Raw genomic sequence first — 44,498 nt, forward strand, 5'->3', positions numbered from 1 at the left:
GGTGGTGACGCCGCCGGGGCCGGTGGGTCCGGTTGATGTGGTGGTGGTGTTGCCGGGTGACGACGCGGTCGCTCCGGACGGCTTCACCTACTCGGGTGGCCCGGCACCGGTGATCGACTCGGTCGACCCTGGACAGGGACCGGCCAACGGCGGGACCACAGTGGTGGTCGGAGGCAGCGGCTTCATCCCAGGCCAGACGACCGTGACGATCTGCGGCAAGACGATTCCAGCGAACAAGGTCACGGTCAACAGTTCCGGGACCTCGCTGAGCTTCGTCACTCCGCCGTGCGACGTCAAGCACACAACCATCACGGTGACGACACCGAACGGCACCTCGAACGAGATCGCCTTCCGGTACGTGGGGCTGCCGGTCACCGGCAGCGCGACCACGAACCTGATCACCAGCGGCGGTGCGCTCGTGGTGCTGGGCATCTCGTTGCTCCTGCTCACCCGCCGTCGGGCGAACAGGGCGTGACACGTAACAACTGAGAAAGCGGGTGGCCCCGGGAGCGCATGAGCGACCGGGGCCACCCGCCGTTACCAGGCTCACCGGGCCGGACCCGACCGGACGATAACGGGGTGCCAGCGGCGTCGGATCATGCGATGGTCGGCGGCATGACCGACTATCTGGCGCTCAACCGGGCCAGCTGGGACGAGCGCGCGCCGGCACACGCCGCATCGCCGGACTACCGGGTGGCGCAGCTGATCGCCGACCCGGCGCTGCTCAGTGAGGTGGTGCGCTTCGACCTGCCGAGGCTCGGCGACCTGACCGGCGTACGCGGAGTGCATCTGCAGTGCCACATCGGCACCGACACGCTGTCGCTGGCCCGGCTGGGCGCGACCATGACCGGCCTGGACCTTTCCGGCGCGTCCCTGGCCGAGGCCCGGCGGATCGCCGCAGCCGCACAGACCCCGGTCGAGTACGTCGAAGCCGATGTCTACCGCGCCGTGGAGGTGCTCGGTGCGGGAGGGTTCGACCTCGTCTTCACCGGGATCGGCGCGCTCTGCTGGCTGCCGAGCGTGACCCGATGGGCGGAGACGGTGGCCGCACTGCTGCGGCCGGGCGGCCGGCTGTTCCTGCGGGAAGGGCACCCGGCGCTGTGGGCGGTCGACGAGACCCGCCCGGACGGCCTGCTCGTGCTCGACCTGCCGTACTTCGAGACGGACCGGCCGCTGGTATGGAACGAGGACGGCACCTACGTCGATACGGCCGTCAGCTTCACCCATAACCTGACCCACTCCTGGAACCACGGCATCGGGGAGATCTTCACCGCGCTCACCGACGCCGGGCTCCAGGTGACGATGCTGGTCGAGCACGACAGCGTGCCGTGGAACGCGTTGCCCGGCCGGATGATAAAGGGCGACGACGGCGAGTGGCGGTTGACTGAACGACCGGAGCGGTTCCCACTCAGCTACACCCTGCAGGCGGTCCGGGTCAGCTAAGGCTGTCGCGCCACTGGTGGTGCAGCACGGCGTACCGACCGCCGTCGGCGATCAGGTCGGCGGGCCGGCCGTCCTCGACGATCCGGCCGTCGTCGAGGACCAGCACCCGGTCGGCGATCTGCACCGTCGACAGCCGATGCGCGATGACCAGCGCAGTGCGCCCGTGGCCGGTCGGCGAGCTGTTGGCCCCCGGTCCGTCGCCGTTGCGGCCACCGTCGTTGCCGCCACCGCAGTTCTGGCTACTGCAGTTCTGGCCACCGTCGAGCATGGTCTGCAACGCCCGCTGCACCAGGCGCTCGGTCGGCACGTCCAGCGACGAGGTCGCCTCGTCGAGGATCAAAACTGCCGGGTCGGCCAGCACCGCCCGGGCGAAGGCGACCAACTGCCGTTGCCCGGCGGACAGCCGCCCGCCGCGCCGGTGCACGTCGGTGGCGTACCCGTCGGGAAGTCCGGCGATGAACTCGTGTGCGCCGATCGCCCGCGCCGCAGCCTCGACCTCGGTGTCGGTGGCGTCCGGCCGGCCGAACCGGATGTTGTCCGCGACGCTGCCGGCGAAGAGGTGATTCTCCTGCGTCACCATGATCACGTCCCGCCGTAGGTCGCGGCCGGCGATGTCGCGCAGGTCGATCCCGTCCAGGGTGACCGACCCGCTGACCGGATCGTAGAGCCGGGCCACCAGCTTGGCGATCGTTGACTTGCCGGCCCCGGTGGCCCCGACCAGCGCGACCGTCTGCCCGGCCGGAATGCGCAGGGTCAGCTCGGGCAGCACCAGACGGTCCGGCCGGTAGCCGAAGGAAACGGCATGCAGCCGCACCGCGCCGCGTACCGGCTGCGGCAGCGGCCGCGGCCGCACCGGTTCGGGGACGTCCGGCCGCTCGTCGAGTACGCCGGAGAGCTTCTCCAGCGCCGCGGTCGCCGACTGCAGCGAGTTGTAGAACTGGCTCAGCTCCTGCATCGGCTCGAAGAACCGGCGCAGGTACAGCAGGAACGCGGCGAGCACGCCGATCTCAGTGCGGCCCTGCAGCACCTGCCAACCGCCGAAGGTGAGCACCATCGCGATGGCCACGTTGCCGATGCCCTTGAGGCTCGGTGAGTAGATCGCGATCAGCCGGAACGCGTGCAGGCTGGCCCGCTGGAAGCCGGTGTTGACCTCTGCGAAGATCTCCTGGTTGCGGGGCTCGCGCCGGAACGCGTGCACGGCCCGGACACCACCGAGCGACTCCACGAAGTGGACGATCAGCAGCGCCACAGTCTCCCGGGTACGCCGGTAGGCGACGGTGGAGGCGCGGGCGAACCAGATCGACATCCACAGCAGGAACGGGAATGCCAGCAGGGTCACCAGGGCCAGCGGCAGGTCCAGCCAGAGCAGGATCGCCGCCACCGAGACCACCGACAGCCCGGCGAGCACCAGATCGTCGATGCCGCCGTTGACCAGCTCGGAGATCGAGTCCATGTCACTGGTCAACCGGGCCACCACCCGGCCGGAGGTGTAGCGCTCGTGAAAGCTGACCGACAGGCCGAGGAAATGCCGGTACACCCGCTGACGCAGGTCGAGCAGGATCGCCTGACCGATCCGGGCAGACAGGATCAGGAAGCTGCGCTTGCCGACGTACTCGGCGACGGTGGCGACCGCGAAGGCGACGGCGATCGCGATCAGCGGCCCCGCGTCGCCGTCGTCGGTCAGCGGCGGAATGGCCCGGTCGATACCCAGCATCACCAGGTACGGACCGGCCATCGCGGCGGCGTTCTGCAGCAGCAGCAGGGCGACCGCCACCGCGATCATGCGCCGGTGCGGCCGGGTCAGCGAGCCGAGCAGCGCCCGGCTGCGGGCCCGGACCCGGGCGTTGTCGACCGGGTCGCCGTCGCCTGCGCCGCCGACCCCGTCCGCCGCCCGGTCGGAGATCCCACGCCAGTCCAGCTGCCCGTCGTCGTACCTGCTCGCGTCGCGATCTGCGGTACCGCCGGCACCGTCGGTCCGGTTCACCGCGACCTGACCAGGCCGGGTCCGTCGGCGGAGAGTACGGCCCGGTAGGCGGGCACGGTGGCGAGCAGTTCGGTGTGGGTGCCGACAGCCGCGATCCGGCCCGCGTCCAGCAGTGCCACCCGGTCGGCCAACGCGACCGTGGACGGCCGGTGCACCACCAGCAGCGCGGTGGTGCCGACCAGCACTCGGCGCAGCGCCTGCTCCACCAACGCCTCGGTGTGCACGTCCAGGGCGGACAGCGGGTCGTCGAGCACCAGCACCCGGGGCCGGCCCAGCACCGCCCGGGCCAGCGCCAGCCGCTGCCGCTGTCCGCCGGACAGTGACAGCCCCTGCTCGCCGATTCGGGTCCGCAACCCCCAGGGCAGGTCGTGGACGAAGTCGGCCTGCGCCAACCGGACCGCGGCGTGCACCTCGGCGTCGGTGGCGTCCGGGCGGCCGAGGGTCAAATTCTCCCGGACCGACATCGAGAACAGGGTGGGGTCCTCGAACGCCACGCCGACGCACCGGCGCAGCTCGTCGAGGCGCAGGTCGCGCAGGTCATGACCGTCCAGGGTGATCCGCCCGCCGGTGACGTCGTACAGCCGCGGCACCAGCGACACCAGGCTGGTCTTGCCGCTGCCGGTCAGGCCGGCGATGGCCAACGTCTCACCCGGCCGTACGGTGAGGTCGACGCCGCGCAGCACCGGCTCCGGCGTCCCCGGGTAGCCGAAGGTGACGTTGTCGAAACGCAACTCGCCGCGGACCTCACCGACCCGGATCCTGATGGCATCCGGTCGGTCGACGATCGACGGCGAGGTGTCCAGCACCTCCTGAATCCGGTCGGCGGCGGTCATCGCCTCCTGGGCGTGCGAGATGATCCAGCCCAGCGACTTGATCGGCCAGATCAGCATCAGTTGCAGGGTGACGAAGGCGACCAGTTGACCGATGGTGAGCTGCTGGTCGGCGACGGCGACAGCCCCGACAACCAGCACGACCGCGAGGCTCGCGTTCGGCACCAGGTCGTAGCGGGCCGAGGCATGGGCGAGCAGCCGGCCCTTGCCGACCGCGGTGTCGTGCAGCTCGCGGGCCAGGTCGGTGAAGCGCGCGGTGAGGTACGGCCCGCGCCCGAACGAAATGATGGTCCGCAGCCCTTGCGCGGACTCCTCGACCAGGGTGGCCAGGTCACCCTGCTGGTCCTGCATTCGTCGGGACACCCGCAGGTAGGCGCGGGTGAACTGGTGGCTGAACAGGTATAGCGGTAGGGCGCTGGCCGCCACCACCAGTCCCAACGGCCAGTACAGGTGCAGCAGCAGCGCCACCACGGTCAGGTAGGTCGCCGAGTTGAGGATCAGGAACAGCAGGCCGAAGGAGAGGAAGCGTCGGATAACCGACAGATCGCTGATCGCCCGGGACAGCAGCTGCCCGGACTGCCACTGGTCGTGGAAGGTGACCGGGAGTCGCTGCAGGTGGGCGTAGATGTCGTCGCGGATGGTGCTCTCCATCCCGATCGACGAGGCACTCTGTGTCCACCGCCGGATGAAGATGAGCACCGCCTCGACGACGCCGAGCAGCAGGGCGAGTCCACCGAGGAACAGCAGACCAGCGGGATCACCAGCGGCCACCGGGCCGTCCACCACCTCGGCGATGACCAGCGGGATGGCGATGCCGGCCCCGGTCGCTGCTGCGGCGGCCGCCAGCAGCCAACCAAGTTGACCGAGGTACGGGCGCAGGTAACAGCGCAGTCGCCAGAGATTGTGGACGGCGCGCCGCCGGGGCGGAGATCGGTCGGGTACGGCGTCCACACCACGACGGTAGCCGGTGCCGGCACCGGTTCACTGCCCTGCGAAGGTCACCTGCGATTCATGGTCGAGCAGCCACTTCTTGATCGGCAGACCCCATCGGTAGCCGCCCAGCGTGCCGTCGCCGCGCAGCACCCGGTGGCAGGGGACCACCAGCGCGACCGCGTTGCGGGCGCAGGCGCCGGCTGCCGCCCGGACCGCTGCCGGGCGGCCGGAGCGCAGGGCGAACGCCGTATAGCTGACCGGCCCGCCGGGCTTCACCTCACGCAGCGCCGACCAGGCGGTGCGCTGGAACGGACCGCCGCGCTGACTGACCGGGAGCTGGTCGATCGCAGTGAGCTCACCGGCCAGGTAGGACCGTACGGCGCGGGTGACGTCGCCGAGGTCGGCCCGGTGGCGGACCGGTCCGCGCAGGTCGGGGTGGACCACGGCGAGCAGGTCGTCCGGGTCGGCGGTGAAGCCGGCGGCCCGCAGTGCCCCGTCCGGGTCGGCGATCAGTGTCAGCGGCCCGACCGCCGTGGCGATCGTACTCGCGTCCAATGTCGAAGACGTTGTCATCATTCACTCCGATGTAGATTTCGTTGGCGTGGCGGACCGCCACAGCCGCAGGTTGGCGTAGGACCGCCAGGGCCGCCAGCGCTCAGCGTGGGTGGTCAGGTCTGCGGGGGAGGCGGGCAGGCCGAGCGCCGCCGCGCCGCGCCGTACCCCCAGGTCGGTGCCGAGCAGCACATCCGGGTCGCCGAGCGCCCGCATCGCCACATAACCGGCGGTCCACGGGCCGATGCCGGGCAGTGCGGTGAGCCGGTGCGACAGCTCGGCCCGGTCGCTGCCCAGGTCGAGCCCGATGTCGCCGTCGGCGACCCCGGCGGCCAACGCGCGCAGCGTGCCGCGCCGGGTGGCTGGCATCGCGAAGGCGTCGTCGGGTAGGGCGAGCAGTTCGGCCGGGCCCGGGAACGGCGCCAGGCCGTCCGCAGGCAGGGCTGTTCGCGACCCGTCCGCAGGCGGGGCTGTTCGCGACCCGTCCGCAGGCGGGGCTGTTCGCGACGCGGTCGCCGCGCAGAGGCGGGCCAGCACCCGGCGGGCGGCGGACACCGAGATCTGCTGCCCGACCACGGCCCGTACCGCCAGTTCGAAGCCGTCCACCGCGCCCGGCACCCGGACCCCGGGCTCGGCGGCGACAGCAGCGGCGAACGCCGGATCGGCACCCAGCACGGCGTCCACCGCCGCCGGGTCGGCGTCCAGGTCGAACAGCCGGCGGCAGCGGGACACCGCCGGTGCCAGATCACGCAGGTCGGCGAGGCGCAACGCGGCGGCGAGGAAACCGTCGTGCGGGGTGAGCGCCACCGTGCCGGTGCCGTACGGCAACCGCAGCGCACGCCGGTATCTGCCGCCGTCGGCGGACTCCACGCCGGGCACCGCCCGGTCGGCCAGGAATCCGAGTACGGCGTCGACCGCCATCGGCCGACGGAACGCCAGCCGTACGGTGATCACCCCGGCCCGGTCGGGCGCACCGGGCCGTACGCGGCCGCGCAGCGTCGACGGCGGGCCGCCGTACACCGTCCGGAACGTGTCGTTGAACTGCCGGACGCTGCCGAACCCGGCCGCGAACGCGATCTCGGCGACGGTCAGAGCGGTCCGCTCCACCAGGATCCGGGCCGTCTGCGCACGCTGCGCCCTGGCCAACGCCAGCGGGCCGGCCCCCACCTGCTCGGTCAGCACCCGGGTGAGATGCCGTTCGGTGTAGCCGAGCCGGCGGGCCAGCCCCGGTACGCCGCCGCGGTCCACCACCCCGTCGCCGATCAACCGCATCGCCCGCCCGACCAGGTCGGCGCGGCGGTCCCAGTCGGGCGAACCCGGGGTGGCGTCGGGGTGGCAGCGCCGGCAGGCGCGCAGCCCGGCCTGTTGCGCGGCGGCCGCCGAGGCAAAGAACCGAACGTTGTCCCGCTTCGGGGTGACCGCCGGGCAGGACGGCCGGCAGTAGATGCCGGTCGACGTCACGCCGGTGTAGAACCAGCCATCGAAGCGCTGGTCGCGGCTGTCCACCACTCGGTAGCACCGCTCGAAGTCGAGCTCCATGGGTCGATCCTGCCCGCTTGCCGGCCCGGTCGGCTGGCGGGAATCGGACCTGCAGTCACGAGCCCTGGCCCGTGCCGGCCGGCTGGGTAGCGCTGGCCGTGCCGCCCGTGCCGGCCGGCCGGGTAGCGCCGGCGGCCAGCAGGCCGATCGCCAACGCCCCGAGCACCACCAGCAGCGATCGTAGGATGCCGACCTGCTCGGCCAGGAAACCGATCAGTGGCGGACCGGCCAGGAACGAGGTGTAGCCGATCGAACTGACCACCGACACCCGTACCGCCGCCCGGTCGGCCTCGTCGGCGGCCGCGCTCATCCCGACCGGGAAGCCGAGCGACGCCCCGGCGCCCCACAGCAGTGCCCCGAGCAGCGCCAGCGGCAGCGTCGGCCCGAACACCACCAGGGCCAGGCCGATCAGGGCGAGCACCGCCGTCGCCCGCAGCACCGTCACCCGTCCCCAGCGTTGCAACGCCGTACCGCCGACCATCCGGGCGGCGGTCATCGCCGCGACAAACACCCCGAATGCGACCGCGCCGACCGCGTCACCGACTTGGTAGCCGTCGACCACGGCCAGGGTGAGCCAGTCGTTCGCCACCCCTTCGACGAACGCGAAGGCCAGCACCAGCAGACCGATCAGCAGGGTGCGCGGCTCCCGCCAGGCACGCAGCACCCCGGACCGGGGTGCTGCCGCGCCGGGCACCCGCACCGGGACCGGCAGGAACATCCGTACGGCCGCGGCGATCGAGGCGATCACCAGCAGTGCGGTGACGGCGAGTTGCCAGTCGACCGGCACCGCCAGCCAGGCACACCCGGCCCCGAGGAGCGCGCCGGTCACCGTACCCAGGCTGAAGCCGGCGTGGAAACGGGGCATCAGCGGGCGGTCGAGCCGGCGCTCGACGTCGGCACCCTCAACGTTCATCGCCACGTCCCAGCTGCTCAACCCGGTGCCGGTCAGCAGCAGCCCGGCGCCGGCCAGTGGCGGTGAGACGACCGCCACACCGACTGCGACGGCGAGCATCCCGACGGTCACGGCCGCGGCGCCCAGCAGCACCGTCCGGTGGGGCCCGATCGCGTGTACCAGCGGACCGGACAGCGGCAGCGCGCTGACCGCGCCCACCGACGTGCACAACAGCAGCAGCCCGAACTGGGCGTTGGTCAGATCGAGGGCGTCGCGGATCGCCGGGGTACGGGAGATCCACGAGGCGAACGCCAGACCACTGACCCCGAACGCGATCGCGACCGCGATGCGTGCCCGTTCCACCACCGGCCGCGCCAGCGCCGCCGCCCCGTTCGCCACCACGCCACCCGCTCCCCGCTCGCCCGGACCTTGTCGTCCACCCGAACGTCCGTCCGGGCGGCAACGGTACGCCGCTCGCAGCGGGTACCGCCCGGTGCTGCCGGGTCTGGCCGCGCTGGGCACACGGCGCCGTTGCCCTGCGCAGACGGTAGAGCACGCGTCACTGGTAAGTAACATGACGATGCTCACCATCAACTGCTGGCAGCGGCGCTCTCGCCATCTGTGTCGGTCGATGGGCTCCGTTCGGCGACCTGGCTCCTGGATCGATAGAGTGGCACAGTTTGGTGCACCTCGATAAAGGAGTCGGTAGATATCATGCGTCGCCTACTGGCCAGCGCCGTCCTCGGCTCGGCCCTGATCCTCGGATTCACCGGCTGCGGCACCGAGCCGCCGCCGACGGGCGCGCCGTCGCCGACCGTCGGCAGCAGCACCGCCAGTGAGGCCGACATCCTCGCCGCCACCAACGCCGCCTGCAATCAGGCGGTATCGATGAGCAGCGACTTCGCCGCCGGTTTCCAGCGTGACGTCAACCAGTTCGCCGACCCGACGGCCAGCGCGGGGGCGCCGGCGGACGCGAAGGACAACTTCGAGGCGCAGATGCGCGGCTGGTCGGCGACGCTCACCTCACTGGCCACCGGCCCGGTGTCGGACGAACTGCGGACGGTGCTGACCGAGAGTACGGCCGCGATCGAGGCCGCCACCGAGATCGGTGAGACTCCGCTCAGCGACGAGCAGGTCGCCGCCGTGGTGGCGATCCCAGAAGATTTCCGCGCCGTCTGCGAGTGACGTCCACGAGGGGCCGGGCGGGCCGGGAGCAGACGTCCGTTAGCCTGGTCCAGTTTGCTCGCCTCTCAATGGACGGATCTTCGATGCGACGTACCCTGATCACCGCCGCCGCTGCGACGGCGCTCGCGTTGACCCTGGCCGGCTGCGGCGGTGGCGACAGCGAAACCGACACCGCCGCCGGTCAGACGTCATCGCCGACGGCGACCGCGTCGGCCGACGCGGAGTCGGCCGGCTCCGCCGAGGGCGGGGCCGCCGCGGCCACCAAGACGGCATGCGACACGGCGGTACCGGTCGCCGAGGAGACTGCATCGACCATCGAGGCGTACTTCGCCGACCTCATCGCCGCAGTGGCTGAGGGCGGGACGGCTGCGGAGACCGCCGACGCCGAGTTCCGGGCCAAGTTCACCGACCTCTCGGCAATGCTGGAGTCGCTCGCCGCCGACCCGGTCGACGCCGACGTGCAGCAGGCGTTGACCGAGGCGTCCGAGTTCGCCGCCCAGATCGTCGACCCGGACGACAACACCCCGATGGGACAGGTGGAGGGTCGCCTGGCCGAGCTGGCGGAGAAGCTGAAGACCGCCTGCGCCTGACCCGCCACCGGACGCTGCGTAGACTCGACCGACGTGAGTCTCACCATCGGCATCGTCGGCCTGCCCAACGTCGGCAAGAGCACCCTGTTCAACGCGCTCACCAAGAACGACGTCCTCGCGGCGAACTACCCCTTCGCCACGATCGAGCCGAACGTCGGGGTGGTGGGGCTGCCGGACGGGCGGCTGGGCAGGCTGGCGGAGATCTTCGGCTCGGAGAAGACCATCCCGGCGCCGGTGTCGTTCGTCGACATCGCCGGTCTGGTGCGGGGCGCGTCCAAGGGGCAGGGCCGAGGCAACGCCTTCCTGGCCAACATCCGCGACGCCGCCGCGATCTGCCAGGTCGTGCGGGTCTTCTCCGACCCGAACGTGGTGCACGTCGACGGCAAGGTCTCCCCGGGTGATGACATCGCCACGATCAACACCGAGCTGATCCTGGCCGACCTGCAGACCTTGGAGAAGGCGCTGCCCCGGCTGGAGAAGGAAGCCCGGCTGCGCAAGGACCGGGCGGCGATCCACGCCGCCGCGAAGGCCGCCGCCGCGCTGCTCGACGGCGGGACCACGCTGTACGCGGGTGCGGCCGCCGCCGGCATCGACGTCGCCGAGCTGCGTGAGCTGCACCTGCTCACCACCAAGCCGTTCCTGTACGTCTTCAACGTCGACGAGGACGAGCTGGGCAATGCCGAGCTGCTCGCCGAGCTGCGGGCGCTGGTCGCCCCGGCCGAGGCGGTCTTCATGGACGCCAAGATCGAGTCCGAGTTGATCGATCTGCCGGACGACGAGGCGATGGAGCTGCTGGAGTCGACCGGGCAGAGCGAGCCGGGGCTCAACCAGCTGATCCGGGTCGGATTCCGTACGCTTGGGCTGCAGACGTACCTCACCGCCGGGCCGAAGGAGGCGCGGGCCTGGACCATCCCGGTTGGGGCGACCGCGCCGGAGGCCGCCGGGGTGATCCACTCCGACTTCCAGCGCGGCTTCATCAAGGCCGAGATCGTCTCCTACGACGACCTGGTCGCGGCCGGCACGATGGCGGCGGCCAAGGCGGCCGGCAAGGTCCGGATGGAGGGCAAGGAGTACGTCATGCAGGATGGCGACGTCGTCGAGTTCCGCTTCAACGTCTGATTCCGGCATGCCGGGCACGAGCCGGCGTGTGCCTCGTCCCAGAATTAGCGGTGTCTGCGAGGTGGTAGCAGCTGTGCCCAGCTCGCGGTAATACCGTGGTATGGTTGCTGGATGGCGAGGACGAGGAAGGTCACGATCACGCTGCCGGTGGAGCTGCTGGAGAGCATGAAGTCGCACACCGACAACGTCTCCGGCTACCTCACCGAGCTGGCCGAGCGGGCTGAACGGCGGAGGCTTCTCCGGGAGGAGTTGGACCGCTATCAAGCTGAGTCCGGGGCGTTCACCGATCAGGAGATGGCCGAGGCCCAGGCGCTTCTGTACGGGACCAGGGAGACGGACCGGGCGGCGTGAGCCTCGAATCGCTTGTGCTCGACTCGCAAGGCTTCTCGGGATGGATCGGCCGGGATCGCATGGTGATGCGACTGCTGGAGCAGGCGGAGCGTGACGGGGCTGATCTGGCCATGTCGGCTGCCACGATCATCGAGGTTTCCCACACCGGCGTGGACACCGCTCGGCTGACCTGGCTGTTGTCCCGCATTCGTGTGGAGGCGGTGACGGAAGAGAACGCCCGTCGCAGTGCGGGGCTGTTGAAGGCGGCGGGGCTGCACGGGCACAAGTACGCCATCGATGCCATGGTCGCCGAGATGGCGCTACGACTACCCGCGCCGGTCGCGGTCTTGACGTCGGATGTCGACGACATGACCAGGTTGTGCGGGCATCGGGTTCGGGTCATCAGGCTGTAGGCCGGCCCTGCGGCCGTGGCAGAGATGCGTCAGGCAGTTGAGCGGCTGCCCGGCTCAGCTCTTGCGACCGGGCACAAGCCCGTCCAGATTCAGCTTGAGCTCGAACGGCGTCGTGGTGTGCAGCTCGTGGCGGTGGATCCCGGTCGCGACGTACGACCGGGTGGGCTCGTCGAGCTCGTATGCGTGGACCACCGGTGATCCACCCTCGTCCTCGACGCGCCAGTAGTGCGGAATGCCGGCTTCCGCGTACTTGCGCAGCTTGACTGTCCGGTCGCGGTGGGCCGACTCCGGCGACACCACCTCGACGACCAACAGCACCTGGTCGGGTGTGTAGAAGGTGCAGTCCGGGTCGTAGTAGGGAGCCCGCGTGGCGAGGAGATCGGGCTCGGGGCGGTTCCGTTCGTCGAGCCGAATCGTCATCTCCCGCTCAATCTCGACGCCTGCTGGCGCCTGCTCCATGAGAGCGAAGAGCAAAGCGGAGACAGCTCGGCCGTGCCAAGCCCGCTGGGGGGACATCATGAAGACGAGTGCTCCGTCGATCAGCTCGGTGTGACGGGGCGCCTGCGGGAGCTGGTCGAGGTCGTCGGCGTACCACCCTTCAGGGCGGGGCGGCCGCATCCACTCGGGCACTGCGGTCATGTTCCTCACCGTAACAGCCGGCTTCTGTTGACTTACCGTCGTTCAGTCTCGATGTCTGCGCCGCATCGAGGTGAGGCTCAGACACCTTACGAGGCGGTTTTGAGGTGCGTGAGACTCACCTCGACGCTGAACGGAGGGGTCAGCCTTGGTGGTGGAACGGTCCCAGTCGGTATAGGGCCTTGACGCCTTCGCCGGAGTCGATATTGGCCAACCGAAGGCGGTCGACGGCAACATCCACCCGCTGACCGGTTCCGCCTGAGCCGGCGTCGGCCCAGATCTGCACCGTCCCGTGCCCCGGCAGCACTCTCGGACCGACCACGGCTCCTGAGGAGGCGTCGTATCGCCGCGCGCTTCGTCTGGGAATCCGCGGTGCGGGTGGGTTTTGGGCTGGTGAACTGAATGGATAGCATCGGTCGGCTGGACAGGTGGCAGCCTGTGAGCATGGTCGACCCGTGGTCGCCGCGTTCGTTTGCCGAGCAGGTGGCCGATGCGCTCAACGCGCAGATCGATAGCGGCGATTGGCTGCCGGGGCGCAAGCTGCCTGGTGAGGTGACGTTGGCGCAGACGTACCTCGTGGCGCGTGGCACCGTGCGGGCCGCGCTTGACGTGCTACGCGAGGAAGGCCGTGTGGTCACCTTCGCCGGTCGCGGCACGTTCGTTACGCCAGACCCGAAGCCCTGAGGCACCTTCCGCCGTGGCAGGTGACCTTGAGGCGGCAGCGGAGGCGTACCGGGCTGCGCTCCGACGCGTGCAGGATGGGCTCGCGGAAGTCGCTTCAGCGCGTGCCGAGGTGCCACAGGTACGGAAGCGGCTTGCGGCCGCAATCGTGACTGCATACCGAGGCGGTGCCCGCGTGGGCGAGATCGCTCGGGTGACTGGCTACGGCCGGGAACAGGTCCGGCGGATCCTGCGAGCCGGCGGTGTCGAGCCGGAGAAGCCGGAAGCCGCTTAGGTTGAGCGCGGGATGGACATAATCGAGCGGTCAGCCCTGCTGTCTGTCGGTCCCGCGGTCGGTCACGAGATGTAGTGCAGGATCACGTTGTGTACGTGGTGGGACTTCTGGTCGCCACGGAACTCGACCTCGTAGGTGTGGGTGCCGACGTTGATCGCGATGGCGCCGGACGAGAAGTACGAGCCGCCCCAGGACTTGTTGCTCACTACGCTCACGCTGGTGATCTTCGAGTACGGGATGCTGGTGATGGCGACCTTTTTGCCGACGAACGACTTGTCCTGGATGATCACCCGGCGGTTGGTCAGCCCGATGAAGCCGGTGCCGGTGCCGATCGCGTCGTAGACCGCGATCACCTGCTCCCCGTCGAGCAGCCCGCTCTCGATCTGCCGAAGTTGCTCCCGCCGGTCGTACGCCACGTTCGCCATGTGCCCGAGGGTAGGCGGCGGGCACAACCACGCCAGCGATGAGCGAGGTCGCTGCGGTCAGCGGTGATCCGTGCGGGGGACGCGGGATCAGCGCAGGTCGACGACCGTACGGTAGGCGTCCTCGATGCGGGCCGCGAGTGCGACGTCGCCGTCGGTGATCTTGTCGCCGTCGGGGGAGCCGAGCCGGATCTGGGTCTGTCCGTCGGCTCGGCGTACGTCGGGCCGCAGGTGCAGGGCGTCGGCTGCTACCTTGATCCGCTCGGTGAGCTCGGCGTGCTGGCTGTCGTCGAGCAGCAGGGTTCGCCGGAGTTGCTGGCCGTCCTGCGTCCACCCGTCCAGTTGCGTGAGCGCATCGCTAAGGTAGTCGCGGCCGGTCCGGCTGGACCAGAGTGCTCGCAAAGCCACACCTCCCAGGCGTCGTTGCCGGCTTGTGGCCAAATCGTCGCCATCCTGTGTCTTGGTCGGTGGTCCCCAGTCTGGCCGCTAACTGGTTGGTGTGTCCACGTCCACCCTTCCGTCATCTGCTGTCCTAGCAGTCAGCAGGGTTACCCGAAATGCTGATTGATCTGGCAGGCTCATCTGCTGTGCGGAGCGGGCGGGCGAGGCGTCAGGTGGTGGTCGGGGCGGCGATCGTCGTTGACGGTCGGGTGCTGGCGTGTGCCCGGACCCATCCACCGGGCGCGGCCGGCAAGTGGGAGTTTCCCGGCGGCAAGGTGGAGAGCGGCGAGACCGAGACCGATGCCCTGATCCGTGAGTGCCGCGAGGAACTCGGGGTTGCGATCACGGTGGGTGACCGGGTCGGCCCCGACCAGCCGCTCGGCCACGGCCGGTCGGTGCTGCGGGTCTACCTCGCCGGACTGCTCGGACCGGCGCAGCCGACCGCGCTCGAGCACTCAGCTCTGCGCTGGCTGGCGGCCGACGAACTCGATCAGGTCACCTGGCTGCCCGCAGATCAGCCGATCGTCGCCGAGCTCCGTCCGTTGCTGCACGCCGGCAGCAGGCCGCACGACGGCTGATGCCGGGTGCTGTGATTTCAGTGCGGGCCGGCACTCGGGTCGCGACTACCGCGGACCGAGCCGGGAGCGACTCCGATCATGCGTTTGAACGCCCGGCTGAACGCGGCTTCCGATCCGTAGCCGGACTGGCCGGCCAGTTCGCGAACCGTCGTCTGGCCCTGTTCGAGCCTCGCGAGCGCGACGTGCATCCGCCACCGGGTGACGTACTGGAGTGCCGGTTCACCGACGAGTCGGGTGAACCGGGCTGCGAACGACGACCGCGACATCGCGGCTACGCGCGCCAGCGAGGCGACGGTCCAGGTACGGCTGGGTTCGCGGTGGATCGCCGCGATGGCCCGCCCGATCAGTGGGTCTGACAGCGCGCCGAGCCATCCGGCTCGCGCTTGCGGGTCGTCGCTGTCGATCCATGACCTGATTGCCTGGATCACCAGGATGTCAGCGAGTCTGGTGGTGACGGCTTCCCCGCCCGGGCGAAGGTCCGACACCTCGCTGGTCAGCAACGCGAGGGTGGCACCGATCCAGCCACTGGTCCGCGGGTCCGACCCGGTCGCATGGATGACCGGTGGCAGCAGCCGTACGAGTTGGTGAGCGGCCGGCCCCTCGAACGACACCACTGCGCAGACCAGCGTGGACGTCTCGCCGCCGCCACCGTGACGGAGTATCGAGTAGTGCGCGTTGAGATGTTCCTGCGGTAGCAGGTCGACCCGTCCGGCCTTTCCGGCCTGTCCGGTCTGTGGGCTGCTCATCAGCAGATGCCCACGGCCATGCGGCACGAGCGCGAGGTCGCCGGCGCTCAACTGCAGTGGTGGCGCGTCCCCGACACGTAGCCAGCAGCCACCGGACGTCACGACATGGACACTCAGACAATCGCCGAACGGCGGCATCTCCAGCGCCCATGGGGCGCTGACCTCGGTGCGGCAGTAGAAGATCCCGGTCATCCGCAGCAGGTGCAGTGCTTCCCCGACCGGGTCCACCGACACCCACGGCGCATCGACCTCGAGTTTCACCATCGCGATTCCTGGACGATCGAGCATACTTTCGCGTTTCCCGATCATATCCTCGCCGACCCGGAACTGATTTTGTCGATGGGGAGCCGCGCACTGGCGGCAACGACGACAGGGGGAGCAGCGATGAAGGTACTGGTGGTCGGTGCATCCGGTGGGTCCGGCCGTGCCACGGTGCGGGAACTCGGCCACCGGGGCCATGAGGTCACCGCGTTCTCGCGGAACGCGACGACGGTGGCCGGGCAGGTCGATGGCGGCTTGCTGCGCGGGGTGAATGGCGACGCCACCGACCCTGGTGACGTCGACAAGGCAGTGCGTGGTCAGGATGCGGTGATCGTCACGCTGGGCATCAGCGAGAACCCGGTGGGGGTCAGGCTGCGTGGTCCGGCGCACACGCCGCTGGATGTCCGTTCCCGGGGGACCGGTGTCGTTGTCGAGGCGATGCGTCGTCACGGCGTACGCCGGTTGGTGGTGCAGACGTCGTACGGCGTCGGACCCACCCGGACGCACCTGCCCATGCTCCAGCGTCTGGTCTTCTGGGTCCTCCTACGACCGCAGATCGTCGACACCGAGAGGCAGGAGCGGATCGTGCGGTCCAGTGGCCTGGACTGGACCGCAGTTCAACCGGTGAACCTCACCGACGACGACCCGGCCGAGCCGCCGTTCGTCTCGACCACCGGTGCGACCCGCAGCATGAAAGTGGCTCGTACGCAGGTCGCCTGGCTCCTGGCGGAGTCGGTCGAGAACGACGGCCACATCGGCGCGACACTCTCCCTCTCGGCTCGATGACCGACGGCGCGACCGACGATCAGAGGTTGATCGCGACCTGGAACGCCCGGGAGGTGAGCCCGGCACCGCCGTGCCAGATCTCGAAACCCGCCTCGACCCCGCTGAGGTACCAGTCCCGGTCGAGGTAGCCGCGGCCCACCGCGTCCCGGGTGAACGCCGCCAACTCCAGGTCCCGTACCTCGTCGACCGGCGTGGTACGCACGTACGCCACGTAGTTCCAGTGCCAGTCGGCGTAGTAGACGTCCCAGGTCGCCCCGGCCAGGGTCACTCCCCGCGCCACCAGCGTCCCGGCCGGCTCGGCCCCGCCGGCCCGATCCAGCCAGACCATCAGTTCGGCGCCGTCGGGGGAGCGGTGGGCGTTGGCGTCGGTGTGGAACCACAGGTCGTACGCGGCGTTCCAGCGGCCGGTGGCGTCCTGGGTGTCGATCGTCCAGTCGGACCGGGCGGAGCGCAACTGCCGTACCTTGATCGGCAGGCCGCTGCCGACGGTGCAGTTGCCCCAGTGGCAGCCCTGGTAGATGGTCGGGTAGGCGACGGCGGAGCCGTCCCGCTTGTCGTGCTCGGTGTGGGTCACCTCGAACTGGCCGGCCGCGTCGACGGTCAGGCACTGCGGGGTGTCCGCACCCCAGATGTTGTTCATCACCACGTACCGCTTGTCGGTGATGTCGATCGTGTCGGCCCGCCCGCAGAGTTCGCTGGCGTCGGCGTCCGGTGCCAGCCAGACGACGGTCACGCCGGCGACGACGAGGGCGGCGACGACGAGTGCGGGCAGGCGGTGGCGCCGGAGGCGGAGCGGGATCATGGTGGGGGAGTCCTTCGGCGAGCAGCCCGCAGTACAGGCTGGTGCCGTGGGTCCGGCGGCCCGACGCCGCCCCACGACGGAAACGGTGGACAAGGTCCGTTCCCGGCTCCGCCGAGGATGTTACGACCGTCAATGGCTGGCGGGCAACCCCGGCGACCACGGAAAGAAACCGCCCCTCCCGGCGCACGAAGCACCGGGAGGGGCGGTCAGCGGTCCTGGTCCGGGTGAGACCGGCTCAGCGGTCCTGGTCCGGGTGGTGGTAGTTGAGCGACTTGTCCGGCAGTGGGAAAGTGACGTCCTCGCCGAACGGCGACGGCGCGGCCGGCTTGTCGAACGCCAGCTCGCTGATCGGCAGGTGGCCCTTCTCGTCCACCGCCGCCGCCTGCGGGCGGGGCACCTGGCGGTGCCAGTTGACCCCGCGCTCGGCGTCGGCCGCCGCGCTGTGGTCGCCGTCCGCCGGCAGCCCGGCGGTCGTGGCGGCCGGCTGGTCCAGGCCGGACTCGCCGAGCGCCGGTCCACTCGCCGCCGTGCCGTTCTGTCCCCGCCGGAAGATCTTGCTGCCGAGCCACACGAGGGGATCGTACCGCCGGTCGACGACGCGTTCCTTCATCGGGATGATCGCGTTGTCGGTGATCTTGATGTGCTCGGGGCAGACCTCGGTACAGCACTTGGTGATGTTGCAGTAGCCCAGCCCCTGCTGCGCCTGCGCGTACTGCTTGCGGTCGGTCCTGGTGTCCAGCGGATGCATGTCCAGCTCGGCGGCGCGGATGAACACCCGGGGACCGGAGAACGCGGTCTTGTTGTCCTCGTGGTCACGTACCACGTGGCAGGTGTTCTGGCAGAGGAAGCATTCGATGCACTTGCGGAACTCCTGCGAACGTTCCACGTCGACCTGCTGCATCCGGTACTCGCCGGGGGCAAGGTCCTCCGGCGGGCTGAACGCCGGCGTCTCCAACGACTTCTGGTAGTTGAACGAGACGTCGGTGACCAGGTCGCGGATCACCGGGAAGGTCCGCAGCGGGCTGACGCTGATCGTCTCGTTCTCCTCGAACGTCGACATCCGCGTCATGCAGCCCAGCTTCGGCATGCCGTTGATCTCCATGGAGCAGGAGCCGCACTTGCCGGCCTTGCAGTTCCACCGGCAGGCCAGATCCGGAGCCTCGGTGGCCTGCAGCCGGTGGATGACGTCGAGGACAACCTCGCCCTCGTTCACCTCCACCTGGTAGTCCTGCAGGTCGCCGCCGGTCTCGTCGCCCCGCCACACCCTGAAGTGGCGCTTGGTGCCCATCAGTTGTCCGCCTCCTCAGCGAGCGCGTCCTGCGCCAGCGCGTCGAACTCCGCCAACTCCTCGTCGGTCAGATACTTGGCCAGCTCCGCCCGGTCGAAGAGCTTGATCAGCTCCGGGCGCATCTTCGGCAGCGGCTTGGGCTCCAGCTTGACCGTGTCACCGTCCAGCGAGCAGACCAGGTTGACCGTGCGCCACGTCGGGGCCATGGTCGGGTGGTCCTCGCGGGTGTGCCCGCCGCGGGACTCGGTGCGCTCCAGCGCGGCCTTGGCGGTGCACTCCGACACCACCAGCATGTTGCGCAGGTCCAGCGCCAGGTGCCAACCCGGGTTGTAACGCCGGCCGCCGGCGGCGCTGACCTTGACCACGCGCTCGCGCAGCTCGGCCAGCCTGACCAGCGAATCCGCCAGTTCACCTTCGCGCCGGATGATGCCGACCAGGTCGCCCATCACCGCCTGCAGGTCCTGCTGCAGGGTGTACGGGTTCTCCCCGGTGTCGCGCGACAGCGGCGCCAGCGCCTGGTCCACCGCCTGCTCCACCTCGTCGGCCGAGACCTTCGGCCGCCGGTCCAGCCCGCCGACGTACGCGGCCGCGTGTTCACCGGCCCGCTTGCCGAAGACCAGCAGGTCGGACAGGGAGTTGCCGCCGAGGCGGTTGGAGCCGTGCATGCCGCCGGAGACCTCACCGGCGGCGAACAGGCCGCTGATCCGGCCGGCCGCTGCGGCGGTGTCCGGGTCGACCTCGACACCACCCATCACGTAGTGGCAGGTCGGCCCGACCTCCATCGGCTGCCTGGTGATGTCGACGTCGGCCAGCTCCTTGAACTGGTGGTACATCGACGGCAGCCGGCGACGGATCTCCTCGGCCGGGAGCCGGCTGGCGATGTCCAGCAGTACGCCGCCGGACTCCGTACCACGACCGGCCTTGACCTCGCTGTTGATCGCGCGGGCGACCTCGTCACGGGGCAGCAGCTCCGGCGGACGCCGGTTGTTGTCCGGGTCGGTGTACCAGCGGTCCGCCTCCTCCTCGGTCTCCGCGTACTGCTTGCGAAACACGTCGGGAACGTAGTCGAACATGAACCGCTTGCCGTCGGTGTTGCGCAGCACGCCGCCGTCGCCCCGGACCGACTCGGTGACCAGGATGCCCTTGACCGACGGCGGCCAGACCATGCCGGTCGGGTGGAACTGCAGGAACTCCATGTTGATCAGAGTGGCGCCGGCCCGCAGGGCCAGCGCGTGCCCGTCGCCGGTGTACTCCCAGGAGTTGGAGGTGACCTTGTACGACTTGCCGACCCCGCCGGTGGCCAGCACCACCGCCGGCGCCTCGAAGAGCACGAACTCGCCGCTCTCCCGGTAGTAGCCGAAGGCGCCGGCGACCCGGGGGCCGTCCGGCCCGTCCTCCAGCATCAGCTCGGTGATGGTGGTCTCGGCGAAGACCTTGATCCGGGCGTCGTGGACGCCGTACTCCCGCTTGTCCTCCTGCTGCAGCGAGACGATCTTCTGCTGCAGGGTACGGATCAGCTCCAGGCCGGTGCGGTCACCGACGTGGGCCAGTCGCGGGTACTCGTGACCGCCGAAGTTGCGCTGCGAGATCTTGCCGTCCTTCGTACGGTCGAACAGCGCGCCGTACGTCTCCAGCTCCCAGATCCGCTGCGGTGACTCCTTGGCGTGCAGTTCGGCCATCCGGAAGTTGTTGAGGAACTTGCCGCCGCGCATGGTGTCGCGAAAGTGCACCTGCCAGCTGTCGCGGCTGTTCACGTTGCCCATGGCCGCCGCCGCGCCGCCCTCGGCCATCACCGTGTGCGCCTTGCCGAACAGCGACTTGGAGATGATCGCGGTACGTTTGCCGGCCAGCCGGGCCTCGATCGCCGCCCGCAGCCCGGCGCCGCCGGCGCCGATGACCACGACGTCGTAGTGGTGTCGTTCGATTCGGGTAGTCATATCGTCCAAGCCCTTAGTTGAAGAACCGCAGGTCGCCGAACCAGCCGGCGGACAGCGCCATCACGTAGAAGTCGGTCAGCGCGAGCGTGCCGAGGGTGATCCAGGCCAACTGCATGTGCCGGACGTTGAGCTTGGAGATGAACGTCCAGATCCGGTAGCGCACCGGGTGCTTGGAGAAGTGCTTCAGCCGGCCACCGGCGATGTGCCGGCAGGAGTGGCAGGACAGCGTGTACGCCCACAGCATGATCACGTTGCCGAGCAGGATGACGTTGCCCAGGCCGACACCGAAGCCGTTCTCGCCGTCGAAGGCGAGGACCGCGTCCCAGGTGTTGATCAGCGAGATGATCGCGGCGGCGTAGAAGGCGTAGCGGTGCACGTTCTGGAAGACCAGCGGGAAGCGGGTCTCGCCGGTGTAGCGCTGGTGGCCGTCCGGCACCGCGCAGGCCGGCGGGCTCAGCCAGAACGCCCGGTAGTAGGCCTTGCGGTAGTAGTAGCAGGTCAGCCGGAACAGCAGCAGGAACGGCAGGGTCAGCGCCGCGTCCGGGATGATCCACCAGCCGGGTAGGAACCGGCCGAAGTGCGCCGCCTCCGGTACGCAGCGCTCGGTGACGCACGGTGAGTAGAACGGGGTGAGGTAGTGGTGCTCCTGGACCCAGTAGAAGTCGTGCATGAATACCCGGACGGTGGCGTAGGTGACCCAGGCACCGAGTCCGATCACGGTGATCAGCGGGGGTAGCCACCACCGGTCGGTGCGCAACGTCTTCGCCGCGATGGCGGCGCGCGCCCGCGCCTGCCCCGGCATCGTTGCCGTAGTCGTCATCCTGTCTCCCTGACGGGGCCCGACCCGTGCAAGGGCGGACCCGGATATCTTCGGCCGGTCTGTGGCGTAGCAGGGCAGAGCCCAGATGCCGTGCGACCGCGTGCTCCGGAACCCGCACCACACGCATCGGCGGGCGCTGGTCCGGTGCACACGTTACGCCCAGTACCGGCGGCCGTATGCGCAAGGGAGTCTTGCCGGTATCGCGTCGGTTACGAAAGCCCGGCCCGCCGCTAGGGCGGTGGATGTGCAGAAGCTCACTGGATCCCGAGCGGCGTCGGTCACAGATTGACAGCGAACGCGTCGTCAGGGGTGACGGGCGGTGCGGTCGACCAGCCCGCACCGCCCATCGCGGACCCCAGAGTTAGTGAGGTATGGCTAACCTAAGCAATCCGCCTAGCGTCGTCAATCTCGCAGGTTTCGCCGGGGTCAGCCGGCGGCGCCGCCGGTGATCTGCCAGTCCGCCAGGTGCAGGGCCGGCGCGTGCCAGGAGGTGTCGTCCCAACTGTCCGGCAGCCGGCTCAACTCCGAGCCCAGGCCCAGCACCGCACCGGGCGCGAGCGCCTGCGGATACGACTGGGTGAACCGCAGACTGCGGACCGCCGCCACGATCTCACCGGACTCGACGAGCCACGCACCGTTACGGGTCAGGCCGGTCACCACCAGGCTGCGTGGATCGAGAATCCGGGTGTACCACAGATCGGTGACCAGCAGACCGCGCTGCGCACCGCCGAGCAGCGCCGCACTGCCCCCAGCCGCCGGCCCGTCGCCGCTGGCCGACTGCCAGCCATCGGCCGGGAGCAGCCGCAGATGCTGACCCACCGGCCCCCACGGGACGTTGCCCGGTGCCGCGTGTCCGGTCGAAGCGGTGCCGGCCGCCGCCGCGGTCCGTCGGTCGTGAGTGAGCGCCGTTGATCGGCCGCCGTCCACCAGCACCGTACGGCCGGTCGGGGTGCCCTCGGCGTCGAACGGCAGCCCGCCACCGGTGGCCGGGTCGTCGACCAGCGAGATGGCCGGGTCGAACTGGGCCTCACCGAGCCGGACGAACGACCGCCGCTCATGGTGCGCCTTGCCGGCGAAGCCGTGCCGGGCCAGCATCTGCAACAGATCCAGCACCGCGGTCGGTTCGAGCACCACCGGGTAGCGCCCCGGCGGCAGATCGACCGGGTGCCGGCCGGCCCGAGCCTTCACCGCGGCTCGGGCACCCAGCGCCGCGCCGTCGATCTCGGTCAGCCGGTCGGCCGCCTGCCGGGCCACCCCGTCGGCGCCGTCGGTCCGGGCGATCCCGTCCATCGCGGCCTCCGCCGCCCGGCCACCGGCGGTCTGCCCGGCGCTGTTGGCGAACCCCGTCGACCGGTGCACGGTCCGGCAGAACCCGGCGCATTCCAGACCGCCGGCTGCCGCGACGAAGTCCCGCACCCGGGCCGCCCGCTCCGCAGGACCGGCCTGCGCGGTCGCCTCGTCCCACGAACCGGCCGCGAGCAGCGGCGCCGGTCCGGCGAGCCCCGGCCAGGACGGATCCGGCGGGCAGAGCCGGGCCGCCGCCAAGGTGCGCTCGACCAGGTCGGCCAACCCGTCCGGGCCGGTCAGCGTGGTCGAACCGATCGCGGTCCGGCCGTCGACGTGCAGCCGCAGCCACACTGTGGTGACTGCCTCGGCGACGTTCTGGTGGATGAACGAGTTGGCGAACCGGGTCAGCGCCAGCGCCCGGTGGCTGACGTACGCCTCGGCCTGAGCGCCCGGCCCGGCGGCCCGGCGGACCGCTGCCACCACCCGGAGGGCCAGATCGGTCTCGGCGGGCGACGTCGCCGCGCCCGTCAGCCCCGCGTCCAGACTCACCCGCGTACCCCCACCCGGACGTTGGTGAACCGGGCCGGCGCCGCCGGATGCCCGGTGTGCCCGACCTGACCGGGCTGGCCCTTGCCGCAGTTCGGCGTCCCCCAGGCGACGCTCTCCGACGACAACATGTCCATCGACCGCCAGAACACCGGGCCGATTCCGGTGTACGTCGGGTTGCGCAGCATCCGCCCCAACTTGCCGTTGCGGATCTCCCAGCCGATCTCACAGCCGAACTGGAAGTTGAGCCGCTTGTCGTCGATCGACCAGGACCGGTTGATGTCCATCAGCACCCCGTGGTCGGTCGCCGCGATCATCTCGTCCAACGTGTGCGGCCCCGGCTCCAGCCCGACGTTGGTCATCCGGACCATCGGCAGCCGCGACCAGCCGTCCGCCCGTACGCTGCCGCCGTGGTCCAGGCCGGCGACGGCGGCCGAGTCCCGCCCGGCCAGTACGCCGACCCACCGGCCCTGCCGGACCGCGTCCCGCTTGACCGCCGGGCTGCCCTCGTCGTCGAACCCGAAACTGCCCAACGCGCCCGGGATGGTCGGGTCGATCGTCACGTTCATCAGCTCGGATCCGTACCGCAGGCTGCCGAGTTGGGCCAGGTCCAGCCAGGACGTGCCGGCGAAGGCGGCCTCCCAGCCGAGGATCCGGTCCAGTTCGATGGCGTGCCCGACCGACTCGTGGATCTGCAACGCCATCTGCTCCCCACCGAGGATCAGTGTGGTCTCCCCGGCCGGGCAGGCCGGCGCGGTGAGCAGCGCCCGTGCCTCCTCGGCGATCCGCGCGGCGTGCGCCGGCAGGTCCAGGTCGTTGACCAGCTCCCAGCCGCTGGTGCCGTACTGGCCGCGGTGGCTCGGATAGGAACGGCGCTGGGTCTCCCCGTCACCGATCACCGTCGCGGACAGCCCCGCACCGCACTCGCGGATCCGCTGGTCGATCCGGTGCCCCTCGCTGGAGACGAACCACTTTTCGGTGTCCCAGATCTGGTACAGCCCTTCGGCCAGGTCGGCGCCGTGGTCGAGCATCGTGCGGGTCGCCGACACCAGCAGATCGCCCTTGTCCGGCAGCGGCACCGACAACGGGTCGACCCGGCACGGGCTGGCCCAGCTCGCGGTGCCGGCCCCGGCCGGCACCAGGTCGATCGGCGGCCCTGGCACCTGGGCGCTGGCCGCGGCGATCTTCGCCGCCCGACCACCGGCGGCCCGCGCCGCCGCCGGCGACGGATCCGGTACGGCGTAGAAGCCCCAACTGGAACCGACCAGTGCGCGGACGCCGAGACCGGCGTCGCTGTGCTGAACCAGCGCCTCGATCTCACCGTTGCGTGCGGTCATTGACTCATAACGGCGGTGCATCACCCGCGCGTCGGCGTACCGGGCGCCGGCGTCGAGTGCCGCCTGCACGGCGGCCGTCGCCACCTCGAACTGGGTCACCCTGTGACCTTATGCGACATCGGCTCGGCCGGGCGATCCCGACGCCCGCCGGCGGCCGCTCAGCCGAGCGGTCCCAACGCTTGCCGGACGAAGGCGAGTTCGGCGCGCAGCACGGTGGCCGCGTCCGGGTCGGTGCCGGCGGCCAACGGCAGCACCGCGTGCGGTCGGCCGGCGGCCAGCAACGCGGCGGACAACCGTAGGGTGTGCGCCACCGGCACGGCGCCGTCGGCCAGCCCGTGCACCAGCAGCAGCGGGCGGAGCTCGTCGCTGCCGGTCACCGGTTCGGCGGCGATCTCCACCAGGCTGTGGTGCGGATAGATCTCGCCGCCCTCCTCGGGCAGGCCGAGGAACCGTTCGGCGTACCCGCTGCGCAGCAACGCCCAGTCGGTGACCGGGTCGCGCGCCACGGCGGCCCGGAACACGTCCGGACGGCGCAGCGCGGCCAGCCCGGCCAGCCAGCCGCCGAACCCGGTGCCCCGCACCGCCACCCGGCCCAGGTCGAGGTCGGGATGTTTCTCCGCGATCGCGGTCAGCGCGTCTACCTGGTCGGCGAGCAGCACGTCGGCCAGCCGCCGGTGCACCACCTTCTCGAAACTCGGCGCGATGCCCGGCGTACCCCGGTTGTCGACGGTGACCACGGCGAAGCCGGCGTCGGCCCACCATTGCCGGGCCAGCCAGCCTGCCCGCTCGGCTCGGACCTGCTGGTGGCCAGGTCCGCCGTGCACCTGCAGCAGCACCGGCAGCCGCCGGCCGGCGACATGCGACTGCGGGTACAGCACACCGGACGGCAGCCGGCGGTCGGTTACCCGTTGCAGCGTGGGCCGGGGAGTCACCGCCGGGGTGGCCGCCAGGCTCCGCAGCACGCCGAGTTCGGCGTCGTCCCGGTAGATCGTCCAACGCACCCCGGGCTGGTCCAGGGTGGCCGAACCGACGGCCAGTACGGCACCGCCGACCGCGGCGACATGCCAGCCGGGACTGCTGGTGAGCCGGACCGCGTCCAGGCCACCCGAGGAGGCCGCGGTGCGGACCCGGTAGAGGTGCTGTTCGCTGGGTTCCCCGTCACTCGCCTCGATCAGCAGGTCCGGGCTGGTGTGCCGGCCGGGCAGCCGGCCGACCACCCGGCGTACGTACAGCGCCGCCGGGGTGAGCAGGGTGCCGTCGGCGAACAGGCAGCGGGCGTCGTACCCGTCGTGGGCGAGTTCCCCGCCGACCAGCACCCGGCCGTCGGACAGGTGGCAGGGAGTGCCGGGGATCGGCTCCACCCACCGGGGGTCGGCCAGCTCGGCGTGTACCTGGGTCTCGCCGGTGCGTGGGTCGATGGACAGCACCAGACCGTGCTGCTGCAACCGGCGCAGCACGGTGATCAGTGGGCCGCCGTCGGACCAGTCGACCGACACCAGGTACGGGTAGGTTTCCCGGTCCCAGTGCACGTCGACCCAGCCGCCGTCGAGGTCGAGCAGGTGCAGGGTCACCTCGGCGTTCGGACCACCGCACATCGGGTACGGCCGGCTGCGGGCCCGCCGCTGGGGCCGCGCCGGATCGGCGTACTGCCAGCGGGGCAGCCGGGACCGGTCGGACCGGGCGGCGAGGATGCTCTGGCCGTCGGGTGACCACCAGTAGCCGCGGTCCCGGCCGAAGTCGGCCGCAGCCGGGTCGGGCAGCGCCCAGGTGATGTCGCCGTCCTCGCCGGCGAGCAGCACGTCACGGCCGTCCGGGTGGACGATCCGGAGCTTGCCGGCACCGTCGCGGTCCGGGCCGCCGCCCGGCCCGTTGCCGCTGAGTCCGTCATGGGTCGATCCGTCGCGGCCGGATCCGCCGGTCGCGCCGGCCGGCCCGACCGGGTCCGCGTCGCTGTCCGACACGTACGCGATCCGGCTGCCGGTCGGATCCGGCCGGGCATCGGTGACCGAGCCGACCACCAGTACCTCGATCACGTCGCCGGTCACCAGGTCGGCCCGGAACAGTCGGCCGGCCAGGACGAAGACGGCGACCCGGGCGGCCGGGTCGGTGGCGTACCGGGTGATCCCGACGCCGGCGGTGTTCCCGGTGCCGGCGGCGTGTTCGGTGCCGAGCAGGATTGTCGGGTCGGCGATCCGGCGGTGCTCGCCGCTGTCGACCTCGAACGACCAGAGACCGGCGGCCGGGTCGTGCGGGCCGGTGGAGCGCAGGAACACCACGCGGGCGCCGTCGGCGCCCACGGTCACCACGTGCGGGGCGCCCCGGACGGGTCCACGGGTACGGGCGGCAGGCTCCGGAGATTCCACTCTCGGATCGTAGAACCGGCTGATCAGCGATGAGACCGGTAATCCACTCCGGTGCCCATCCGGCGTAAAGTTGCCGGAGTGACCGACCCCGCCGCCGCGCGACGGCTTCTCCTGGTTCATGCCCATCCGGACGACGAGACGATCGGCACCGGTGCCCTGATGGCCCGGTACGCCGCCGCCGGGGTGCAGGTCACCCTGGTCACCTGCACTCTCGGCGAGGAAGGCGAGATCCACCTGCCGCGCCTCGCCGGACTGGCCCCTGATCAGGCCGACCAGCTCGGCGGGTACCGGATCGCCGAGCTCGACGCCGCCTGTGCGGCGCTCGGAGTGACCGACCACCGGTTCCTCGGCGGTGCCGGCCGGTACCGGGACTCCGGGATGATGGGCCTGCCGACCAACGACCACCGGCGGGCGTTCTGGCAGGCCGATCTGGACGAGGCCGCCGGGTTGCTGCTCGAGGTGCTGCGGGAGACTCGGCCGCAGGTGGTGGTCACCTACGACGACAACGGCTTCTACGGTCACCCCGACCACATTCAGGCCCACCGGGTGACGATGCGCGCCGCCGAGCTGGCCGCCGCCGAGGGTGTCGCCCCTGACAAGATCTACTTCACCGCGATGCCGAAGAGCGTGCTCGCCGCCGGCATCGACGCGTTCCGGGGCGCGTCGAACAACCCGTTCGCCGGCGTCGAACACGTCGACGAACTGCCGTTCGGCACCCCCGATCCGCAGATCACGGCGCGGATCGACGGCACCGCCCACTACCAGGCGAAGCAGGCCGCCATGCGGGCGCACGCCAGCCAGATCCCGGACGACTCGTGGCTGTACGCGCTCGCCGGCAACGTGGGCGGCGAGTTCATGGGCTACGAGTACTTCGTCCTCGGCGCCGGCCGGCAGGGTCCGGGCGACGGCCCGTGCGGCTGGGAGACCGACCTGTTCGCCGGGCTGCCGGCCGCCGAGGTGCCGCTGCCGTGACCTCGCCCGGTGTCTCCGGCCAGGTGTCGGCGGTAGAGCCGACGCCGCCGGTGGCGTCGGCTCCGGCCCCTACCGGCCTGCGTGAGCTGGTGGATGTGGGGCTGCGGACGGTCGGCGGGGTGGTCGCGGTGGTCGCGGCGCTGCTGTCCGCGGTTCTGGAGCTGCTGCTGGCCACGGTACGGGTCGGCGGGCACCTGGTCGGAGTGTCGGTGCTGCTGGCGATCGCCGGCAACGTGCTGGTGAGCTGGTTCGCGATCCGCGCGGTGGGTGCCCGGTGGGCGATGACGTTGCCGGCGGCGGCCTGGTTCGCGGTGATGGTGCTGGCCGCTGGCGGCACCACCGAGGGAGACATTCTGCTGGCCGGCGACAACTGGGTGGGCTTCGCGGTGATCTTCACCGGGGCGATCGCCTTCGCCGTACTCGCGTTCCGGATGATCCTGGCCCAGCCGGCCCGCCGCAGCGACGGAGGCTGACGCGACCGGGTGTCGGCTCCTACAATCCTCGGTACGAAAATTGTGGTCCGGAGGACACACCCGCGCGGTCCGGCGTGCCGTGGACGCGGTGCGGGTCTGGGTGCGGGAGGTAAAGATGAGGCAGCGCTGGCTGCCGGTCGGCGTACTCGCCGGGGTGCTGTTCGCGGTCAATGTGGTGGCCCGGCTGGTGGTCCGCTTCGGGTTCGACACCGACGCGCAGACGCAGGACCGGCTCTCGTTCGTGATGTTCGTGGTGATCGGCGTCGTGCTCGGCACGGTGGCCTTCGTCTGGGGGCGGGACCGGCCGGTCGAGCGGTGGAGCGGTGACGTCGCGGCAGCGATTCTGGCGGCGCTGGTGCTGACCGTCTTCGTCGGGCCGTTCGTCAGCGGCGACCATCCGTTCTCGGCCGGGGCGGGCGCGTTCTTCTCCCAGGTGTGGCTGTACGGCGGCTTCTCCATCGGTGGGGTGCTGCTCGGTTATCTGGTGCTGATCACACTGGGCTGGGACCACCGGTCCAAGTCGCTGGAACGGTACGCCGAGACCAAGCTCAACAAGCCCCGTCGGGTGGTCCGTCGCTGACCGCCGGCTGCCACGGCAGATACACGTGGTGGGTGGTGAAGCCGAGCCGGGCGTACAGGGCGGTCGCCGGGTTGTGCTGTTCGACCTGGAGAAACGCGGCCGGCACGGCCAGTTCGTCGACGGCCCACCGGCCGACGGCCCGCAGCACCCGGGTGGCGTGCCCGCGCCGCCGGGCCGCCGGCTGCACCTCCAGCAGCGCGATCTGACACCACCGGTGGTCGGCGTCGACAGCGCCCCGGGCGATGGCGACGAGCCGGCCGTCGACGTACAGGTGGGCGAAGCGCACCTGCGGTGCGTCGGTGAGCAGCCGGTGGGCGGCGGCCGGCAGCGGGTCACCGGCCGATTTGCGGGCCGAGACCAGGGCGAGCCACTCCGGCGACGGCGCGCGGTCCAGCCGTACCGTCGCCGCGTCGCCGGGTGGATCGTCGGCACCGTCGGCCAGCAGGTCGGCCAGCAGCACGGTCTGCACCAGCACCAGCGGTCCGCTGCGCCAACCCCGACCGGCGAGTTCGCTGGCGACCTCGGCGGCGGCCGGCAACGGCACGTTGACCTGTGCCGGCAGGCCACGCTCGGCGTACCAGGCGGTGACCGCGTCCACCGCCGCCGGCAGGGGGCTGCCGGGGTCGCCGAGCGGCAGCGCGGAGTTCGCCCGGCCGGTCCAGCCGTCGGCGGCGCGCAGCAGCCAGTCGCCGAGCCGCTGCTGTACCGGCGCCGCCCAGGTCTGGTTCGCGGCCCGTTCCAGCTCGGCGACGGCAGCGGATTCGCGGTCCGCCGCCCGACGGGCCGCCGGACTGGCGGTCGGCGGCACCAGCTTGCTGCGGTGCACGTCGGCGAGTGCGACCCGGCGCGGCCCGTTGCGGGTCAGCACCGTGAGTTCGGTCTCGGTCAGCTCGGCCAGCAGGCCGAGTAGGTCGGTATAGAGCGGACGATCTCCGCCAACACCTATAATTTTTCGGACTACCACGCGGTGTCCCACATCTTGTGGCCGGAGCACGATCGACCCCCTCCCCGGCGAGATACTAGGCTCGTCAGTGCCGCGGGCGATCGCGGCATGTCGTGCGGGAAGGAAGGCCAGTGACCTACATCATCGCCGAGCCGTGCGTCGATGTGCTCGATAAGGCGTGCATCGAGGAATGCCCGGTCGACTGCATCTACGAGGGCAACCGGATGCTGTACATCCACCCCGATGAGTGCGTCGATTGTGGTGCCTGTGAGCCGGTCTGCCCGGTGGAGGCGATCTTCTACGAGGACGACGTGCCGGAGCAGTGGAAGGAGTACACCACCGCGAACTACGAGTTCTTCGAAGATCTCGGCTCGCCGGGCGGTGCTTCCAAGGTCGGCAAGATCGAGAAGGACACCCCGTTCGTCGCGGCCCAGCCGGCGCGCGGGGACGAGCACTGACCGGGGCGCGGGCGGGCTTGGCCACTGGGCGGTCCGCGCCGACCGGCGGCGGGTCACCGGCCGCCGGTCTGCCGGATTTTCCGTGGGATCGGCTGGTGCCGGTCAAGGAGCGTGCCGCCCGGCACCCCGACGGCATCGTGGACCTTTCGGTCGGTACACCGGTTGATCCGGTGCCGGCCGTGGTCCAGCAGGCGCTGGCCGCCACCACGGACACCCCGGGTTATCCGATGACGGCCGGTACCCCGCGACTGCGCGAGGCCATCCGGGACTGGTTCGTACGCGAGTGCGGCGCCGTCGGCGACCGGATCGGCGTGCTCCCGACGGTCGGTTCGAAGGAACTGGTCGCCTGGCTGCCCACCCTGCTCGGGGTCGGCCCCGGTGACGTGGTGGTGGTGCCGTCCGTCTGCTACCCGACCTACGAGGTGGGCGCCCGGCTCGCCGGGGCCGAGGTGGTACGGACCGACTCGCTGACCGCACTCGGACCATCCAGTCGGGCCCGGCTGGTCTGGGTCAACTCGCCGGGCAACCCGACCGGCCAGGTGCTGCCGAGCGGGCATCTGCGCAAGGTCGTCGACTGGGCGCGTGAACGCGGGGCGGTGGTGGCCAGCGACGAGTGCTACCAGGCCCTCGGCTTCGAGGCGCAGCCGGTCTCGGTGCTCAGCGACGACGTCTGCGGCGGTGATCCGACCGGCCTGCTCGCCGTGCACTCGTTGTCCAAACGGAGCAACCTGGCCGGCTACCGGGCCGGGTTCGTCGCCGGTGATCCGCGGCTCGTCGGTGACCTGCTCGCGGTGCGCAAACACGCCGGCATGATCGTGCCGGCTCCGGTACAGGCGGCGATGGTTGCCGCGCTCCTCGACGACCAGCATGTCGCCGACCAGCGTCGGCGGTACGCGGCCCGCCGGGACCGGCTCCGGGCGGCACTCACCACGGCCGGGTTCACCATCTCCCACTCGACCGCCGGTCTCTACCTGTGGGCCAGCCGGGACGAGGACAGCTGGTCGACCGCCGACTGGTTCGCCACCCGCGGCATCCTGGTCGCGCCGGGTGCCTTCTACGGCCCGGGTGGGCAGCGCCATGTACGGGTGGCATTGACCGCCACCGACGAGCGGGTGGCGGCGGCGGTCGCCCGGCTCGACTAGGCTGGCCGGATGGATGCTCCGGTGGTGGCGGTGCGCGGAGAGGTGACCCGGGAGGTCCCCCCCGAGTTGGCCCGGTTCGGGGTGACCGCCGTCGCCCGGGGCAAGGACCGCTCCGGCACCCTGGCCCGGCTCGCCGAGCGGGGCGACACGGTCCGCACCCTGATCGACGGGTACGGGCCGGCGATCGAGCGCCGGGAGTCCGGCGCGCTGCTGGTGCGGCCCGAGTGGCGACGCTCCGGGGAACGGGTGATCGCCTACCACGCCAGCGTCACCACCACCGTCACGGTCGTTGACTTCACTGTGCTCGGTGAGCTGATGATGCGGCTGGCCGGCCAGGACCAGGTCCAGGTCAGCGGGCCGTGGTGGTCGCTGCGGCCGACCAGTCCCGAGCTGGGCCAGGCCCGCCGGGCGGCGATCGCCGAGGCGATCACCCGGGCGCGCGACTACGCCGACGCGCTCGGCGCGGAGGTGACCGGCCTGGTGGAACTGGCCGACCACGGGATGTCCGGGCCGCAGCCGGTGATGTTGCGTGGCGCCCCCCGAGCGTTCGCCGCGACCGAGATGGCGGATCCCGCGCCACAGCTCGACCTCGACCCGCAGGTGCAGACGGTGCAGGCGGTCGTGGAGGCCCGATTCACCATCTCTGCTCCGGCGGTACTGCGTCCATCGTGACAGGTGAACTGCCCCATCCGGATCGACGTCTCATCGTTGCCGACCATTGCCCGGCAGAAGTATGGCCAACGCGTTGTCGGACTGGTAAACCGAGCGGTGGATGTTTTGCCCGGCGGTGAATGGATCGTCCGGGCGTCGACGGGTCAGTTGTAGGCGTTGCCACGTGTCGACGTCCGGCCTGAGGGGAGGCCCGTGTCGGTCCGGAAGCTCACCAGTGGATACGCCACGGTGATGATCCTGCTGTCCGCCGGGATCCTTCTTGCCCCCGGTTGGCATCCGGTGCTGTGGCCGGCGCTCGGGCTCACGAGCGCTGGTGGAATCGTCTTCGGTATCCGCCGCTACCGGCCGAAACGGGCTGCGGCGTGGTGGAGTCTCGCTGCCGCGTTGGTGATGCTCGCTGCCGGCGACACCACGTACGCGATTTCTCCCGGCACAATCGTCAGTGAACTGTGCTATCTGACGGTATTCGTCCTCACCGCCGTCGGTCTGTTCATGTTGACCCAGGGCAGCCGGATGCTCGGCGACCGGTCACGTCTGCTCGACGTCCTCACGTTTGTCTGCACCGCCGTACTGCTCGCCTGGATCTTCATCATCGGTCCGTACATCACCGCTCCCGGGCTGGAGCCGGTCGAACGGTCGATGCTCGCCGCGTACGCCCTCGGGGACCTGTTGATTCTGGCCGTGATGATTCGTCTCCTGGCCACGAATTCCCGGACCCCGGCCCTGGTGCTGCTGCTCGTCGGCGCTGCCGGCATGCTCGTCGGTGACATCCTCTACGGACTGACGACGCTCGGCGAGCAGTGGCAGCCGGGCGGGCCGATCGAACTCGGCTGGCTGCTGACGTACCTCACCTGGGGAGCGGCCGGGCTGCATCCGTCGATGGCGCAGCTGTCCGAGCCGGTCGAGATCGAGCAGGGCAGGATCAGCCGGCCGTGGGCGGTGCTGTTGATCCTGGCCACCATGATCTCCCCGTCGATCCTGCTGGTCGAGGCGATGACCGGGCGGATCCGTGACGGGGCGATGCTGGCAATCACCTCGGCGGTGGTCTTCGCGCTGGTGCTCAGCAGGTTCGGCGACGTGCTCGCCGCGCACCGTCAGACGGTCCGCCGGGAGCAGGGGCTGCGGGACGCGTGCGCCGCCTTGGTCTCGGCGGCCGACGCCGCGCAGGTGGATCACGCGGTACGGTCCGGGCTGGCCCGGATCGTACCGGAGGGTGTCGATCACCGTCTGGTGCTGGTACTCAACCGCACCGGAGGTGTGCCGGCGCTGGCCAGCAGCGTCTGGGGACCGTCGGTGCCGGCGACGGCGACCGGCACGTTGCTGCCGTCGACCGCAGCGGTACGGCGTACCCGGCTGCTGCGTCGGCCGGCTCTGACGCCGATGCTGGCCCACCAGCTCGGGTCCTTTCCGTTCGCGCTGCTCTGCCCGTTGGTGCTGCCGGAGCAGCGGCCGCCCGGTCCGGTGCCGGCACGGCCGCGGCCCGACGCGCTCGGCCCGCGGGCCGGGGTGCTGGTGGGCTCGGCCGAGACCAGCGTCCTCAACGCGTTGCGCGACGCCATCGAGGTGCTGGCCAGTCACGCCACGATGGCATTGGAACGGATCCGGCTGGGTGACGAGATCAACCGGCGGGACGCGGAGGTGTACTTCCGCGCCCTGGTGCAGAACAGCGTGGACATCATCCTGATCGTCGACGACGGCGACGCGGTCCGGTACGCCAGCCCGGCGGTGCAGACGGTGCTCGGTCGGCCGGCACCGGACGGCGGGCAGCTGACCGACCTGGTCGATCCGCCGGACCACGGGCGGGTGCTCGAAGGGCTGGCCCTGGTCCGCTCCTCCGGCGAGCCGCACGACTGGCCGGACTGGCGGCTGCGGCACGCCGACGGGAGCACCGTGCAGGTCGAGGTGAGCTGCCGTGACCTGCGGTCGGACCGGGCGGTACGCGGTCTTGTGCTCACCCTGCGGGATGTCACCGAGCGACGTCGGCTGGAGCAGGAGTTGACGCACCGGGCGTTCCACGACTCGTTGACCGGGCTGGCGAACCGGGTGCTGTTCCACGACCGGGTGCAGCAGGCGGTGGCCCGCGCCCAGCGCAGCGGACTCGCGGTCGGCGTCCTGTTCATCGATCTTGACGATTTCAAGGTCGTCAACGACACGATGGGCCATCAGGCCGGCGACGAGCTGCTGGTCGCCGTGGCGAACCGGTTGGCGGCCACGCTGGGGTCGGCCGATGCGGCCGCCCGGCTCGGCGGCGACGAGTTCGCCGCGCTGGTCGATGACGCGACTGACCCGGCCGAGGTGGAGCAGGCGGCGCAGCGGGTGGTCGCCGCCTTCGCCGAGCCGTTCCGGCTCGCCGGGCGGATGGTCGGTGGCGCGGTCAGCGTCGGGGTCGCGACCACCTCGGACGCCGGGGGCACCGACGAGTTGCTGCGGCACGCGGATCTCGCCCTCTACGTCGCCAAGGGTGCGGGCAAGGGCCGCTGGCGGCGGTACCAGCCGGCATTGCACGTGAGCCTGATCCGGCGGATGGAGCTGCGCACCGCGTTGGAGCGGTCGGCGCCGGAGTCCGACTTCGCCGTCGTGTACCAGCCGATCATCGAGCTGGCCAGCGGCAACGCCGTCGGGCTGGAGGCGTTGCTGCGGTGGCGGCACCCGAGCCTGGGACTGCTGCGGCCGGACCAGTTCATCGACGTGGCCGAGGAGACCGGGCTGATCGAGCCGATCGGCGACTGGGTGCTGGGCCGGGCGCTCGCCGCTGTCAGCCAGTGGCGGGCCGCTCTGCCGGTGGGTGAGGCCCCGTACGTCAGCATCAACGTCTCCGCGCGGCAGTTCCGGGTCGCCGGCTTCACCGGCAAGGTCCGTCGCGAGTTGATCGCCGCCGGGTTGCCGGCGAACTCGGTGATGCTGGAGTTGACCGAGAGTCTGCTGCTGCAGAACGACGACCAGGTCTGGTCGGACCTGGCGCAGCTGCGTGAGCTCGGTGTCCGGTTGGCCATCGACGACTTCGGTACGGGGTTCTCCTCGCTCAGCTACCTGCGTCAGCTGCCCATCGACGTGCTCAAGATCGACCGTTCGTTCACCGCGGAGATGGCCTTCTCGCAACGGCAGCGCTCGTTGGTGGACGGGATCATCCGGTTGGCGCACTCGCTCGGTCTGCAGGTGGTGGCGGAGGGCATCGAGACGGTAGCCGACCGGAACCTCCTCGGAGACCTGGGGTGCGGCTACGGGCAGGGTTATCTATTCTCCCGGCCGCTCGCCGAGGCGGACGCGGTGGCCTGGCTGGCCGGTGGGCGGCCGGTCGGGTTGCCGCAGCCCTAGATGATCTATAAGTAGCCGAACGGCAACCTTGAGTGCAAATCCTGTCCATATTGCCCCGAGTTTCGGGTCGAGTGAGTGCATACCGGGTATGTAATCCTGAGGCTTCGGAATCACGACCCTGACGCCCGCTGCGGCGTCTACCGGGGAGGTTCACGATGTCCAATCCATCCAGGAGACTCCACGCCGCCACGCTCATCGCCGTACTGACCGCGACGCTGATCGGTGTCGGACGGCCCGGACCGGCCGCCGCCCAACCGGCACCGAACCCCGACGACCCGGTCAGTCGGGTCCGTGCCGACCCGGCGACCGCGGTCACCCTGATCACCGGTGACCGGGTCGTCGTCACCCGCGCCGGCACCGCCGTCCAACCCGCCCCGGACCGCAACCACCTGCGGTTCCACACCTACCAGAGCTCCGACGGCCGGTATGTCGTACCGGCCGACGCGCAGCCGCTGATCCGCACCGGCGTGCTGGACCGGCGACTGTTCAACGTCACCGATTTGATCTCGTCCGGCTACCACGACGCCGCCACCGCTCGGCTACCGCTGCTCGTCGAGTACGCCGCCCCGGCCGACGCCGCCCGCCGGGCCGCCGGCGGCCTTGCCGGCGCGCGGATCACACGGGACCTGCCGGCGATCGGCGGTGCCGCGCTGACCGCCGACAAGCACGCGGCAACCGACTTCTGGGCGGCGGTCACCGGCACCGACCCGGCCCCGCCCGGCGAGGCCACCGGCCGCGCCGGGGCCCTGGCCACCGCCTCCGGCCTGGCCCGGGTCTGGCTGGACGGCCGACGGCGACTGCTGCTCGACCGCAGCGTCGGGCAGATCGGTGCGCCGGCCGCCCACGACGCCGGATTCACCGGGGCCGGGGTGACCGTCGCCGTACTGGACAGCGGAGTCGACGCCGACCACCCCGACCTGACCGGCAAGGTGGCCCGGTCGGAGAACTTCACCGACGACCCGGACCCGGCCGACCGGGTCGGGCACGGCACCCACGTCGCCTCGATCATCGCCGGCAGCGGTGCCGCCTCCGGCGGGGCGAACCAGGGAGTGGCCCCCGACGCCACCCTGGTTTCCGGCAAGGTGTGCGAGTCGTCCTGGTGCACCGAGTCGGCGATCCTGGCCGGCATGCAGTGGGCCGCGACCGACCAGCGGGCCACCGTCGTCAACCTCAGCCTCGGTGGCCCGGACACCCCGCAGACCGATCCGCTGGAGAAGGCGGTCGACACGCTCACCGCGCAGACCGGCGCGCTCTTCGTGATCTCAGCCGGCAACTCCGGCGCGGACCGCACCGTCGGCTCGCCGGGCAGCGCCGACGCGGCGCTGACCGTGGGCGCGGTGGACCGCGACGACACGCTCGCCGACTTCTCCAGCCGTGGCCCGCGCACCGGTGACGACGCGGTCAAACCGGACATCACCGCCCCGGGCGTCGGGATCGTCGCGGCCCGCGCCGCCGGCACCACCCTCGCCGATCCGGTCGACGAGCACTACGTCGCCGCCTCCGGCACCTCGATGGCCGCGCCGCACGTGGCCGGAGCCGCCGCGCTGCTCGCCCAGCGCCGGCCGAACTGGACCGCCGTGCGGTTGAAGGCCGGCCTGATGGCGTCGGCCACACCGCGGTCCGGCACCGGCGCCTACCCGCAGGGTGCCGGCCGGGTGGACGTCGTTCGCGCCGTCACCCAGGAGCTGATCAGCCGACCTGCCAGCGTGTCGTTCGGCCGCGCCGACTGGCCGCACCACGACGACCCGGCGATCGTCGAGAAGGTCACCTACCGCAACACCGGCAGCAAGCCGCAGACCCTGACCCTCACCGTCGAAGCCGTCGGTCCGACCGGCCGCAGCGCACCGGCGGGAATGTTCCGGGCCGGCACCACCACGCTGACCGTACCGGCCGGCGGCACCGAAGCAGTGACGCTGACCGCGGACACCAGCGTCGGTGGCCAGAACGGCTACTACTCCGGCCATCTGATTGCCACCGGTGCCGGTCAGCGCGTCGTCACCCCGTTCGGCGTCCACCGGGAAGTGGAAAGCTACGACCTGACCTTCGTCCACGTCAACCAGGCCGGCGTGGCGACCGACGACTACTGGACCGTCGCGGTCGGCCTGGACCAGATGGCGGACGCGATGCCGTGGACCTCGGACGGCTCCGGGCGGGTCACCACCCGGCTGCCCGCCGGCCGGTACGGGCTGTCCAGCGTCATCCAACGCCAGACCGGCGAACAGAAGTACGAGCTCGCCGTTCTGGTCCGGTCGAACCTGCGGCTGGACGCTGACCGCACCGTACTGTTCGACGCCCGTACCGCCCGACCGGTCCGGATGACCGTGCCCGAGCCGACCGCCCGTCCGGCGCTGGTCGACGTCAGCCTCTACTACCGCACCCCGCAGATGGGTGCCGGGATCGGGGTGCTGGCCGACACCTTCGACGGGCTCTCCGCCGCCCACGAGGGCGGTCCGTCGGGCACGGGCGAGTTCAGCGCCAGCATCGCCAGCCAGTGGCTGCGACCGGACGGCGCGGACGGGTTCACCGCCAGCCCGTACTTCTACGGGTTGACTGAGCTCTTCGCCGACCGGCTGCCCACCGGCTTCACCCGGCACTACCGCCCCCGGGAGCTGGCCACCGTCCGGCACCGGTTCCGCGGGGTCAGCCACGGCGACCGCACCGACCGGTTGGTCTTCCCCGGCCACGGCGAGCAGGACATCGGGGGATGGGCGCTGGTGACCCCGGTCGAGCTGCCCAGCGTGCGGGTGGAGCACTACAGCGTGTCGAGCACGTCGACCTGGGAGAGTTCCCTGGAGTTCGGCCGGGCGGTGGACGGTCAGCTCTGGCCGGAGAACACCGCCGTGCTGGTCTCACCACCGAGCCGCCACCAGCCCGGCAAACGCATCCTGGACACCTGGAACCTGGCACCGTACGGGCCGGTGTTCCCGGCCGTCCCGGGCGACGGTGCCTGGGTCAGCCGGCGGGGCAACGTCGTCGACGTCCAGGTGCCGATGTTCGGCGACGCGCAGGGCCACCTCGGCGGGGTGGTGACGGAGACCGCGCGGACCGCGCTGTACCGCAGCGGAAAGCTGATCGGGGATAGCCCGGAGCCGGGCTACGGCCGGTTCCCGGTGCCACGGGCTCAGGCCGACTACCGGCTGGAGGTGTCGGCGACGCACGACGTCGGGGACTTCTCCACGTCGGTCAGCGGGGCGTGGACCTTCCCGTCCGGTCCGGTGACCCGTGACCAGGTGGCGGCGCTGCCGGTGATGGCGGTGCGGTTCACCCCGTCGGTGGACGCCGGCAACACCGCCGTCGCCGGGCGGGCGATGGAGATCCCGTTCACCGTCGCCCACCAGCCGGGTGTGGTCGGGATCGGGATCCGTCGGCCGACGGTCGAGGTGTCCTACGACGGCGGACAGACCTGGCTGCCGGCCGACGTACGGTCCGCAAAGGCCGGCTGGACCGCCACGGTCCACCATCCGGACCGGGACGGTTACGTGTCGCTGCGGGCGTCGGTCACCGACCGGGCCGGCAACACGGCACGGCAGACAATCATCCAGGCGTACCGGATCGCGCGGCGCTGACCCGCGCCGGCCGGTGCCCTGCCCGCCCCGTAGCGGCGGGTGGGGCACCGGCCGACCTCGGCGGAGCCGCCACCGACTCACCGCACCGGCCGGTCCGCGATCAGCTGTTGGCGTGCAGTGCCTCGTTGAGCTGGATGCCGGCACCGGTACGCGGCCGGGCCTCCAGCGCCCCGGTGACTGAGTTGCGCCAGAACAGCAGCCCGTCGACCCCAGACAACTCGCGGGCCTTGACCACCCGGCCGCCCGGCAGGGTCACCTTGGAGCCGGCGGTGATGTAGCAGCCGGCCTCGACCACGCAGTCGTCGCCCAGCGAGATGCCGATGCCGGCGTTCGCGCCGAGCAGGCTGCGCTCGCCGATGCGGACCTTCTCGGTGCCGCCACCGGAGAGGGTGCCCATGATCGACGCGCCGGCCCCGACGTCGGAGCCGTCACCGACCACCACGCCGGCGACGATCCGCCCCTCGACCATCGAGGTGCCGAGGGTGCCGGCGTTGAAGTTGCAGAAGCCTTCGTGCATCACGGTCGTCCCGGACGCCAGGTGGGCGCCGAGCCGTACCCGGTCGGCGTCGGCGATCCGCACCCCGGACGGCACCACGTAGTCGGTCATCCGGGGGAACTTGTCCACCCCGTACACCGCCAGGTGCCGCCCGGCGGCCCGCTCGATCAGCCGCAGCTCGTCGACCCGGTCCGGCGGGCACGGTCCGCCGGAGGTCCAGGCGACGTTGGCCAGCCGGCCGAAGATGCCGTCCAGGTTGAGCTCGTTCGGCCGGACCAGCCGGTGGGACAGCAGATGCAGCCGCAGGTACGCGTCGGCGGCGTCGGCGATCGGGTCGGCCAGTGAACCGATCTCGACGACCACGATCTCGGTACGTAGTCCGGGCAGTGCCCGGGGGCCGACCACCCCGGCGGGCAGTCCGGCCGGTGTGGTGCCCTTCGCGGCCGGCGGACGCTCGCCGAGCCCTAGCTGGCCGACCGGATACCAGGTGTCCAGCACCTGGCCCTGCTCGGTGCAGGTGGCCAGGCCGATGCCCCAGGCGGGCTGCGTCGAAACCGTCACCGAAATGTCGCCTTCCGATCGGAGTACGTGTCACCAGTGGGCCGACGTCCGGGCGATCCGGGTGATCAGCGGACGAGTCGACCCTGCCGAGACGGTACCGTGCCAGCCATGGTGAACCCGCTGACCCCCGAGGTCCTGGCCGATCCGGTGACCCTGACCCGCGCCTTGGTCGACATCGAGTCGGTGTCGCGCAACGAGCAGCGGATCGCCGACTGCGTGGAGCAGGCACTGTCCGTCGTGCCCTGGCTGACTACCGGGCGGTACGGCAACACCGTGATGGCCCGGACCGAGCTGGGGCGTTCCCGGCGGGTGGTGCTCGCCGGGCATCTGGACACGGTGCCGCTGGCGGACAACTTCCCGTCCCGGGAGGCCGATGGCCTGATCTACGGTTGCGGCACCTCGGACATGAAGTCCGGGGTGGCGCACGCGTTGCATCTGGCGGCTACCGTCGCCGAGCCGAGGTACGACGTCACCTATCTGTTCTACGAGGCGGAGGAGATCGACTCACGGTTCAACGGGCTGCGTCTGGTGGCCGAGGCCCACCCGCAGTGGCTGTCGGCCGACTTCGCGGTGCTGCACGAGCCGACCCACGGCGTTGTCGAGGCCGGTTGCCAGGGCACCCTGCGGGCGGTGGTCGGCACCACCGGCCGCCGGGCCCACTCGGCCCGGTCCTGGCGCGGGGTGAACGCCATCCACGCCGCCGGTGAGGTGCTGCGCCGTCTGGGCAACTATTCGGCGCGGACCGTCGTCATCGACGGATGTGAGTACCGGGAAGGGCTGAACGCGGTCCGGATCAGCGGCGGGGTGGCCGGCAACGTGATCCCGGACCGGTGCGACGTCGAGGTCAACTTCCGGTTTGCGCCGGACCGCGACGGGCGGCAGGCGGAGCAGCACGTCCGCGAGGTCCTCGCCGGGTTCGATGTCGAGGTGGTCGACTGCGCCGATGGGGCGCTGCCCGGACTGACGTCGGCTCCGGCGCGGGAGTTCCTCGCCGCGGTCGGCGAGCCGCCGGTCGCGAAGCTGGGCTGGACCGACGTCGCCCGGTTCGCCGCGCTGGGCATCCCGGCGCTCAACTTCGGCCCCGGCGACCCCAACCTGGCGCACGCCCGTGACGAGCGCGTGGAGATCGACAAGATTCAGCAAGGTGCCGAGACACTCCGGCGTTGGCTGACGCCGGAGTGAACCGGGGTCACCGCAGCAGTGCCGGCTCCTGCTCGACGGTGTCGTCCACCGGCTCAGCCGGAAGCGCTCGCCCGCCGGCAACCCGGCGCTCGGCCACCACGACACGGATCCGGCGGTGCATCTGCCGCCGGACCCGGATGAGTTCGCTACGTGTCATCATGACTACTCCTCCCCCCGAAGGTGCCGTGACGGCGTCCTCCCCACCGTCCGGCGCACCCAGTATCTGTTGATGGAGACGTAGCCGCAGCCGATTTGGTTGCACTTGACGCAAGATTGACATCACCTTTCTCATCGTGGGCCGGGTTAGCGTCGCAGTGGGGCGGTTCGGCGTCCGCACTGGACACGCGCGGGCGGCCGCGTCAAGCACGGCACGCCGCCCACTACGGTTGTCCAGATGGACCAGTCGAACAACTATCGCGCGCCAGACGACCAATCCCGACCGGGACCGGACCGGGTTGGCCCGACACCCGACGAACCGGGGTCGGAGCGGCACCGGGGCGCGGTGACCCTGCGCCGGGAAGCGGTCCGCCGCAGCACCGCCGATCAGGGTCTGCTCGATTCACGGGCCCGTGGCGAATGGAAGACCAAGGATTCCTGGCGGGCGCTGCGAATCCTGTCGGAGTTCGTCGAAGGGTTCGACACTCTCGCTGATCTGCCGCCGGCGGTCAGTGTTTTCGGTTCAGCCCGCAGCGCGTCGGGCAGCCCTGAATGCCGGCTCGCCGAAGAACTGGGCCGTGCGCTCGCCGGTGCCGGCTACGCCGTGATCACCGGCGGCGGTCCCGGTGTGATGGAGGCGGCCAACCGGGGTGCCACCGAGGCCGGCGGCGTGTCGGTGGGGCTCGGCATCGAATTGCCGTTCGAGCAGGGCATCAACGAATGGGTGGAGGTCGGCATCAACTTCCGTTACTTCTTCGCCCGCAAGACCATGTTCGTCAAGTACGCCCAGGCGTTCGTGGTGCTGCCCGGCGGGTTCGGCACCATGGACGAGTTGTTCGAGGCGCTCACCCTGGTGCAGACCGGCAAGGTGACCAGGTTCCCGGTGGTGCTGATGGGCACCGGGTACTGGTCCGGACTGGTCGACTGGCTGCGTGACACGATGCAGGCGCAGGGGCGGATCGGCGATGCCGATCTCGACCTGCTCTGCCTGACCGACGACGTCGCCGAGGCGGTACGGCACATCGTCGACGCGGACGCCGCCCTCGCCGCAGAGCAGGAGGCGCTGCGCCAGACGGCGCACGCCCAGATCGCGGCCGAGCGGCAGGCCGACGAACGGGCACCGGCCGGGGACCACCGGCCGGCGGAGTGAGAGGAGCAGCACGGATGGCCGCGATCGGAGTCTTCTGCGCCTCGTCGCGCACCCTTGAGCAGCGGTGGCTCGACCTGGCCGCCGAGACCGGACGGGAGCTGGCCCGGCGTGGGCACACCCTGGTCTCCGGCGGCGGCTGCGTCGGCATGATGGGTGCGCTCGCGGACGGCACCCGGGCCGGCGGCGGCTGGACCCTCGGGGTGATCCCGCAGTCGCTGGTCGACCTGGAAGTGGCCGACACCCGCTCCGACGAACTCGTCGTCACCGACGGGATGGCCAGCCGTAAGACGCTGATGATCGAAAAGTCGGATGCGTTCGTCACCCTGCCCGGCGGCCTCGGCACTTTGGACGAACTGTTCGAGGTGTGGACCACGGCGGTGCTCGGGCTGCACCGCAAACCGGTGGTCCTCGTCGACACCGACGGCTTCTACCAAGGGCTGCTGGACTGGCTGACGGCGCTGGCGGAGACGGCGTTCGTCGGGTGGTCGGCCCGGGAGATGCTGATTGTCGTCGATTCAGTGCCGGCGGCGCTGGACGAGATCGAGGCCCGGCTCGATTGACCGGATCCCTGCAGTCCGGCGTGCCCGCGACCCGGCGTGCCGGCCACCCGGCTGCCGACAGCTGTCCCATCGTCGTGGTGAGATGAGCGGCGTGCAGGCGTACCGGCTGGTCCGCCGGCCGGCGCAGGCCGAGCCGGCGCGCTTCGACGACTCCGCGCAGCAGGCAGTGGTCACGCACACCGACGGACCGCTGCTGGTCGTCGGCGGTCCGGGTACCGGCAAGACCAGCACCCTGGTCGACGCGGTCGCCACCCGGGTCGCCGAGGGGACCGACCCGGAGCGGATCCTGGTGCTCACCTTCAACCGGCGGGCCGCCGTCGCACTGCGCCGACGGATCGAGGCGGCGATCGCCGCCGGCTCCCGGCGGGTGTTGCACGAACCCCTGGTACGAACGTTTCCCGGCTACGCGTTCGGCCTGTTGCGCCGTGCCGCCGCCGAACGGGGTGAGCCGTCGCCGCGGCTGCTCACCGGCCCCGAGCAGGATCTGATCATCCGCGAACTGCTGGACGTGGCCGGCCCGCAGCCAGGGGCCACCGGACTGGACGGCCCGACCGCCGCCACCACCGGCCCGGCCGGCAATCAGATCGGTGACCAGATCGGTGACCCGGTCGGCTGGCCGCCGGAGTTGCGCGCCGCCCTGCCCACCAGGGCGTTCGCCACTCAGCTGCGCGACCTGCTGCAGCGGGCCACCGAACGTGGTGTCGGGCCGGTCGAGCTGGCCCGGCTCGGTGAACGGCTGGGCCGGGCAGACTGGCCGGCGGCGGCCCGCTTCCTGCGCCAGTACGTCGCGGTTCTCGCGCTGCGCGACGTCAGCAACCGGGGTTCGATCGGCTACGACCACGCCGAGCTGGTCCGGGCCGCCACCGGGCTGCTCACCGACGATCCGCCGCTGCTTGAGGCCGAACGGGGCCGGCTGTCCTACATCTACGTCGACGAACTGGCCGACACCGACCCGGCGCAGGTCGAGCTGCTCGGCCTGCTCGCCGGCGGCGGGCGGCCGCTGGTCGTGTTCGCCGACCCGGACTCCTCGACGTACGCGTTCCGGGGCGCCGATCCGGGCATCGTGCCGGCGTTCAGGCACCGGTTCCGGACTGCCTCGGGCGCGCCCGCCCGGCAGATCCTGCTGCCGGTCTGCTACCGCACCGATCCGGAGCTGCTGGTGGCGACCGGTCGGGTGGCCCGGCGGCTGCGTGGCCCGGCCGGCCACCGCGAGCTGCTCCCGGCCCCGGCCGGCGGGCCGGTCGGTCGGTCGCCGGC

At 71.1% G+C, this 44,498-nt stretch carries 40 protein-coding genes and 2 pseudogenes; 22 read left to right on the forward strand and 20 right to left on the reverse strand.

Features of this window, described 5'->3' with window-relative positions:
* Together ACXAHD_RS11180 and ACXAHD_RS11185 are read left to right on the forward strand one after the other, a co-directional pair.
* On the forward strand, positions 1-475 hold a 475-nt coding region (locus tag ACXAHD_RS11180), incomplete at its 5' end, for an IPT/TIG domain-containing protein (RefSeq protein ID WP_475050257.1).
* A gap of 140 nt (positions 476-615) precedes the next feature.
* Complete coding sequence (locus ACXAHD_RS11185; protein WP_281567462.1) at positions 616-1,443, forward strand: class I SAM-dependent methyltransferase; 828 nt, start codon at positions 616-618, stop codon at positions 1,441-1,443.
* On the opposite strand, the gene ACXAHD_RS11190 is transcribed toward ACXAHD_RS11185, so the two are convergent.
* The 5 genes from ACXAHD_RS11190 to ACXAHD_RS11210 all read right to left on the reverse strand — a co-directional run bounded on the left by ACXAHD_RS11190 (position 1,436) and on the right by ACXAHD_RS11210 (position 8,575).
* Complete coding sequence (locus ACXAHD_RS11190) at positions 1,436-3,361, reverse strand: ABC transporter ATP-binding protein (RefSeq protein ID WP_475050287.1); 1,926 nt, start codon at positions 3,359-3,361, stop codon at positions 1,436-1,438. The two genes, ACXAHD_RS11185 and ACXAHD_RS11190, sit on opposite strands and share 8 nt — an antisense overlap.
* Before the next feature lie 62 nt (positions 3,362-3,423).
* Positions 3,424-5,208, reverse strand: coding sequence for an ABC transporter ATP-binding protein (locus ACXAHD_RS11195; protein WP_281553354.1), 1,785 nt, complete (start codon positions 5,206-5,208; stop codon positions 3,424-3,426).
* 30 nt (positions 5,209-5,238) lie between these two features.
* On the reverse strand, positions 5,239-5,766 hold the full coding sequence (locus ACXAHD_RS11200; protein WP_281567461.1) for a methylated-DNA--[protein]-cysteine S-methyltransferase: 528 nt from the start codon (positions 5,764-5,766) through the stop codon (positions 5,239-5,241).
* A complete protein-coding gene (locus tag ACXAHD_RS11205; RefSeq protein WP_281567460.1) occupies positions 5,767-7,281 on the reverse strand; it encodes an AlkA N-terminal domain-containing protein in 1,515 nt (504 codons plus the stop codon).
* 55 nt (positions 7,282-7,336) lie between these two features.
* The gene (locus ACXAHD_RS11210; RefSeq protein ID WP_281567459.1) at positions 7,337-8,575 is read right to left on the reverse strand and encodes an MFS transporter; all 1,239 of its coding nucleotides are present in this window, start codon (positions 8,573-8,575) and stop codon (positions 7,337-7,339) included.
* Positions 8,576-8,887: 312 nt separating this feature from the next.
* Between ACXAHD_RS11210 and ACXAHD_RS11215 the strand changes: the two genes are divergently transcribed.
* From ACXAHD_RS11215 to ACXAHD_RS11235, 5 genes are all read left to right on the forward strand, one after another.
* Positions 8,888-9,358 (forward strand): hypothetical protein, encoded by a 471-nt coding sequence (locus ACXAHD_RS11215; RefSeq protein ID WP_281567458.1) that lies wholly within the window; start codon positions 8,888-8,890, stop codon positions 9,356-9,358.
* Positions 9,359-9,441: 83 nt separating this feature from the next.
* Positions 9,442-9,948, forward strand: coding sequence for a hypothetical protein (locus tag ACXAHD_RS11220; protein ID WP_281553359.1), 507 nt, complete (start codon positions 9,442-9,444; stop codon positions 9,946-9,948).
* A 33-nt stretch (positions 9,949-9,981) separates the two neighbouring features.
* Positions 9,982-11,067 carry a redox-regulated ATPase YchF gene (gene ychF / locus ACXAHD_RS11225; RefSeq protein ID WP_281553360.1) on the forward strand — a complete coding sequence of 362 codons (1,086 nt, stop codon included), beginning with the start codon at positions 9,982-9,984 and terminating at the stop codon, positions 11,065-11,067.
* Positions 11,068-11,178: 111 nt separating this feature from the next.
* On the forward strand, positions 11,179-11,418 hold the full coding sequence (locus tag ACXAHD_RS11230) for a hypothetical protein (RefSeq protein ID WP_123605371.1): 240 nt from the start codon (positions 11,179-11,181) through the stop codon (positions 11,416-11,418).
* On the forward strand, positions 11,415-11,810 hold the full coding sequence (locus ACXAHD_RS11235) for a PIN domain-containing protein (protein WP_281567457.1): 396 nt from the start codon (positions 11,415-11,417) through the stop codon (positions 11,808-11,810). The genes ACXAHD_RS11230 and ACXAHD_RS11235 overlap by 4 nt, the downstream gene beginning before the upstream one ends.
* 54 nt (positions 11,811-11,864) lie before the next feature.
* Here ACXAHD_RS11235 and ACXAHD_RS11240 read toward each other — a convergent pair whose 3' ends face one another.
* On the reverse strand, positions 11,865-12,449 hold the full coding sequence (locus ACXAHD_RS11240; RefSeq protein WP_278167158.1) for a Uma2 family endonuclease: 585 nt from the start codon (positions 12,447-12,449) through the stop codon (positions 11,865-11,867).
* A 441-nt stretch (positions 12,450-12,890) separates the two neighbouring features.
* On the opposite strand from ACXAHD_RS11240, the gene ACXAHD_RS11245 reads away from it, so the two are divergent.
* A complete protein-coding gene (locus tag ACXAHD_RS11245; RefSeq protein WP_281567491.1) occupies positions 12,891-13,130 on the forward strand; it encodes a GntR family transcriptional regulator in 240 nt (79 codons plus the stop codon).
* 333 nt (positions 13,131-13,463) lie between these two features.
* Here ACXAHD_RS11245 and ACXAHD_RS11250 read toward each other — a convergent pair whose 3' ends face one another.
* Together ACXAHD_RS11250 and ACXAHD_RS11255 are read right to left on the reverse strand one after the other, a co-directional pair.
* Entirely contained in the window at positions 13,464-13,826 is a 363-nt protein-coding gene (locus ACXAHD_RS11250) for a PH domain-containing protein (RefSeq protein ID WP_123605368.1), read from the reverse strand.
* 87 nt (positions 13,827-13,913) lie between these two features.
* Entirely contained in the window at positions 13,914-14,225 is a 312-nt protein-coding gene (locus ACXAHD_RS11255) for a 4a-hydroxytetrahydrobiopterin dehydratase (protein WP_281567456.1), read from the reverse strand.
* 155 nt (positions 14,226-14,380) lie between these two features.
* On the opposite strand from ACXAHD_RS11255, the gene ACXAHD_RS11260 reads away from it, so the two are divergent.
* Complete coding sequence (locus ACXAHD_RS11260; RefSeq protein ID WP_278167161.1) at positions 14,381-14,842, forward strand: (deoxy)nucleoside triphosphate pyrophosphohydrolase; 462 nt, start codon at positions 14,381-14,383, stop codon at positions 14,840-14,842.
* A gap of 17 nt (positions 14,843-14,859) precedes the next feature.
* Here ACXAHD_RS11260 and ACXAHD_RS11265 read toward each other — a convergent pair whose 3' ends face one another.
* The gene (locus ACXAHD_RS11265; RefSeq protein ID WP_475050269.1) at positions 14,860-15,852 is read right to left on the reverse strand and encodes an AraC family transcriptional regulator; all 993 of its coding nucleotides are present in this window, start codon (positions 15,850-15,852) and stop codon (positions 14,860-14,862) included.
* Between ACXAHD_RS11265 and ACXAHD_RS11270 the strand changes: the two genes are divergently transcribed.
* Positions 15,790-16,635 (forward strand): NAD(P)-dependent oxidoreductase, encoded by an 846-nt coding sequence (locus ACXAHD_RS11270; RefSeq protein ID WP_281553364.1) that lies wholly within the window; start codon positions 15,790-15,792, stop codon positions 16,633-16,635. The genes ACXAHD_RS11265 and ACXAHD_RS11270 overlap by 63 nt on opposite strands.
* Positions 16,636-16,654: 19 nt before the next feature.
* On the opposite strand, the gene ACXAHD_RS11275 is transcribed toward ACXAHD_RS11270, so the two are convergent.
* From ACXAHD_RS11275 to ACXAHD_RS11310, 8 genes and pseudogenes are all read right to left on the reverse strand, one after another.
* Complete coding sequence (locus ACXAHD_RS11275; protein ID WP_281567454.1) at positions 16,655-17,437, reverse strand: GH12 family glycosyl hydrolase domain-containing protein; 783 nt, start codon at positions 17,435-17,437, stop codon at positions 16,655-16,657.
* Between the two features lie 235 nt (positions 17,438-17,672).
* Positions 17,673-17,879 (reverse strand): annotated as a pseudogene (locus ACXAHD_RS11280) (succinate dehydrogenase/fumarate reductase iron-sulfur subunit); the annotation flags it as partial.
* A 93-nt stretch (positions 17,880-17,972) separates the two neighbouring features.
* Positions 17,973-18,725: pseudogene (locus ACXAHD_RS11285) on the reverse strand (succinate dehydrogenase/fumarate reductase iron-sulfur subunit); the annotation flags it as partial.
* Complete coding sequence (locus tag ACXAHD_RS11290; RefSeq protein ID WP_281567453.1) at positions 18,725-20,662, reverse strand: fumarate reductase/succinate dehydrogenase flavoprotein subunit; 1,938 nt, start codon at positions 20,660-20,662, stop codon at positions 18,725-18,727. The gene ACXAHD_RS11290 and the pseudogene ACXAHD_RS11285, both read right to left, overlap by 1 nt.
* Before the next feature lie 13 nt (positions 20,663-20,675).
* On the reverse strand, positions 20,676-21,482 hold the full coding sequence (locus ACXAHD_RS11295; protein WP_281553368.1) for a hypothetical protein: 807 nt from the start codon (positions 21,480-21,482) through the stop codon (positions 20,676-20,678).
* Between the two features lie 426 nt (positions 21,483-21,908).
* Positions 21,909-23,300, reverse strand: coding sequence for a TldD/PmbA family protein (locus ACXAHD_RS11300; RefSeq protein WP_281567490.1), 1,392 nt, complete (start codon positions 23,298-23,300; stop codon positions 21,909-21,911).
* Positions 23,301-23,314: 14 nt separating this feature from the next.
* On the reverse strand, positions 23,315-24,751 hold the full coding sequence (locus ACXAHD_RS11305; protein WP_281567452.1) for a TldD/PmbA family protein: 1,437 nt from the start codon (positions 24,749-24,751) through the stop codon (positions 23,315-23,317).
* Between the two features lie 59 nt (positions 24,752-24,810).
* Entirely contained in the window at positions 24,811-27,015 is a 2,205-nt protein-coding gene (locus ACXAHD_RS11310; protein ID WP_289212231.1) for a S9 family peptidase, read from the reverse strand.
* Between the two features lie 78 nt (positions 27,016-27,093).
* Here ACXAHD_RS11310 and mshB point away from each other — a divergent pair, with 78 nt between their 5' ends.
* From mshB to ACXAHD_RS11325, 3 genes are all read left to right on the forward strand, one after another.
* Positions 27,094-27,987 (forward strand): N-acetyl-1-D-myo-inositol-2-amino-2-deoxy-alpha-D-glucopyranoside deacetylase, encoded by an 894-nt coding sequence (gene mshB / locus ACXAHD_RS11315; protein WP_281553371.1) that lies wholly within the window; start codon positions 27,094-27,096, stop codon positions 27,985-27,987.
* Positions 27,984-28,460: a hypothetical protein gene (locus ACXAHD_RS11320; RefSeq protein WP_281553372.1), complete on the forward strand. Its 477-nt coding sequence runs from the start codon at positions 27,984-27,986 to the stop codon at positions 28,458-28,460. Before mshB ends, ACXAHD_RS11320 begins: the two co-directional genes overlap by 4 nt.
* A 115-nt stretch (positions 28,461-28,575) precedes the next feature.
* Complete coding sequence (locus ACXAHD_RS11325; protein ID WP_281553373.1) at positions 28,576-29,040, forward strand: hypothetical protein; 465 nt, start codon at positions 28,576-28,578, stop codon at positions 29,038-29,040.
* On the opposite strand, the gene ACXAHD_RS11330 is transcribed toward ACXAHD_RS11325, so the two are convergent.
* On the reverse strand, positions 29,009-30,034 hold the full coding sequence (locus ACXAHD_RS11330; RefSeq protein WP_281553374.1) for a GNAT family N-acetyltransferase: 1,026 nt from the start codon (positions 30,032-30,034) through the stop codon (positions 29,009-29,011). The two genes, ACXAHD_RS11325 and ACXAHD_RS11330, sit on opposite strands and share 32 nt — an antisense overlap.
* Before the next feature lie 80 nt (positions 30,035-30,114).
* On the opposite strand from ACXAHD_RS11330, the gene fdxA reads away from it, so the two are divergent.
* From fdxA to ACXAHD_RS11355, 5 genes are all read left to right on the forward strand, one after another.
* Positions 30,115-30,441, forward strand: coding sequence for a ferredoxin (gene fdxA, locus ACXAHD_RS11335; protein WP_281553375.1), 327 nt, complete (start codon positions 30,115-30,117; stop codon positions 30,439-30,441).
* A gap of 17 nt (positions 30,442-30,458) precedes the next feature.
* Entirely contained in the window at positions 30,459-31,583 is a 1,125-nt protein-coding gene (gene dapC, locus ACXAHD_RS11340) for a succinyldiaminopimelate transaminase (protein ID WP_475050277.1), read from the forward strand.
* Positions 31,584-31,592: 9 nt separating this feature from the next.
* The gene (locus tag ACXAHD_RS11345; protein WP_289212232.1) at positions 31,593-32,255 is read left to right on the forward strand and encodes an SIMPL domain-containing protein; all 663 of its coding nucleotides are present in this window, start codon (positions 31,593-31,595) and stop codon (positions 32,253-32,255) included.
* A 192-nt stretch (positions 32,256-32,447) separates the two neighbouring features.
* Positions 32,448-35,570, forward strand: coding sequence for a putative bifunctional diguanylate cyclase/phosphodiesterase (locus ACXAHD_RS11350; RefSeq protein WP_475050281.1), 3,123 nt, complete (start codon positions 32,448-32,450; stop codon positions 35,568-35,570).
* 155 nt (positions 35,571-35,725) lie between these two features.
* A complete protein-coding gene (locus ACXAHD_RS11355) occupies positions 35,726-39,136 on the forward strand; it encodes a S8 family serine peptidase (RefSeq protein WP_281553378.1) in 3,411 nt (1,136 codons plus the stop codon).
* A 100-nt stretch (positions 39,137-39,236) separates the two neighbouring features.
* Here ACXAHD_RS11355 and dapD read toward each other — a convergent pair whose 3' ends face one another.
* Entirely contained in the window at positions 39,237-40,193 is a 957-nt protein-coding gene (dapD, locus tag ACXAHD_RS11360; RefSeq protein WP_281553379.1) for a 2,3,4,5-tetrahydropyridine-2,6-dicarboxylate N-succinyltransferase, read from the reverse strand.
* Between the two features lie 108 nt (positions 40,194-40,301).
* On the opposite strand from dapD, the gene dapE reads away from it, so the two are divergent.
* Positions 40,302-41,375 carry a succinyl-diaminopimelate desuccinylase gene (dapE, locus tag ACXAHD_RS11365; RefSeq protein ID WP_281553380.1) on the forward strand — a complete coding sequence of 358 codons (1,074 nt, stop codon included), beginning with the start codon at positions 40,302-40,304 and terminating at the stop codon, positions 41,373-41,375.
* Positions 41,376-41,382: 7 nt separating this feature from the next.
* On the opposite strand, the gene ACXAHD_RS11370 is transcribed toward dapE, so the two are convergent.
* Positions 41,383-41,535 carry a hypothetical protein gene (locus ACXAHD_RS11370; protein ID WP_281553381.1) on the reverse strand — a complete coding sequence of 51 codons (153 nt, stop codon included), beginning with the start codon at positions 41,533-41,535 and terminating at the stop codon, positions 41,383-41,385.
* A 234-nt stretch (positions 41,536-41,769) separates the two neighbouring features.
* Between ACXAHD_RS11370 and ACXAHD_RS11375 the strand changes: the two genes are divergently transcribed.
* From ACXAHD_RS11375 to ACXAHD_RS11385, 3 genes are all read left to right on the forward strand, one after another.
* Complete coding sequence (locus ACXAHD_RS11375; protein ID WP_289212233.1) at positions 41,770-42,681, forward strand: LOG family protein; 912 nt, start codon at positions 41,770-41,772, stop codon at positions 42,679-42,681.
* Positions 42,682-42,695: 14 nt separating this feature from the next.
* On the forward strand, positions 42,696-43,241 hold the full coding sequence (locus ACXAHD_RS11380; RefSeq protein ID WP_281553383.1) for an LOG family protein: 546 nt from the start codon (positions 42,696-42,698) through the stop codon (positions 43,239-43,241).
* A gap of 91 nt (positions 43,242-43,332) precedes the next feature.
* Positions 43,333-44,498, forward strand: a 1,166-nt coding sequence (locus ACXAHD_RS11385) for a UvrD-helicase domain-containing protein (RefSeq protein ID WP_475050291.1), incomplete at its 3' end; no start/stop codon positions are given.

This window comes from Micromonospora sp. ABR4_055 (assembly GCF_056160425.1).

Bases quoted from the DNA above. Each gene is read 5' to 3' on its own strand.
- ACXAHD_RS11265 (WP_475050269.1), bottom strand. From the start codon at position 15,852: ATGGTGAAACTCGAGGTCGATGCGCCGTGGGTGTCGGTGGACCCGGTC.
- ACXAHD_RS11260 (WP_278167161.1), top strand. From the start codon at position 14,381: ATGCTGATTGATCTGGCAGGCTCATCTGCTGTGCGGAGCGGGCGGGCG.
- dapE (WP_281553380.1), top strand. From the start codon at position 40,302: ATGGTGAACCCGCTGACCCCCGAGGTCCTGGCCGATCCGGTGACCCTG.
- ACXAHD_RS11295 (WP_281553368.1), bottom strand. From the start codon at position 21,482: ATGACGACTACGGCAACGATGCCGGGGCAGGCGCGGGCGCGCGCCGCC.
- ACXAHD_RS11370 (WP_281553381.1), bottom strand. From the start codon at position 41,535: ATGATGACACGTAGCGAACTCATCCGGGTCCGGCGGCAGATGCACCGC.
- ACXAHD_RS11215 (WP_281567458.1), top strand. From the start codon at position 8,888: ATGCGTCGCCTACTGGCCAGCGCCGTCCTCGGCTCGGCCCTGATCCTC.
- ACXAHD_RS11230 (WP_123605371.1), top strand. From the start codon at position 11,179: ATGGCGAGGACGAGGAAGGTCACGATCACGCTGCCGGTGGAGCTGCTG.
- ACXAHD_RS11325 (WP_281553373.1), top strand. From the start codon at position 28,576: ATGAGGCAGCGCTGGCTGCCGGTCGGCGTACTCGCCGGGGTGCTGTTC.
- ACXAHD_RS11205 (WP_281567460.1), bottom strand. From the start codon at position 7,281: ATGGAGCTCGACTTCGAGCGGTGCTACCGAGTGGTGGACAGCCGCGAC.
- ACXAHD_RS11220 (WP_281553359.1), top strand. From the start codon at position 9,442: ATGCGACGTACCCTGATCACCGCCGCCGCTGCGACGGCGCTCGCGTTG.
- ACXAHD_RS11200 (WP_281567461.1), bottom strand. From the start codon at position 5,766: ATGATGACAACGTCTTCGACATTGGACGCGAGTACGATCGCCACGGCG.
- ACXAHD_RS11245 (WP_281567491.1), top strand. From the start codon at position 12,891: ATGGTCGACCCGTGGTCGCCGCGTTCGTTTGCCGAGCAGGTGGCCGAT.
- ACXAHD_RS11240 (WP_278167158.1), bottom strand. From the start codon at position 12,449: ATGACCGCAGTGCCCGAGTGGATGCGGCCGCCCCGCCCTGAAGGGTGG.
- ACXAHD_RS11290 (WP_281567453.1), bottom strand. From the start codon at position 20,662: ATGACTACCCGAATCGAACGACACCACTACGACGTCGTGGTCATCGGC.
- ACXAHD_RS11375 (WP_289212233.1), top strand. From the start codon at position 41,770: ATGGACCAGTCGAACAACTATCGCGCGCCAGACGACCAATCCCGACCG.
- ACXAHD_RS11275 (WP_281567454.1), bottom strand. From the start codon at position 17,437: ATGATCCCGCTCCGCCTCCGGCGCCACCGCCTGCCCGCACTCGTCGTC.
- ACXAHD_RS11380 (WP_281553383.1), top strand. From the start codon at position 42,696: ATGGCCGCGATCGGAGTCTTCTGCGCCTCGTCGCGCACCCTTGAGCAG.
- ACXAHD_RS11355 (WP_281553378.1), top strand. From the start codon at position 35,726: ATGTCCAATCCATCCAGGAGACTCCACGCCGCCACGCTCATCGCCGTA.
- ACXAHD_RS11345 (WP_289212232.1), top strand. From the start codon at position 31,593: ATGGATGCTCCGGTGGTGGCGGTGCGCGGAGAGGTGACCCGGGAGGTC.
- ACXAHD_RS11185 (WP_281567462.1), top strand. From the start codon at position 616: ATGACCGACTATCTGGCGCTCAACCGGGCCAGCTGGGACGAGCGCGCG.
- ACXAHD_RS11250 (WP_123605368.1), bottom strand. From the start codon at position 13,826: ATGGCGAACGTGGCGTACGACCGGCGGGAGCAACTTCGGCAGATCGAG.